Origin of the sequence: uncultured Lacinutrix sp. (assembly GCF_947500325.1) — a bacterium.
GTDB lineage: Bacteria > Bacteroidota > Bacteroidia > Flavobacteriales > Flavobacteriaceae > Lacinutrix.
In genome coordinates, this window is sequence record NZ_CANMRQ010000018.1 from 1 (window position 1) to 57,671 (window position 57,671).

General features: G+C 28.9%; 58 protein-coding genes and 1 other RNA gene (1 of these 59 running past the window's edge). 34 read left to right on the plus strand and 25 right to left on the minus strand.

The window, feature by feature from the left end; translation table 11 throughout:
- Positions 1–261 precede the first annotated feature (261 nt).
- The 6 genes from Q0997_RS16245 to ssrA all read right to left on the minus strand — a co-directional run bounded on the left by Q0997_RS16245 (position 262) and on the right by ssrA (position 3,921).
- Positions 262–852: a hypothetical protein gene (locus Q0997_RS16245; RefSeq protein WP_299890692.1), complete on the minus strand. Its 591-nt coding sequence runs from the start codon at positions 850–852 to the stop codon at positions 262–264.
- A gap of 154 nt (positions 853–1,006) precedes the next feature.
- Positions 1,007–1,372 carry a hypothetical protein gene (locus tag Q0997_RS16250; protein WP_299890694.1) on the minus strand — a complete coding sequence of 122 codons (366 nt, stop codon included), beginning with the start codon at positions 1,370–1,372 and terminating at the stop codon, positions 1,007–1,009.
- Between the two features lie 100 nt (positions 1,373–1,472).
- Positions 1,473–2,180, minus strand: coding sequence for a TauD/TfdA family dioxygenase (locus tag Q0997_RS16255; protein WP_299890696.1), 708 nt, complete (start codon positions 2,178–2,180; stop codon positions 1,473–1,475).
- The gene (locus Q0997_RS16260; protein ID WP_299890698.1) at positions 2,161–2,484 is read right to left on the minus strand and encodes a hypothetical protein; all 324 of its coding nucleotides are present in this window, start codon (positions 2,482–2,484) and stop codon (positions 2,161–2,163) included. The genes Q0997_RS16255 and Q0997_RS16260 overlap by 20 nt, the downstream gene beginning before the upstream one ends.
- 464 nt (positions 2,485–2,948) lie before the next feature.
- Positions 2,949–3,338 (minus strand): hypothetical protein, encoded by a 390-nt coding sequence (locus Q0997_RS16265; protein WP_299890699.1) that lies wholly within the window; start codon positions 3,336–3,338, stop codon positions 2,949–2,951.
- 187 nt (positions 3,339–3,525) lie between these two features.
- Positions 3,526–3,921: a transfer-messenger RNA gene (gene ssrA, locus Q0997_RS16270) on the minus strand.
- A 257-nt stretch (positions 3,922–4,178) separates the two neighbouring features.
- On the opposite strand from ssrA, the gene Q0997_RS16275 reads away from it, so the two are divergent.
- The 4 genes from Q0997_RS16275 to Q0997_RS16290 all read left to right on the plus strand — a co-directional run bounded on the left by Q0997_RS16275 (position 4,179) and on the right by Q0997_RS16290 (position 10,080).
- The gene (locus Q0997_RS16275; protein WP_299890701.1) at positions 4,179–5,387 is read left to right on the plus strand and encodes an NAD(P)-dependent oxidoreductase; all 1,209 of its coding nucleotides are present in this window, start codon (positions 4,179–4,181) and stop codon (positions 5,385–5,387) included.
- Positions 5,388–5,397: 10 nt separating this feature from the next.
- Positions 5,398–6,216, plus strand: a complete 819-nt coding sequence (locus Q0997_RS16280) for an SDR family oxidoreductase (protein WP_299890703.1) — start codon at positions 5,398–5,400, stop codon at positions 6,214–6,216.
- 99 nt (positions 6,217–6,315) lie between these two features.
- Positions 6,316–8,724 carry a carboxypeptidase-like regulatory domain-containing protein gene (locus Q0997_RS16285; RefSeq protein ID WP_299890704.1) on the plus strand — a complete coding sequence of 803 codons (2,409 nt, stop codon included), beginning with the start codon at positions 6,316–6,318 and terminating at the stop codon, positions 8,722–8,724.
- Positions 8,725–9,039: 315 nt separating this feature from the next.
- Positions 9,040–10,080: a carboxypeptidase-like regulatory domain-containing protein gene (locus Q0997_RS16290; protein ID WP_299890705.1), complete on the plus strand. Its 1,041-nt coding sequence runs from the start codon at positions 9,040–9,042 to the stop codon at positions 10,078–10,080.
- A 36-nt stretch (positions 10,081–10,116) separates the two neighbouring features.
- On the opposite strand, the gene Q0997_RS16295 is transcribed toward Q0997_RS16290, so the two are convergent.
- The 10 genes from Q0997_RS16295 to Q0997_RS16340 form a co-directional block, all read right to left on the minus strand.
- Positions 10,117–10,788 (minus strand): DUF1361 domain-containing protein, encoded by a 672-nt coding sequence (locus tag Q0997_RS16295; RefSeq protein WP_299890706.1) that lies wholly within the window; start codon positions 10,786–10,788, stop codon positions 10,117–10,119.
- A complete protein-coding gene (locus tag Q0997_RS16300) occupies positions 10,775–11,167 on the minus strand; it encodes a DUF2809 domain-containing protein (RefSeq protein ID WP_299890707.1) in 393 nt (130 codons plus the stop codon). The genes Q0997_RS16295 and Q0997_RS16300 overlap by 14 nt, the downstream gene beginning before the upstream one ends.
- On the minus strand, positions 11,164–11,817 hold the full coding sequence (locus tag Q0997_RS16305; RefSeq protein WP_299890709.1) for an ElyC/SanA/YdcF family protein: 654 nt from the start codon (positions 11,815–11,817) through the stop codon (positions 11,164–11,166). Before Q0997_RS16305 ends, Q0997_RS16300 begins: the two co-directional genes overlap by 4 nt.
- Entirely contained in the window at positions 11,804–12,310 is a 507-nt protein-coding gene (locus tag Q0997_RS16310) for a Coq4 family protein (protein ID WP_299890710.1), read from the minus strand. The genes Q0997_RS16305 and Q0997_RS16310 overlap by 14 nt, the downstream gene beginning before the upstream one ends.
- A 371-nt stretch (positions 12,311–12,681) precedes the next feature.
- Complete coding sequence (locus tag Q0997_RS16315) at positions 12,682–14,085, minus strand: DUF4173 domain-containing protein (RefSeq protein ID WP_299890712.1); 1,404 nt, start codon at positions 14,083–14,085, stop codon at positions 12,682–12,684.
- A 53-nt stretch (positions 14,086–14,138) separates the two neighbouring features.
- Positions 14,139–14,432, minus strand: coding sequence for a transcriptional regulator (locus tag Q0997_RS16320; RefSeq protein ID WP_299890714.1), 294 nt, complete (start codon positions 14,430–14,432; stop codon positions 14,139–14,141).
- 39 nt (positions 14,433–14,471) lie between these two features.
- Positions 14,472–14,939, minus strand: coding sequence for a hypothetical protein (locus Q0997_RS16325; RefSeq protein ID WP_299890716.1), 468 nt, complete (start codon positions 14,937–14,939; stop codon positions 14,472–14,474).
- The gene (locus tag Q0997_RS16330) at positions 14,939–15,259 is read right to left on the minus strand and encodes a hypothetical protein (protein ID WP_299890718.1); all 321 of its coding nucleotides are present in this window, start codon (positions 15,257–15,259) and stop codon (positions 14,939–14,941) included. The genes Q0997_RS16325 and Q0997_RS16330 overlap by 1 nt, the downstream gene beginning before the upstream one ends.
- Positions 15,256–15,864 (minus strand): hypothetical protein, encoded by a 609-nt coding sequence (locus tag Q0997_RS16335; protein ID WP_299890720.1) that lies wholly within the window; start codon positions 15,862–15,864, stop codon positions 15,256–15,258. The genes Q0997_RS16330 and Q0997_RS16335 overlap by 4 nt, the downstream gene beginning before the upstream one ends.
- A 173-nt stretch (positions 15,865–16,037) precedes the next feature.
- Positions 16,038–16,913: a hypothetical protein gene (locus Q0997_RS16340; RefSeq protein WP_299890721.1), complete on the minus strand. Its 876-nt coding sequence runs from the start codon at positions 16,911–16,913 to the stop codon at positions 16,038–16,040.
- A 316-nt stretch (positions 16,914–17,229) separates the two neighbouring features.
- On the opposite strand from Q0997_RS16340, the gene Q0997_RS16345 reads away from it, so the two are divergent.
- Together Q0997_RS16345 and Q0997_RS16350 are read left to right on the plus strand one after the other, a co-directional pair.
- Positions 17,230–17,520, plus strand: coding sequence for a hypothetical protein (locus tag Q0997_RS16345; protein ID WP_299890723.1), 291 nt, complete (start codon positions 17,230–17,232; stop codon positions 17,518–17,520).
- 117 nt (positions 17,521–17,637) lie between these two features.
- Positions 17,638–17,997: a hypothetical protein gene (locus Q0997_RS16350; RefSeq protein ID WP_299890725.1), complete on the plus strand. Its 360-nt coding sequence runs from the start codon at positions 17,638–17,640 to the stop codon at positions 17,995–17,997.
- On the opposite strand, the gene Q0997_RS16355 is transcribed toward Q0997_RS16350, so the two are convergent.
- On the minus strand, positions 17,994–18,959 hold the full coding sequence (locus tag Q0997_RS16355; protein ID WP_299890727.1) for a transglutaminase domain-containing protein: 966 nt from the start codon (positions 18,957–18,959) through the stop codon (positions 17,994–17,996). The genes Q0997_RS16350 and Q0997_RS16355 overlap by 4 nt on opposite strands.
- 39 nt (positions 18,960–18,998) lie before the next feature.
- Between Q0997_RS16355 and Q0997_RS16360 the strand changes: the two genes are divergently transcribed.
- Positions 18,999–19,367: a DUF1801 domain-containing protein gene (locus Q0997_RS16360; protein ID WP_299890729.1), complete on the plus strand. Its 369-nt coding sequence runs from the start codon at positions 18,999–19,001 to the stop codon at positions 19,365–19,367.
- Here Q0997_RS16360 and Q0997_RS16365 read toward each other — a convergent pair.
- Together Q0997_RS16365 and kdsA are read right to left on the minus strand one after the other, a co-directional pair.
- Positions 19,364–20,227, minus strand: coding sequence for a hypothetical protein (locus Q0997_RS16365; RefSeq protein ID WP_299890731.1), 864 nt, complete (start codon positions 20,225–20,227; stop codon positions 19,364–19,366). The genes Q0997_RS16360 and Q0997_RS16365 overlap by 4 nt on opposite strands.
- A gap of 19 nt (positions 20,228–20,246) precedes the next feature.
- Positions 20,247–21,065 (minus strand): 3-deoxy-8-phosphooctulonate synthase, encoded by an 819-nt coding sequence (gene kdsA / locus Q0997_RS16370; RefSeq protein ID WP_299890733.1) that lies wholly within the window; start codon positions 21,063–21,065, stop codon positions 20,247–20,249.
- 285 nt (positions 21,066–21,350) lie between these two features.
- On the opposite strand from kdsA, the gene typA reads away from it, so the two are divergent.
- The 5 genes from typA to Q0997_RS16395 all read left to right on the plus strand — a co-directional run bounded on the left by typA (position 21,351) and on the right by Q0997_RS16395 (position 26,579).
- Positions 21,351–23,150, plus strand: coding sequence for a translational GTPase TypA (gene typA, locus Q0997_RS16375; protein WP_299890735.1), 1,800 nt, complete (start codon positions 21,351–21,353; stop codon positions 23,148–23,150).
- An 80-nt stretch (positions 23,151–23,230) separates the two neighbouring features.
- Positions 23,231–23,473 (plus strand): uroporphyrinogen decarboxylase, encoded by a 243-nt coding sequence (locus tag Q0997_RS16380; protein ID WP_299890737.1) that lies wholly within the window; start codon positions 23,231–23,233, stop codon positions 23,471–23,473.
- 28 nt (positions 23,474–23,501) lie between these two features.
- On the plus strand, positions 23,502–23,708 hold the full coding sequence (locus Q0997_RS16385; RefSeq protein WP_299890738.1) for a hypothetical protein: 207 nt from the start codon (positions 23,502–23,504) through the stop codon (positions 23,706–23,708).
- Positions 23,698–25,077 carry a class I SAM-dependent methyltransferase gene (locus Q0997_RS16390; protein WP_299890740.1) on the plus strand — a complete coding sequence of 460 codons (1,380 nt, stop codon included), beginning with the start codon at positions 23,698–23,700 and terminating at the stop codon, positions 25,075–25,077. The genes Q0997_RS16385 and Q0997_RS16390 overlap by 11 nt, the downstream gene beginning before the upstream one ends.
- Before the next feature lie 20 nt (positions 25,078–25,097).
- Complete coding sequence (locus Q0997_RS16395; RefSeq protein ID WP_299890742.1) at positions 25,098–26,579, plus strand: hypothetical protein; 1,482 nt, start codon at positions 25,098–25,100, stop codon at positions 26,577–26,579.
- 3 nt (positions 26,580–26,582) lie between these two features.
- Here the strand turns inward: Q0997_RS16395 and Q0997_RS16400 are convergent, their stop codons facing one another.
- Entirely contained in the window at positions 26,583–27,194 is a 612-nt protein-coding gene (locus tag Q0997_RS16400) for a bifunctional 2-polyprenyl-6-hydroxyphenol methylase/3-demethylubiquinol 3-O-methyltransferase UbiG (RefSeq protein ID WP_299890744.1), read from the minus strand.
- Positions 27,195–27,292: 98 nt separating this feature from the next.
- On the opposite strand from Q0997_RS16400, the gene Q0997_RS16405 reads away from it, so the two are divergent.
- The 6 genes from Q0997_RS16405 to Q0997_RS16430 all read left to right on the plus strand — a co-directional run bounded on the left by Q0997_RS16405 (position 27,293) and on the right by Q0997_RS16430 (position 34,326).
- Positions 27,293–29,062: a hypothetical protein gene (locus Q0997_RS16405; protein ID WP_299890746.1), complete on the plus strand. Its 1,770-nt coding sequence runs from the start codon at positions 27,293–27,295 to the stop codon at positions 29,060–29,062.
- 31 nt (positions 29,063–29,093) lie between these two features.
- Positions 29,094–30,053, plus strand: a complete 960-nt coding sequence (locus Q0997_RS16410) for a glycosyltransferase family 2 protein (protein ID WP_299890747.1) — start codon at positions 29,094–29,096, stop codon at positions 30,051–30,053.
- A gap of 115 nt (positions 30,054–30,168) precedes the next feature.
- Positions 30,169–31,044 carry a GNAT family N-acetyltransferase gene (locus Q0997_RS16415; RefSeq protein ID WP_299890749.1) on the plus strand — a complete coding sequence of 292 codons (876 nt, stop codon included), beginning with the start codon at positions 30,169–30,171 and terminating at the stop codon, positions 31,042–31,044.
- Entirely contained in the window at positions 31,041–32,144 is a 1,104-nt protein-coding gene (locus Q0997_RS16420; RefSeq protein ID WP_299890751.1) for a DegT/DnrJ/EryC1/StrS aminotransferase family protein, read from the plus strand. Before Q0997_RS16415 ends, Q0997_RS16420 begins: the two co-directional genes overlap by 4 nt.
- Positions 32,141–33,448: an O-antigen translocase gene (locus Q0997_RS16425; protein WP_299890753.1), complete on the plus strand. Its 1,308-nt coding sequence runs from the start codon at positions 32,141–32,143 to the stop codon at positions 33,446–33,448. The genes Q0997_RS16420 and Q0997_RS16425 overlap by 4 nt, the downstream gene beginning before the upstream one ends.
- A gap of 41 nt (positions 33,449–33,489) precedes the next feature.
- On the plus strand, positions 33,490–34,326 hold the full coding sequence (locus tag Q0997_RS16430; RefSeq protein WP_299890755.1) for a phytanoyl-CoA dioxygenase family protein: 837 nt from the start codon (positions 33,490–33,492) through the stop codon (positions 34,324–34,326).
- On the opposite strand, the gene Q0997_RS16435 is transcribed toward Q0997_RS16430, so the two are convergent.
- On the minus strand, positions 34,323–35,465 hold the full coding sequence (locus Q0997_RS16435; RefSeq protein ID WP_299890757.1) for a glycosyltransferase: 1,143 nt from the start codon (positions 35,463–35,465) through the stop codon (positions 34,323–34,325). The genes Q0997_RS16430 and Q0997_RS16435 overlap by 4 nt on opposite strands.
- Before the next feature lie 34 nt (positions 35,466–35,499).
- Between Q0997_RS16435 and Q0997_RS16440 the strand changes: the two genes are divergently transcribed.
- Positions 35,500–36,591: a glycosyltransferase gene (locus Q0997_RS16440; protein WP_299890759.1), complete on the plus strand. Its 1,092-nt coding sequence runs from the start codon at positions 35,500–35,502 to the stop codon at positions 36,589–36,591.
- Positions 36,592–36,594: 3 nt separating this feature from the next.
- Entirely contained in the window at positions 36,595–37,011 is a 417-nt protein-coding gene (locus Q0997_RS16445) for an FdtA/QdtA family cupin domain-containing protein (RefSeq protein WP_299890760.1), read from the plus strand.
- Between the two features lie 3 nt (positions 37,012–37,014).
- Here the strand turns inward: Q0997_RS16445 and Q0997_RS16450 are convergent, their stop codons facing one another.
- The gene (locus tag Q0997_RS16450; protein WP_299890762.1) at positions 37,015–37,899 is read right to left on the minus strand and encodes a glycosyltransferase family 2 protein; all 885 of its coding nucleotides are present in this window, start codon (positions 37,897–37,899) and stop codon (positions 37,015–37,017) included.
- A gap of 124 nt (positions 37,900–38,023) precedes the next feature.
- Here Q0997_RS16450 and Q0997_RS16455 point away from each other — a divergent pair, with 124 nt between their 5' ends.
- Genes Q0997_RS16455 through Q0997_RS16465 form a run of 3 tightly spaced genes read left to right on the plus strand, consistent with a single transcriptional unit; the run spans position 38,024 to position 41,751 of the window.
- Complete coding sequence (locus tag Q0997_RS16455) at positions 38,024–38,845, plus strand: 2OG-Fe(II) oxygenase (RefSeq protein ID WP_299890764.1); 822 nt, start codon at positions 38,024–38,026, stop codon at positions 38,843–38,845.
- Positions 38,846–38,857: 12 nt separating this feature from the next.
- Entirely contained in the window at positions 38,858–40,288 is a 1,431-nt protein-coding gene (locus tag Q0997_RS16460) for a hypothetical protein (protein ID WP_299890766.1), read from the plus strand.
- Positions 40,289–40,290: 2 nt separating this feature from the next.
- Positions 40,291–41,751: a glycosyltransferase family 39 protein gene (locus Q0997_RS16465; RefSeq protein ID WP_299890768.1), complete on the plus strand. Its 1,461-nt coding sequence runs from the start codon at positions 40,291–40,293 to the stop codon at positions 41,749–41,751.
- 5 nt (positions 41,752–41,756) lie between these two features.
- On the opposite strand, the gene Q0997_RS16470 is transcribed toward Q0997_RS16465, so the two are convergent.
- Positions 41,757–42,440, minus strand: a complete 684-nt coding sequence (locus Q0997_RS16470) for a cell division ATP-binding protein FtsE (RefSeq protein WP_299890807.1) — start codon at positions 42,438–42,440, stop codon at positions 41,757–41,759.
- A 229-nt stretch (positions 42,441–42,669) separates the two neighbouring features.
- Between Q0997_RS16470 and Q0997_RS16475 the strand changes: the two genes are divergently transcribed.
- From Q0997_RS16475 to Q0997_RS16495, 5 genes are all read left to right on the plus strand, one after another.
- Positions 42,670–45,687 carry a tetratricopeptide repeat protein gene (locus tag Q0997_RS16475; RefSeq protein WP_299890769.1) on the plus strand — a complete coding sequence of 1,006 codons (3,018 nt, stop codon included), beginning with the start codon at positions 42,670–42,672 and terminating at the stop codon, positions 45,685–45,687.
- 39 nt (positions 45,688–45,726) lie between these two features.
- Positions 45,727–47,493: a TonB-dependent receptor gene (locus Q0997_RS16480; protein WP_299890771.1), complete on the plus strand. Its 1,767-nt coding sequence runs from the start codon at positions 45,727–45,729 to the stop codon at positions 47,491–47,493.
- An 80-nt stretch (positions 47,494–47,573) separates the two neighbouring features.
- Positions 47,574–49,196 carry an amidohydrolase gene (locus tag Q0997_RS16485; RefSeq protein ID WP_299890772.1) on the plus strand — a complete coding sequence of 541 codons (1,623 nt, stop codon included), beginning with the start codon at positions 47,574–47,576 and terminating at the stop codon, positions 49,194–49,196.
- A gap of 52 nt (positions 49,197–49,248) precedes the next feature.
- Positions 49,249–49,776 carry a hypothetical protein gene (locus Q0997_RS16490; protein ID WP_299890774.1) on the plus strand — a complete coding sequence of 176 codons (528 nt, stop codon included), beginning with the start codon at positions 49,249–49,251 and terminating at the stop codon, positions 49,774–49,776.
- A 1-nt stretch (position 49,777) separates the two neighbouring features.
- A complete protein-coding gene (locus Q0997_RS16495) occupies positions 49,778–50,410 on the plus strand; it encodes a hypothetical protein (protein WP_299890776.1) in 633 nt (210 codons plus the stop codon).
- Here the strand turns inward: Q0997_RS16495 and Q0997_RS16500 are convergent.
- The gene (locus tag Q0997_RS16500; RefSeq protein ID WP_299890778.1) at positions 50,407–51,105 is read right to left on the minus strand and encodes a methyltransferase domain-containing protein; all 699 of its coding nucleotides are present in this window, start codon (positions 51,103–51,105) and stop codon (positions 50,407–50,409) included. The two genes, Q0997_RS16495 and Q0997_RS16500, sit on opposite strands and share 4 nt — an antisense overlap.
- 56 nt (positions 51,106–51,161) lie before the next feature.
- Between Q0997_RS16500 and Q0997_RS16505 the strand changes: the two genes are divergently transcribed.
- From Q0997_RS16505 to Q0997_RS16520, 4 genes are all read left to right on the plus strand, one after another.
- Positions 51,162–51,656, plus strand: coding sequence for a YkgJ family cysteine cluster protein (locus tag Q0997_RS16505; RefSeq protein WP_299890780.1), 495 nt, complete (start codon positions 51,162–51,164; stop codon positions 51,654–51,656).
- A gap of 42 nt (positions 51,657–51,698) precedes the next feature.
- Positions 51,699–52,538 (plus strand): thioredoxin domain-containing protein, encoded by an 840-nt coding sequence (locus Q0997_RS16510; protein ID WP_299890782.1) that lies wholly within the window; start codon positions 51,699–51,701, stop codon positions 52,536–52,538.
- A gap of 3 nt (positions 52,539–52,541) precedes the next feature.
- Positions 52,542–53,372 (plus strand): sterol desaturase family protein, encoded by an 831-nt coding sequence (locus Q0997_RS16515; RefSeq protein ID WP_299890783.1) that lies wholly within the window; start codon positions 52,542–52,544, stop codon positions 53,370–53,372.
- Between the two features lie 270 nt (positions 53,373–53,642).
- Entirely contained in the window at positions 53,643–54,518 is an 876-nt protein-coding gene (locus Q0997_RS16520; protein WP_299890785.1) for a hypothetical protein, read from the plus strand.
- Here Q0997_RS16520 and Q0997_RS16525 read toward each other — a convergent pair.
- Complete coding sequence (locus tag Q0997_RS16525; RefSeq protein ID WP_299890787.1) at positions 54,515–55,804, minus strand: DUF1343 domain-containing protein; 1,290 nt, start codon at positions 55,802–55,804, stop codon at positions 54,515–54,517. The genes Q0997_RS16520 and Q0997_RS16525 overlap by 4 nt on opposite strands.
- Positions 55,805–55,813: 9 nt before the next feature.
- Between Q0997_RS16525 and Q0997_RS16530 the strand changes: the two genes are divergently transcribed.
- Together Q0997_RS16530 and Q0997_RS16535 are read left to right on the plus strand one after the other, a co-directional pair.
- Positions 55,814–57,052, plus strand: coding sequence for an FtsX-like permease family protein (locus Q0997_RS16530; protein WP_299890789.1), 1,239 nt, complete (start codon positions 55,814–55,816; stop codon positions 57,050–57,052).
- 136 nt (positions 57,053–57,188) lie between these two features.
- On the plus strand, positions 57,189–57,671 hold the 5' portion of the coding sequence (locus tag Q0997_RS16535) for a PLP-dependent cysteine synthase family protein (RefSeq protein WP_299890791.1). 498 nt of this gene lie beyond the right edge of the window; only the first 483 of its 981 coding nucleotides appear in the window; it begins with the start codon at positions 57,189–57,191; its stop codon lies off the right edge, out of view.

A 57,671-nucleotide genomic window follows, 5' to 3' on the forward strand; every position in this document is an offset into this window, starting at 1 on the left:
TTTTGTCTCAAATTATAACTTGAAAAAGTGTAAACTATGTCCCTTTAACTTTGTAAACTATGTGCCTTTAACGTACCGTATTAAGCACAACGTTTAATATATGGCAAGTAGGGCAGTAGAAAGCAATAAACTTTCGGGTTTGCACTGAGCTAAAACGTTGTGTTTTGTTTTTAATTTATTCATTCTTAAAAGCCAAAGCAACGATTTGGCGGTGTTGGTTATTAGCACTGAACTTTCATAAACTACCGAACGCTCTATTTGCTATATTCCGTGTTGAGTGCTGGCTTTTTCTATTAGTTGGTATTTTTCTTGTTCATGGTTTGTAAATATTACGCTTAAATGGTCAGCCCAGAAATTAGCTCGTTTCTCACCATCAATTTCAAGGGCAGAAATCCAAACTTTTTCATTATCAAAGCTTAATTCCCAAGTCTGAGGTAATTTCGTAATGCTATTTTCTTTTTTTATGATTCTGTTTTCAGAGTAAGTCGAGGTTACACCTTCACTTATATCCCACAATACTTTAATTCCGCTAATTGCCTTGTCAATGAATTTTTTCCAATTCGAATTATTAGAAACGTTAATAGTTTTAAATCCTTCTCTTTTTATTATTTCTGGTAGGTTTTCAAATCCAATACCATAACAATAGAATTCATTGTCCCATTTGATTTGCAGAAGCTGGTCATTGTCTAATCTGAAAATTACATTCATATCAACAGAATGAATTTCATCTGAAATTTCCCAAAACTCAGAGTCAGTGTCATAATCAAGTTCTTCGTAATAGACTTCCTTTATTGTCTGTCCGATGAAACTTGACTTTATTCTCTTATAATATTTCTGTTCTTTATCAGTCATTTCTGTGCACATAACGTGTTTGTGTATGATTTCGTTGCGTTTAGAAACTAAGATAGCAAAAGGTATGGACCTGAGGGAAATTCGTGGAATTTTCCGATTAGAATATACGAGACTCTAGCAATTAACTATACACGGTGTTGTAAGTTCGTTTCTATTAATTCCCAATATCAAATTCTTTGTATTTCATTCTTTTAGCGTCATTGTATTTCTCAATCCAATATCCATCTTCAAATTTTTGTACAATTAATCCTAGTCTGAGTTTACTTTTGATAAGTTTCTGTATTACAATTGTCAAATCAATATCCATTCCTTTATACTTAAGTTCGGTTCCAAATCCATCTTTTACTTCAAAAGCGTGATAATTAAAATCAAACCAGATGCTTTTCCTCAGTAACTCTTCACAAATTATCAATTTAAAGTAGTCTTCCAGAGTTTCTTCATACATTTCTTCTCCTTGAAAATTAAATATCGTTCTAGTTGGAATACTAAATCTTAAACTCTTTATATTTTCCTTACTCATTATTTATGAAGTTTTTAAATGACGCACAACGTCTCTTGTGTGTAGCGTTTGCAACCCAAAGGGTGTATATGTAATATACAAATTGTTAGACAAAGTACTTCTAGTTAAAAGTGTTGAATCTTACCCGTTTAATAAGTCTTTCTGAACCCTGTTCAAAACCTTCACGTCCGTGTAGAATTAGGTCATTTCTAAATAAAACTAAATAACCTTCTTTTAACTGAAAATTGAACTTGCAACTTTCGAAAATTTCATCTAATTGATTTAATTTTTCAACTTCATTTTGACTTATTTCAGAAAAAGATTCGATCATAACTCTATCATAACATATTCCGTAATAATCTTTTTTTTGGCTTAAAATTGAACGGTTTTGATTTCTAAATGACCATTTCTTTTTTATTAAATAATTCAGATCCTGTTGACTAAGTTTTTTTAAGATATTTTTTAAAAAAGCAAAGTTATTGATTCCTTGTTTTTCTATTGCTGTTTCTATACAGAGTAAACCTATGCAATTTGGGATTTTTTCAAAATCAGAACAATCTGTATGTAAAGGTAATCGCAAATTAGAGTTCGCCAAAGACTTAAAGAGATTATTTTGACGAGATATTTTTACATCAAAAACAGATCTTCCTTTATTGTTTCTTCTTTCAATTATTGGATTACCTAATTTGGAAATAAAAGTTTCATAAATTAAGTCTTCTTTTGGGAAATTTTTAATTTGTATTATGTATCTACCAGAATTTAATTTATTAACGATCTCATTCGGATCGATATTTTTTTTAAAATCATATTTAATTAACAAATCCTTCATTTCTTTCTATAAACAAGCTGAGTTCTCCGTTTAATCCATATTTTGGAAATTCACTTATTTTTTTACTTGAATCCTCGATTCCGCTATAAACTCCTCCACTCGAATCAGATTGAAAGAAATGACTACAAGAGATTTTGATGATTTCCCCATCATATTTTAGCTCCTTATGTAATGGTTCTCCTATAGCTTCGTGTAATTTAATTATTAGTTCCTCAATTGGAGCCTCTTCTATAATATCAATATTAATATGTTTTAAAATTGGGTTGCCATCTTGATCGTGATCTAAGAAATACTGAATGTCCATAATTTTTTTTTGATCAATAGATTGTTTACTATTTTGTCTAACGTGTTTATGTATGTATAAGCAACTAATTTAGTAAACAAAAACGAGCGCGAGAAAATTCCTTAGGAATTTTCCAAATAAGTACTTGTCAAAGCAATTAATTATACACGGTGTTCTAGGACGTTTTTATTTTACGCAACACTAAAAATATTTATCAATCTTCCAATGATAATTAAAAGTATCATCGTCAAGTAACTTCGTTTGTTTGATATTTTTCCGTTCATTAATTTTATTCCAAAGTATAAGTTAATAACACTTAATGTAATGTTTGAAAGTATAACCCAATTCGGAAGCCTAAAGAAGAAAGAGATGTTTGGATTTTGATAAGCTATGTAAAGAGAAATTATATGATACAACCAGTAAATTGATAAAATAGATTGAATTATGCCTAAAATGATATGAGTATTCTTTTTCATTTCACAGCTTTAATTCAGCTTTTGGTTTTCTAATACAGAAAATTTTTGCTTATCCGTTGGTAATATATCAACCAATGTAAAATGTTTTTTATCCAATGTATTGAAGTCTACCAAATTCAGATATTGTTCAATAACATTTCTGTCAATCATTATTTTTCCTCCACCTGCCCAATGTCGGTCAGCTCCGTTTTTTTTAATTCCTGAAACCCAATATTCTTCTCCAGTCTCAATATCATAATGATTACCACCTTCAATTCCCATTGCATTAGTGTTTTTTAAAGCCTTGCCATTAAAATAAACAGTTCGTCCAGATTTAGAAAATTCCGCTATTCCAATCCAAGCAGGTCCATAATCTCCAAATCCGCTTTTTAATTCTATGTATTTTAATTCAGGTTTCATTGGTTTTCAAATGTGCTACAACAAGGTTATATAGTTACCTTGTATATAAAATAATTTAAGAAGTTCAATTCTTTTAAACTATAGTTTTTAGTTAGTTAATAATTCTCAGTGATTTTAAAAATTACTTTCCCCTAAGCTTCCCCTGAAATTAAAAACCCTTGAAAATAAAATGTATTCAAGGGTTTAATAGTGGAGTCGGAGAGAATCGAACTCTCGTCCAAACAAGTAACAAAAGAGCTTTCTACACGCTTATTCTTTTCTTAGGTTTTCGATTAAAAACTGGTTAAAGACAACCTACTTTTAACTTATCTTCTTTAGTTTCGAAAAGGCATCAAAGCGCTACCTAATCTATATTGACATTTACGATGCCTCAAAATGGAACGCCGTCAATCAAGGCTTTCCGGAGACATAAAGCTTGTACACCTTGTGTACCGAGGCTTAATCCTACTATAATTCAGATTAGGCAGCTAAAGCGTAGTTATTCTCGCCGTTTAAAAAGTTGACTTAGCGTTTTACGAGTTCAAAATCATTACTCGACGTGCTTACCATTTTATTAATCTCGCTGTCAAAACCAGTCGACCCCAAATAGTAATTTTATCATTTCCAATTAAGAAATATTCAATATTTATTAAAATATAATCTGTGTCTAATTCTTAATACGGGCAGCAAAGTTACCAAAAAGTTTGTATAAGCCTGCAAATCCACTTATTTTCGTGCAAAAAGTATTCCATTATAAAGCTTTGTCATTTAATGTCAGTAGTTTAAGTGGTAGATAATAAAGTTTTCACAACTGGCTTTGAGACGGTTTTAAGATGTGGAAATGAAAATAAGTGATTTTAAATGAAGTTTGCAATAATAAAAGAACGCAAGAATCCTCCAGATCGTCGAGTAGTTTTTTCTCCTAAAGATTTAAAAACATTACAAGAACAATTTTCAAATGCTGAAATAGTTGTAGAATCATCAGATATTCGTGTGTTTAAAGATTCAGAATATAAAGACTTAGGTTTTAACGTTTCAGAGAATATAACAAATGCAGATGTTATGTTTGGAGTTAAAGAAGTCCCAATTAAAGATTTAATTCCAAATAAAAAATACTTTTTCTTTAGTCATACTATAAAGAAGCAGCCATATAATCGTAAACTTCTTAAAGCGATTTTAGATAAAAAAATAGAATTATTTGATCACGAAACTATAGTTAAAAAGAGCGGAGCAAGATTAATTGGTTTTGGTCGTTATGCTGGTTTAGTAGGTGCTTATAATGGTTTTAGAGTTTTAGGTCTTCGAGATGGTTTGTTTAATTTACCTAAAGTGGAAACATTATCAGATTTAGATGCTGTTAAAGCAGAATTAGACAAAATTACTTTACCAAATATTAAAATTCTTTTAACAGGAACAGGAAAAGTAGCTAAAGGCGCCAAAGAAATATTGGATCATTTAAAAATAAAAGAAGTTAGTGATGCTTTATATTTAACAGCAGACTTTACTGAGCCAGTATATTGTATGGCAGATGTTATGGAGTATAATAAAAGAGAAGATGGTAAAGTAGGAGACAAATTTGCTTTTTATAAAGATCCTAGTGGTTATGAAAGTAATTTTATGCCCTATGCTAAAGTAACAGATTTCTTTATTGCTGGACATTTTTATGGAGATGGAGCACCTTATTTATTTACACGAGACGATGCAAAACATCCCGAATTTAGAATAAATTTAGTAGCCGATGTGTCTTGTGATATAGATGGACCAGTTGCTAGTACAATAAGACCTTCTACTATAGCAGATCCTTTTTATGGATATGATGCAAAGCAAGAAAAAGAAGTAGATTTTAATGCAAAGAATGCTATTACAGTAATGGCTGTAGATAACTTACCTTGCGAATTACCAAAAGATGCTAGTGAAGGTTTTGGAGATATGTTTTTAAAACATGTTATTCCTGCATTTTTTAATAATGACTCTAATGGCATTTTAGAGCGTGCGCAAATGACAACTAAAGACGGAAAACTAACCAAACGCTTTGCTTATTTACAGGATTATGTAGATGGTAAAGAATAATTTATAAAATATGTCCCAAACAGCAGTAGTAACTGGAGCAGCATCCGGATTAGGGTATGAATTAATGCTTTTATTAGCTAAAGATAGCTATGATCTGGTTTTAATAGATATAGATAAGGATAAGCTTCTTGCTATTGAATCTAATATAATCGCAACTTATAATACTAACGTAAGAAGTATAGCTATAGATTTAAGTGAAGTTAATAGTGCAGAATCTGTTTATAATAAAATAAAAAGCATACCATCAATAGATGTGTTAGTAAATTGTGCTGGTTTTGGACTTTTTGGTTCTTTTGTTAATACAAGTTGGAAACGAGAATTAGATATGTTAAATCTACATATCGTTACTACTACACATTTAACTAAGCTTGTTTTACAAGGAATGACTGATAGGAAAAAGGGGAAAATATTAAATGTTTCTTCATTGGCGGCGTTTCAACCAGGACCAATGATGGCATTATACTATGCTTCTAAATCTTATTTGTTATCGTTTTCAGAAGCCATTGCAAATGAGCTTAAGGACTCTGGAGTATCTGTAACTGTTTTATGCCCTGGTCCAACAAAAACGTCTTTTCAAGAAGTAGTATCTAGTAATTCTTGTGATAATAAAATTAGCTTTAATATGGCATGCCCAAAAGAAGTTGCTGCATATGGATATAAAGCCATGCTAAAAGGTAAAGTTGTAGCGGTACCTGGAACGTTTAATAAGTTTTTATCAAACTTACCACGTTTGTTATCACGAAAAAGAGCAACTTCAATTGTAAGAACTATTCAAGAGAAGAATAGAGCAACTTCTAATGAAGTAAAAATATTAAAAGAAGTTTCTTAACGTTTAACCTAGTAGTTAAACTATATTAATTGTTAATTTAAAGACGCAACCATTTTACTAGTGTTGTATCTTTATAGTATAAAATCAACGTTATAGACTATGAAATCAATCAAGAATATCATTTTACTTGTATTATTGTTTTCAATTGCTGCATGCGAAAATGATAATAATGTCCCTATTAATGAAACAACAGAGCAAGGAGATGTAAATCCATTTTTAGAAAATTTTGGGGCAGATATCCAAGCAAGATTTATTGGAACTGTAGTAAATGAACAAAATAATCCCGTAGTAGGGGCAGAGATAAGTATTGGTACAGAGTCTACAACCACAGATAGTAATGGCGTATTTTCTATTTTGGATGCTACGGTCTATGAGAAATTTGCATATATAACAGTAAGTAAAGATGGTTTTATTGATGGTTCAAGATCATTAGTGCCAACAGCTGGTGTAAATCAAGTAAAAATTATGTTATTATCTATAGAACCTACAGCAGTAATAATTAGTGGGCAGCCTTTAACAATAGATCTACCTGATGGAGCAGAAGTAGAGTTGCCTGGGGATTTTCAAAATGAATTAGGACAACCTTATCAAGGCAATATTAGTGTTACTGTAAGGTCATTAAGTGTTGATGATGAAAATATGCCATTACAAATGCCTGGTGCTTTATTAGCGGAAAATGCCACAGGTGATTTGAGAGTATTAGAAACCTACGGCATGTTATCTGTTGAGTTAAGAGGTGATAATGGAGAAGAACTAACTATAGCATCTGGATCTACGGCAACCATAAGAATTCCTGTTGTAAGTACAATTACTAATCCACCAGCTACGATTCCTCTTTGGTATTTTGATGAAGACAATGGGTATTGGAAAGAAGAAGGTATGGCTACTTTAGATGGCAATAGATATGTTGGAGATGTATCTCATTTTAGCTTTTGGAATTGTGATGCGCCGTTTGAAACTATAGATTTTTGTGTTACTATGGTAGATGAAAACAATGTGCCTCTTACTAATACTTTAGTTCAAATTACAACAGATATTGCTACATGGTCTCCAACAACATCTGGTTGGACAAATAGTGATGGTTTGGTTTGCGGTTTGTTACCTGCAAATGAATCGTTAGTATTAACGGTTCCAGATTATGGCTGTGTTAATAATAATTTTACTACTACTATTGGACCCTTTTCCGATAATCAGAATATTACAATTACTGTTGTCGATTCAACAGCTTTAACAACTACTTTAACAGCGACTTTAAATGATTGTAACGGAGATCCAATTACTAATGGATATTTGCAATTGCTTTATAATGGGCAATTTTCTACTATTCCTGTTGTAGATGGAATGTTCTCTAGTGTAATAAATTATTGCGCTTCAGATACTACATATTCAATTCAATTAGTTGATGTGGCTAATGGGCAATCTTCCGATGTTATTTCTGGAAATTTTATATCTCCAACTACAGACTTAGGTTCACAAATGTCTTGTAATACATTAGGAGATGCCGATAGTGATGGTGTTTTAGATATAGATGAAGATATAAATTCAGATTTTAATTTTGATAATGATGATACAGATAACGATGGAACTCCAGACTATTTAGATATAGATGATGATGGAGATGGAGTAAATACTATAGATGAAGACTATGATAATGATGGTAACCCAATGAATGAAGATAGCGATGGCGATAATATTCCAGATTATTTAGATTCTCAAGATGTACAAGTATTGTTACTTGAGATACCTAATACTAGTGGTTGCCTTCCAAGTCTTGTTTACGATTTTAATATTATGGTTAGTCAATATTATAATCCAGCTTTTATAAACAATACATATGTGTTTTATTTAACTCAAGCTGATGCAAATGCAGATATAAATGCTTTAGTTAGTCCATTTACAATAAGTACAAGTCCTCAAACTATTTTTGTTCGTGCTACTAATAGTATAACTAATGAAACAGCAGTAGTAGATGTGTTATTAATTCAAGAAGATTTAGACTCAGATAATGATGGGTTAACGGACTGTGAAGAAACAACAGGTGTTGATAGTTCAAGTACAGTATGTAATCCTAATGGAAATATTACGAATCCAAATAATGATGATAGTGATAATGATGGTTTTAACGACTGTCAAGAAGCTATTGCGGGAACAGATCCAAATGATGATATGAGTATACCTACAATACCTACTTTAACAATTACTGTAAGTAATTCTGTAGTAGAAGGAAGTAGCTTTAATTATCAATTTAATATAGATACACCAGCTTTAGATTTAATACAAGTAGATTTTCAAATAGTAAATGGAAGTACTAGTAATGATGATTTTGAACTACAAAGTTTTTCGATGTTTATAGAGCAAGGCGATACTGTTGCGAATACAGTAACCATTTTAGCTACTGATGATATATTAATTGAAGGTGATGAAACTTTTACATTAGAAGGTACCATAATTCAAGGTACTTTAAATGCTGTAACACCAGTTGCAGGAATTATTAATGATAATGATTAGTGTAAAATAATCAATATAAAAATAAAAAAGAGGCTCGTTTAGAGTCTCTTTTTTATTTTAATTAAGAGATCTAGCTTATTTAAATACATCATCATTTATGTTATTTCTAATAGTAACGTTTATTCTATTTGTTATTAAAAAAATTAACACATGTTAATATATAGTGCTGAATTACAGAGGAAATGCATATTTGCTAGATGTATTACGTTTAGTAGAACTGCTTTCGTTTTTTTTCGGTTAAGCACTAAAAAGACATGATGATAGATTGGTGTTTTAATATAGATTTGTAACAGAAATAAACCCCAAACCTATATTATGAAAAATTACGCTTACCTATTAATCGTATTGTTATTTACTGCAACCGCTTGTCAGAATGAACAAGAAATAGATCAAGAATTTAATACTGAAAATCTTGATCAACCTATTATATTAGAAACTGTAGTAGGAAAAGTAACTACTTCTTCAAATAAACCTGTTGCAAATGCTTCTGTTACATATGAAAAAAATGGAACGACATATTCTTCTAAAACAAACAATTCTGGAGATTTTGATATTGTAATTCCCGTAGGAGAAGGAGAATTAAAAGTTTATACAGGAACAGGTAGATTATATAATAAATCTTTAGCTATAAATGTAGAAGAAGGTAAAAATTTAGTAATAGATACTCAAGACTTAAGGTTGTCTATGGTAGGCCAGATAGCTTATCTAGGTGGTGATTTAGATAGTATTGAGACTGTAGCTACAGATGCTGGTTATGCTTTAGTAGAAATAAGCAAGGCTGACATAGAAAATAATGCGATTATGGCTTATGATGCTTTAATGTTAAACGCAGATGATTATTCTACACAAATAGAATCTGCAGCTTTCTATAGCAATTTAAAAAGTTTCGTTGAGACTGGAGGTAGTTTGTATGTTTCTAGTTGGGGATTAGAATACCTTATTGGTAATGATGAATATGCTCAAGATTGTGGAACAACCCGAACAGGTGGATTTATTGATGATTTTACTATATGCGCTACAAGATCTGGAGCTCCAAGTTTATCTATTAATAATACAATTACAGATGCTAACTTTGCAACTCACATGTCTTCTACTACTTTAAATTTACATTATGAGTTAGAAGATTGGATGCAAATAAATACTATCGATACTAATTTTTGGGATGTTTTAGTTGAAGATTCAGCTCAACAACCATTACTTATAAAAACAAATGGATTATATAATGGCGTAGGTAAAATAAATAATGGAGTAGATACTCCTGGTACTATTTTCTATGCTACTTTTCAAAACTATACAGAAGGAAGTGTTTTACCTAGAGTAGATGAGATTTTAGAATACATGGTTTTAAATATGTAGAAACTAAGAATTTAAACTAAAAAGCGGATTAAAATATTAATATTTTAATCCGCTTTTTAGTTTAAAACAATTTATAATATAATAACCTGCAACTAAAAACAATCCAAAAGCTAAAGTAAATAACCATACTTCTATTGAAACTATTGGATGATAGATCATATTAAAAACATCTTCTATTAAAGGCATTGGATGGCTCAATATTTCCCAAGAATTATAACGTAAAAAGCGACCAATATACACGCCAAATGCAGAAAGAAATATTGTAACTATTATAATTATCTCTGAAACTTTTTTATTAAAAAAATCTAATAATAGAGCTTTCATCAGATTTAATGAAAAATAAAAAAGAAGTATACCAGTAGCAGCAAATGAAGTAATAAGCAGTGTGTCTATCCATATAATATTATATGCACTACGCTTTAAGTGAAACAAATCAGTAATAATATAAGGCGCATTAGGTAAAAAGGCTAACCAAGAGGCAAAGAGTAAAACAAACCCAATTTTATTTAAATTCTTTTTATTAGATAAATGTATGGTAATTAAATATGGAATACATGCTAAAAAAACATTCCAAATTAAAAAGAAATAATTAGTGGTTTTAGTAATGACAACTCTTATGGATAGGATGGAAAAACTCATTAACAGTAATAGAGATATTACAATCAACGATTTATTATGTTTTGGGATTGTACTTTTAATTAGATTCATTTTTAATTTTTTTTATAATTATTAAATCAATAAATAGAATAAAAACAATACCTAAAGTATATGCTATTAGGTCTTGAATGCTAAAAGAAGTGCCAAGAATAATGCTAATTATTTTATGGTTTCTTAAATTTAAATAGTCTAGAATATTGAATAGCTGTAAAAATTCAATTGTATATGCAATTATTAATACAATTATAGATGCATAAAACGATTTAATGTTTACGAAACTTTTAATTAAGCAGTAGAGTAAAATCACAACTAAGAAATCACCAAAAGTATGTCTAATAAAACCACTTTTTAATAGTAAAGCAATGGCAATTTCTATTAACAATAGCGTATAAAATGCCGCAAAATAATAAGGTTGGAAGTATGTCTTCATAAGATGTCTATTTTTTCGACTAGAAACTTTGGTTGAACGTTAAATACAACATCTATTATTGCTTTAGTTTTTGCTAAATATTCTCTTAAGTTTGTTTTTATACCATAGCGACCATTTATATTTTTTGCATTGTAGGCGATTGCATTAATACCATTTTTTTTTGCTAAATAAATAGCACGTTCGTTATGAAATTTTTGAGAAATAATAGTGCACTCTGTTAGTCCAAAAATTTCTTTTGCACGAATCATAGAATCTAGTGTCCTAAAGCCAGCGTAATCTAAAAATATTTTATGGGTAGGAATACCTTTAGCTATTAAATCGTTTTTAAAATCTGAAGGTTCATCGTATTCTTTACGACTATTATCACCACTTATTAGAATAAATTCTATTTTACCAGCTTTATAAAGTTTTTCGGCAGCTTCTAATCTATATTTATAATACAGATTAATACGATTTCCATTGGTATACTTACTTGCTCCTAAAACTAAACCTACTTTGTTTTTGGGGAGGTTTTCAATTTGTAAAAATGTCTTTCCTTCAGCATTGTAGATAATAAGAGTGTTACATATTACAGCGAAAACTACTAGTAAAGTTGTAAAAATAGAAAGTCTTTTTATGTATTTTAAAAATTTAGTTTTAAATCTGTTCACAATGTAATTTTTTTAAAGTTTGAATTTGTTTCTTAGTGAAAATAGCTTCTCGAAATTGCTCTATATTTACCTTTAATAAGGGTCTAAAGTCCAAGTTGTGGAACACATTTACTTGTTTACCTATTTTATAAGATTTTATATAATATGTTAAATAATCTGGTAGAATAATAGTCCCCAAAATTATTGCTCCAAACAAGTATGGGCTGTTTTTTCCATTACCTAAGCTTAAATACTGTAGCGCAATTTCGTCTTCTACTTTTGTGCTGTAGTTAGTTAGCACGTGAAAGCAATCATGACGTTCTACCTTTGGGATTAATTCAAAGTTGTTTTTATCTAAAAATAGACCTAAATGATATCCAAAACTATCTTTAGTATAGCCAAGTAGTTCTTTTTTTGTAATTCTCCATGGCTTATGATCTTTAAATAATTGTGTGTATATTTTGCTAGATATCTCAAAGAGCCAATTAATAAGTTGTTTTCTAAGTGTTTTCATAATCTATTTTTCTTTCGCAAACCATACCCAAGATTGCGCTGTTGTTATGTATACGGTTATATAAAAGCTTACTAAATAGAATTCTAAATTTGATACGACCGCACCAAATACACATAAGCTAAAAGCTAAAATGGTATAAATAGGAAACCATTTTTTAAAAAAAAGCGTATTGCTTTCGTTTTCTTTTTTTAATAACCAAAATATAGGACATATCGTACCTATTATTACTGCTGTTACGGAAATACATATTGGGATTATAGACATGAAAACAAGTAAAAAAATATCAGAATCAAAATCTTTGCTAAAGTTTATAGTCCAGAAAATACATGTAGCAAGTAGTGTGGATTTTCCTATGTTTGATGGTATATGCATTAGTAGTTTAATGTTTTATAATTACTGTTTTTTTGAAAATTTGCATAAGTGTATTCTTGCCAGTTTCTATTATTTAACTGCTTTATATAGGTTTTATATTTTTTCTTAATAGCTTGGTTTTTGTCAAAACTAAATACCTTAGTTTTTTTATATTCATTAAGTAAAACAGCATTTTTATTAGATAAGTTTATTAAATAATCTAAATCTAAAGATTGTGCATGATTAATATTATATTTAGTAATAGTACAATCCCAATTAATTGTACTTAATAGAATAAGTAAAACAAAGGCTATTTGAGTATTAACTCTAAATAGAAAATATAGATTCTTGATTTTAAGTACCTTTATAAAGGTTGTAATAAGTCCAATAAATGTTAGTAATAGATAGATATAAACACCAATGCGTTTGTAAGTAAAACCGAAAGTAGTTACATAATCATTGTTTTTTAAGGTTATGAGAATGACTAAAGTAGCATTTAATATTATCCAAATAAAGGATAGATTTTTCAATGTTTTGTTGGCTTTATAGAAATTTATATTCCCTCTAAAAAAATATAATATGATTATTATGGCAATAATGATTGAAGCTATTAGAGCATTAATGCCACTATGTATTTGATTTGAAAGCGTAACAGCATTATTTGTTAAAGAAGTATTTAAAGCAATAACTTCTGTTATTAAATAGAAAATAATCAATACATTAAGACATAACATTAATGTTGTACCTAATTGTATTTCTTTTTTTAAAATTTCTACTGAAAATGTATCGGTTTTATAAAGTGTATTCCCTGTTTTTAAATCAGATTTAGTTGCACTATCTACTTTAACTGGATTAATAATATTATTGAATAAATAGTAACCCAAAATCGAAAATAGAATCCATTGTAGATTGATGAATCTAAAATCTATTTGTGAAATAAAATCATTAAAAACAGAGTTTCCATTTTTGTAAAGCAGAATAAAAAAAACGAAGAAAACTAAAGGAATTCCAATGAGTTTTATCCAATGAAAAAAATCAATATCTTTTTTAAGTTTTGGATGCTCTTTTGTTTCGTCAAAATCAAAATTTCGATAAAAAAAACCAGCAATGCTAGTGTATAATCCATTTAGCCAGTTTACAAAAATAGAAGACTTGGTTTCTGAAACACTGCCTATTAAAGTAAAATAAGCAATACAATTAGCTATTATAGATAATGTAGTATGCTGAAAGAATACCAAAATAGCAGTCAATAAATATAGTACAGCATAAGTAACTGTTATTCTATTTATTAATTTTTTTGAATTGCCAATAATTAGAACAATAATTGATAATACACTGAAAAGAGATAAGTTTAAACCTATATTCTGATTATAGAATATAGTACTAAACAAAAGAGACGAGATAATAATAATAATTTGCTTCATGATAGTATTTAAAAGTACTTTGTTTTTCAAAGTGAATTAATAAAAAATATATGTTATTGTTTTTTTATAAGTTTTTCTAAAGCATTAATGTGTTTTTTAAATTCTGCTTTGCCTAAAGCAGTAGTGCTATAACGTGTATTGGGTTTTTTGCCAATAAATTGTTTTTCTATCTTAATATATTCTGCTTTCTCTAGTGCTTTTACATGACTTGCAATATTACCATCAGTAGCACCTAAGAGTTCTTTAAGAGTATTAAAATCGGCGTATTCATTTACCATTAAAATAGACATGATACCTAATCTAATACGATGGTCAAAAAGCTTATTTATGTTAGTTATTATGCTCATATTATGTTCAGCTAAACTGAGAACTTTTTTATTAATTGTTTAATGAACAATTTCAGTTTTTTTGACATTCATTACTTGTCCATTTTCAAAACTTAGTTCTAAACTATTAAATTGCCAGCCAAATCCGGCACTTGACATTCCTAAATCATATACCCAAATATCTAAAGAATCATTATTTTTAGATTCTCCTATTAATTCTACAATTTCAGACTTGTTTTTTCCATTTAAAATTCTGCTTTCAACTATATCATCTCTCATTTCATGCCTTAAATGTTTGCTTGCCATCCACTTGTTTTTATTAAACTCATATTGTGGTTGATAAAAAAGGTAACTCATAAAAATGAGTATAAATCCAATGTATATAAATGGAGCCAAAATAGCTGTTCCAACTATTGATGTTATTTTTAATGTTTTTATATCAACTATAAATCTTTTTAAAAGCCATTTCACGATAAAATATGTTGGAATAGCTATTATTAGAATTATTATTGGAACCTCAATACTCATTACTTATAAAGAATTTCATTATCATTAATTGTTTTTATCTTTTTAAATAGGTAAGCCATTCCAAATACAAATAAACCAATAATTAATGAAACAGGAATTAATATTATCATTGCTTGTTTTGTTGATTTTCTTGCTGCTTTTTTATTCAAAAACTCACGAGTAATATCTGTTATTTCATCACCATTTAACATGTTGTTTTTATCCAAATCGTATAAATCAAATTGCTGCTGAAATTTATAATCTGAATAATATGTATAGGTTAAACCTCCAGCATAAACCAGTAATACTGCTATTAATGCTATTTTTAAAATTGTATTCATTTTACATCATATTTAAAATACATTATAGTGCCATATACAATATGCATAACACCAAAGCCAAGTACCCAAAGCCAAAAGCCATAACCAGGTAATAGCGCACATATTAATCCTAAAACAATTTCAGTATAGCCTAAATAGCGAATATCTCCAATGCTGTATTTTGAAGCATTTACTAGAGCTAAACCATAAAAAATAAGCATTAGCGCTCCAGTTTGTCCATATTTTTGCTGATCTAAAATTATTAAAATATAAAGGCCTCCAACTATTAAAGGTGTTATAAAATTGGCTACTAATCGTTTTGAAGAAGTATCCCAAATGCCTTCTCCATTTTTTTTAGCTTTTCTAGTTGTTAAATAAATACCCGTAATAATACTTAAAGCTGCAACTGCTAATAAGATAGCAACACATATGTAGAATATTTTGCCATCTAACATTAAATAACCTCTAGAATAAGTACTAACAATATAATAAGCAGTTGCAGCTCCAATAAGTGCATAAATACCTGCTAATATTCCAGACAAACCGCTTAATGAAATAAAGCGAGAGCTTTTATTCATTAAATTTTTAATCTCACTAATGTCTTTTAAATAATCTTCGTTGCTCATAATAAAAGTACTTTGAATTACAAAGTAAAATAAAATAGTTGAATTCAACAAGTTAAAAGTTTCATAATTTTATAATGTATTACTGTTTTGAAAAAAAGTATTATTAAGAAATAGGTAAAAAAAATAGGCTACAATCTAAAAGATTGTAGCCTATTTTTATAATTTATATTCTTTTAAAAGAATCTTGTATATGCTCTAAACGATCCGCTATTGGTTGGTCTAGTTCTTTTTACTTGTCTTTCTGTATAATCAGAAGTATAGTAATTTGCGTACCAAATACCATTTGTAAAATCTACTTGGTATTGTAAATGCCATGAATAACTATTAAATGGCCATATACCACTACTTTTCCATGCATAGAATTGTACTCTTGTTAAACCACAAACCACATTAGTCCATGTTTGAATATCATCACGTTCTCTCCATGATCCTCCATAATGAGAATTACGAGTATTTGAAGTCCATAATCCATTATCACAGAATCTAATGTCTGTAGGAGTAGAGGTTACTGGAGTTCCGCCACAGTATGAATTTCTAAAGCCTGTGTAACCTACGTCATAACATCCTTTTTGAGTTAAAGAATCTGAATAATTAACATCTAAAATTTCTACAGGAAAGTTAGACTTATCAATTTGTCTTCCTGAATTTTTGTAGATAGATTCTTTTGCTGTTATAGCAATACGTTCTGGAACTTTAACAGCAGCATCTGTTAAAGCAATAAAGATTTCAAATGGTGTTAACTCTCCATCTATATTGCTACTTTCAGAATTCTTTTCAGCCATACCATATAGCTTTTCAATAACAACCATATCATCATTTTCTCCTACAGCAATAAACCTATATTCATGTCCGTTTTTTTGAATTTTTGCAATTTCTTTCGCAATTTCACTTACTTCTGTTGGAAAAACAGCATCATCAGTTGGAGTTTCGTTAAGCTCTTGTTCATTATTAGGCGATTCTTCTATGATTTCAGTTTTTTCACATGAAGCAATAAATAATGCAAGTGTTGCTAACACTAAATACTTTTTTAAATTATTTAAAATTTTCATTTTTTTCATTTTTAAATTAATACATACTTTTGGTTAATACATTAGAATTTAATAGTTCTGCTAGCAAGAATTTTAAACTCAGTTTTAATATATTATGATGCAAATTTAGTTTAGCAATGTATCATGTGTAAGAGGAAAATAACCTAAATAAGAATTTAATAACCTTATGGAAAAAAGGTGTTTTTCCTTATAAAAATATAATAGATATAGTAAAAACAAAGCTATATGGTTAGTGTTATTATTCAATAACTAGTTTTTTGATTTGTAACATTTTATCTATTTAAGATACTTACTATATATATTAAGAAAAATTATAATGGGGTTTTCGTATGCAGTAGACATGATTAATAGAATGAAGCAAGAACGCTCAAGGTATCTTCTTAATAAAAAGAGATCTGATTCTATAAATAAGGCATTAACTCTAAATAAAAAATATTCTAAGGAGCTAAAATTTAAAACAGTTACTCCTGAAAAAATGAGAGTTATTAAAGAAAAAATTCATATTAAGAAAAAACAAGAGTTCAAAAAGACAATTTTGGTTACTATTATATCTATAATAATAGCAGTATATATTACTTTTAAGATTTTTAAGTTCATTTTCTCTTAACTACATAAAAAAGTAATGTTAGTTTTTTTGACTTTGAGTGAAATTCTTTTTAAGAATTTTGTAACGAGACGTATTTTTTGATTAAATTTATGTTCTAACCAAATACTATTTAATATTATGATTGTAACACTTTTAACAATTGCAAATATTGCAGGAGGTATATTATTAGGGCTTGCTACACTAGATAAATTAGACGGCGAGCGTAATTTTTTTAATAAAATAGCTGCTTTTTTAGCACCTTTTCAAACTGCTATAGGAGGAGCCTTAGTTGTTTTAGGTTTAATGCGAATATTTGGAGCAGGAAATGTTTTGTTTAATATTGTTAGTGTAGTAGGAGGTTTTTTATTGTTAACTCATGCCATTGGAAAAGCACCAGCTTTTAAAGATACACTTCAAAAATTATCAGATAAATTAATGCCATTTAAAGCTATTATTGGTATAGGTTTAATTGCAATAGGCTTAATTACTTTGTTTTAAATAGCATCTATTTTAAAACTAATAACTGGATTGCCATTCTCGTAGATTGTTAATCTAGTATTGTTTTTTTTCTTAAAAATAATACTAGTAATGTATTTTTCTTTTCTTTTTTTTAAAGTTAAAACAGAAGGTAATTCATCTTTATCAAATTTGTATAAATACGTTTTTCTTGGATCAATAGTTTCAAAGGTTAACGAAATTTTATCATTAGGCTTTACTTTTATTAATCCCAATGTTTTGTCATGAAGTTTGAGTTTGGAAAAATAATACGTGTCATGAAAAAAAGGAGCATAAAAAAATGTAGTTCTTTCTACTGTATTATTTAATAATTGCCATTCTTCAAACTTAGGGAAATGCGAAAGAATTAAATCTTCAGGTTCAACTAAAAAATAATTATCATTAAAATTAAATTCTTCTTGATTTGTTCTAGTTAAGCCAGTAGACATAGTTGCATCGATTAATCTCCATGTATTATTAATTTTTATTGCATTCCACGAATGATTTTTTATATCACTAATATTTCCTATGTCTTGTATTCCCGTTTTTGCATAACCTTTTATTAATTTATTTTCAATGTTTAATATATCTAGGGTATTTTTTATTATTAATGAATAACCTTCACATACGCCTCTATTTTCTTTTAAACAGGTTTTTGCATAGCGATCTATTAATATCCTATCGTATTCTATTTTGCTTTGATATGAATCAGTCTCATTTATTTTTATTTTTAAACTTAGATTATGATCGTAGTCATATTTTATATTATTGCTAACCCAAAAGTATAAGGCTCTAACTTGATCTATTTCTGAATCAAAATCATTACTAATTTGTTCTGCTAAGTTTTCAAATGAATAAAAGTACTTGGGATAGTATTTAACAATATTATCAATTTTGCTATAATCTTGAGAAAAAACAAAGTGTATTGTTAATATAAGTAGTGCTGTTAAATAATTTTTTTTCATACATGAATTTAAGAAAAAATAATTAAATTAAATTTGATTATGAATCCAGCTGAAGATTATATACTAAAACAACCAGAGCCATATCGTTCAATATTAATGCATTTACAGGTAATTGTAGAACAGACTATTCCTGAAGTTGAATTGAAATATAAATGGCGAATACCTTGTTATTATGTTGGTAAACGACCAATATGTTATTTTAATGCCAGCCATAAAAATGGGTTTGTAGATATTGCATTTTGGCATTCTGCTTATATTACAAAATATACAGAATATTTAGTGGGTGAAAAGCGTAAAGTGGTAAAGTCACTACGTTATAAAACGATAGAAGAAATTAATGACACTGTTTTAATATCTATACTTAAAGAAATTAATAATTATAAAACAGATGGTTTTTACAAACGTTAAAGCCTAAAAATACCACCAACTGAAATTACACGTTGTAAAAACCAAAAATGTTGTGATGCACTATCGTTTGTATTATTTGTTGTTCTTATGTCAGGCATATTAATAAATCCACCACGTAAATCTCCTTGAATATAAAAGTGCTTAAAGAAGGTAAGATTTAAACCTACATTTAAATGCACTCCATAACCAGAGATATGAAATTGATCGTATCGTTCTTTTAATAGTAAAGTTGTATTTGTTTTTGGGTATAAAATACCAGCACCCAAACCTTCAGTAATATTTACTTGAAATTTATCTGTGTTTGGTAAGTTAAAAATACTCGAAATGTCATCATGTCTGGCAAATTCTGCATACACATAATTTAAACCATTAGTATGTTCAAACTGAAGAAATTCTCTAGAAACAAAATAGTCTTCACCATTAAAAGTACCATTAAATTGACTTCCTGGTTCACTTACAGGTAAGTTTATATGACCAGTAAGACTTTTAGTTGTATTTTCTACTAAAACATATTTCATGTGGTCTACACCAAGAGCAATAGAGTAGTGATCATTAATAAAATAACCTAATTTAAAATTGGTTTGTGGTATAGTAATTCGCGTAGGGTTAATATAATCTATATGCCACCCTTTAGGTTTATCTCTGGCTGAAGCGTTTTTAATAGTGAAATCGTAATCTTCACCTTTAAAATGAATATCAGATTGTGAGAATGTTTCTCTGTTTCCTCCCCAGCTAATATAAAACTTACCTTTATTAGAGCTTGTATATTTTTTTATATCGTTATTGTCTTGAGCAAATGTAATAAGCGAGACAAAAAGAGAAGCTATAAGCGTTAGCTTCTTAATATTTAGTTTAGTCATTATAGTTTTTGTAGGACGGTTATAAAGATTTTACCACTTTGCGAATAGCAGTAAGGTTAGTTAATAAACTTTCTAAATTATCTAAATGCAACATATTAGCACCGTCACTTTTAGCGTTGGCTGGATCAAAATGTGTTTCTATAAATAATCCATCTACATTATTTACAACACCAGCTCGCGCAATAGTTTCTATCATATCTGGTCTTCCGCCAGTAACTCCAACAGTTTGATTAGGTTGTTGTAATGAATGTGTTACATCTAAAACAGTTGGTGCAAATTCACGCATAGTTGGAATACCACGAAAATCTACAATCATATCTTGGTACCCAAACATAGTTCCACGATCTGTAATCCATGCTTTATCACTACCAGAATCTTTTACTTTTTGTACCGCATGTTTCATAGCTTCAGGACTCATAAATTGTCCTTTCTTTAAGTTTACTACTTTTCCTGTTTTTGCAGCTGCGACCACTAAATCCGTCTGTCTTACTAAAAAGGCAGGTATTTGTAATACATCTACATATTGAGCAGCTATAGCAGCATCACTAGCTTCATGAATATCTGTAACTGTTGGTACATCAAATTTTTCAGATACCTTGGCCAAAATCTCTAATGCCTTTTCATTTCCTATCCCTGTAAAACTATCTATTCTACTTCGGTTAGCTTTTTTAAAACTACCTTTAAAAATATAAGGAATGGCTAATTTGTTTGTAATTTCTACAACACGTTCAGCAATTCTAAAAGCCATATCTTCTCCTTCAATGGCACATGGACCACATAAAAGGAAAAAATTATCACTGTTTACATGTTTTAACTTTGGTATGTCTTGTAGATTCATATACTATATTCTTAATTAAGGTTGCAAAGATACTATTAAAAACTGATTTTAAAGCAAGTATGCTATTAGGTATTACCTCTTCATTTTATAGCTTTAAAAGCTTCGATTGTGTTGTTATTAAAGTAAGTATAACAAAAATCTTGAGACTTTGTTGCTCAGTTACTTACGTTAAATTTTTCATAAAAAGGAATTGAATAGAAAAGGTAATGTCAAAATAATATTTAAATGGTTAATAATCCATAAAAATTAAGTACCTTTGCACGCTTAAAATAAGGCACAGTTATTATGGCTAAAACAAAAAACATCGCAATTATTGCACACGTAGATCACGGGAAAACTACTTTGGTAGATAAGATTATGTATCATTGTCAACTATTCCGTGAGAATGAAAACACTGGAGATTTAATTCTGGATAATAACGATTTAGAGCGTGAACGTGGTATTACGATTACGTCTAAAAATGTTTCTGTAGTTTATAGAGATACTAAAATTAACATTATTGATACTCCTGGTCACGCCGATTTTGGTGGAGAAGTAGAACGTGTTTTAAATATGGCAGATGGTGTTTTATTATTAGTTGATGCTTTTGAAGGGCCAATGCCACAAACGCGTTTTGTATTGCAAAAAGCAATCGATTTAGGTTTAAAACCGTGTGTTGTTGTTAATAAAGTAGATAAGGAAAACTGTACACCAGAAGAAGTACATGAGAAAGTATTCGATTTAATGTTCGAATTAGGTGCAGAAGAGTGGCAGTTAGATTTTCCAACGGTATATGGTTCGGCAAAGAATAACTGGATGAGTGACGATTGGCAAAATGAAACTGAGAATATTGAGCCTTTATTAGACATGGTTATTGAACATATTCCAGAGCCAAAAATTGAAGAGGGTAATACACAAATGTTAATTACATCTTTAGATTTCTCTTCTTTTACTGGTCGTATTGCAATAGGTCGTTTAACTAGAGGAAATTTAAAAGTAGGACAACAAATATCTTTAGTAAAAAGAGATGGTTCTATTGTTAAAAATAAAATTAAAGAGCTACATACTTTTGAAGGCTTAGGTCGTAAAAAGGTAGAAGAAGTAGCTACTGGTGATATTTGTGCAATTGTAGGCTTAGAAGGTTTTGAAATTGGTGATACTGTTGCAGATTTTGAAAATCCTGAAGGTTTAAAAACTATTGCTATAGATGAACCAACAATGAGTATGTTATTCACAATTAACGATTCTCCTTTCTTTGGAAAAGATGGGAAATTTGTAACATCTCGTCATATTAAAGATCGTTTAGCTAAAGAATTAGAAAAAAACTTAGCGCTTAGAGTAGAAGATACTGATAGTGCAGATAAGTTTATGGTTTTTGGTCGTGGTGTATTACACTTATCGGTTTTAATAGAAACAATGCGTCGTGAAGGTTACGAGTTACAAATTGGACAACCACAAGTAATTATCAAAGAAATTGATGGTGTTAAATGTGAGCCAGTGGAAGAAATGACTATTGATTTACCTGAACATGTTTCTGGTAAAGCGATTGAAATGGTAACAATGCGTAAAGGAGAAATGCTTAGCATGGAAGCTAAAGGTGAACGTATGGTATGTGAGTTTATAGTGCCATCTCGTGGTATTATTGGTTTACGTAATCAATTATTAACAGCTACTGCAGGTGAAGCAATTATGGCACACCGCTTTAAAGAGTACCAACCATTAAAAGGTGGTATTCCTGAACGTCAAAATGGTTCTTTAGTATCTATGGAAAAAGGAACAGCTATTCCTTATTCTATTGATAAATTACAAGACAGAGGTAAGTTTTTTGTAGATCCAGGAGAGGATATTTATGAAGGTCAGGTTATTGGAGAAAATTCTCGTGGAGATGATATGACTGTAAATATTACTAAAACAAAAAAATTAAGTAATGTACGTTCTTCTGGAGCAGATGATAAAGCGAAAATTGTACCTGCAATTAAATTTTCTTTAGAAGAAGCTCTAGAATATATCCAAAAAGATGAGTATGTAGAAGTTACTCCAAATTTCTTAAGATTACGTAAAGTATTTTTAACAGAAAACGAGCGTAAGAGAAATAAGAGTATCTAGTAGCATTAGAAAAAGAATACATTTAAAAAGAGAAATGCTTAAAAGTATTTCTCTTTTTTATGCAATAAAAATATATAATTATGGAATTATTTGGAATAACAGGAACAGAATATATAGGCTATTTAGCGTCTTTTATGGTGTTATTATCATTTACAATGAAAGATGTTAAAAAACTACGTTTGGTAAATATGACAGGTTGTATCTTATTTATAATTTATGGTTTTTTAATGCCAACATTAAGAATAGGTTTACCTATTATTATAGCTAATGCAGCAATATTATTAGTAAACTTATATTACTTGTTTTTTAAGAAGACGACCTAATTTTTCTATATTTACAAAAAAGAACTTTATGACCTTTCTTTATTTTGATCCAGGTTTAGGAGCAATGATTATACAAGCTATAATTGCAGCAGTTGCTGGTGTAGTTTTATTTTCTAAAAACCTAATGTATAAAATTAAACTATTCTTCGGTTTAGTTAAAGAAGAAGAAGACCTGTTTGATGATATTAATATTGAAGACACAGATATAGAAAATAAAACCAATAGTGACGTCTAAAGAAAAGCACTCTTCTTCCTTTCGAGATCCTTCAGGTTATATCTTCTTTGAAGATGGTATCTTGAAAAGACAAATTAATCCTATTTACTTTAAACAGTATAATAAACTTAAAGACTCTGGTTTTTTTGATACCCTTTTTAAGAATGGTTTATTAATTAAACATAAAGAAGTCTCTTCTTCAGGTGCTAATATTGTTATTCAACCAGAGATAATTCCTTTTGTTACTTATCCATACGAGTGGAGCTTTAATCAATATAAAGAAGCTGCTTTATTAACTTTAAAGCTGCAAAAATTTGCTTTAGAAAAAAACTTTTCCCTTAAAGACGCTTCAGCTTTTAATGTTACATTTCATAATGGTGCTGCAATTTTTATAGATACATTATCATTCGATTTTTATAGTGAAAACAAACCATGGCGAGCATATAAACAGTTTATAACTCATTTTTTTGGGCCGCTAATTTTAGCACATTATAATGGTTCAGAAATGTTAAAGCTCATGAATAGTTTTATTGATGGTATTCCTGTTAAAACTATAGCATCACTTTTACCATTTAAAACGAAACTAAATCCATTTTTATATTCTAATATTCACTTATTAGCAAAGTTTGAAGAGAAGCATAATGAAGACTATAAAGGGGAAACAAAAACAGTAGCATTATCTAAAAAAGGGCAATTAAATATTATAGAAAGCCTATATAATTATATTAAAAAATTAGAGCTTAAAGAAAAGAGCGAATGGGGAGAATATTATAATAAAACGAACTATAGTAATATCGCTTTTCAAGAAAAATCGAAATTAATAAACTTATGGGCTAAAAATATAAATGCAAAAACAGTTATTGATCTTGGAGGAAACGATGGTACTTTTGTAAGGCAAATAGATACTAACTTAAATCAGGCTTTAGTTTGTGATATAGATAACAATGCTGTAGATTATAACTATAAACAGGTTAAAACGAATAAAGAATCTTACATGTTACCTTTTGTTTTAGATGTTTTAAATCCATCTGCAAATATTGGCTTTAGTAATAAAGAACGTTTTTCATTCATTAAGCGAATTAAAGATTATGCTCCAGATGTTACTTTAGCATTAGCTGTTATTCATCATATGACTTTGAGTGGGAATATAACATTTGATATGTCTGCTGAGTTTTTTGCTCAATTTTCTAACCATTTAGTAATAGAATTTCCAAAGCAAAAAGATTCATGGGTACAACGCTTATTAAAAGCTAAGGGAGAATTTGAAGCACATTTTGATTTTTATACTATTGAAAATTTTAAATCTAGTTATTTAAATCACTTTAATATTGTCGAGGAACAAGCAATAAAAGACTCTGAGCGTGTTTTGTTTTTATTAAAACGGAAATAGTATAAATCTTATGGAGTAATATGGAAAAGGAAACACAGTCTACTTTTTTATCTATAACAAACAAGCCTTTAATAATAGGTTTAGCTTCTGGTTTACCTGCATTATTACATTATTATAGCTCTAATTTTACTCAAGTAAATTCTTGGAGCCAGTTTTTTTTCTTCTTTTCATTTTACGTTCTTTCTGCAGTTATTATTTTGGGGATTGTAGCCTTATTACTAAAATTCATTAAAAGAAACGCTTATTACAGAGATCAAATTTTTATTACGTTAAACTTAATTTGGTTTCTTTCATTGACGCTTTACAGTACTATTGGTTTAGGAAAAAAAAGACTATTAGTTATTATTCTAGTTGCAGTATTATTAGGCTTTCTTTTAAAAAAATATATAAATAAAATTGTAGGATTTCAATTGATTTTGGCTCTAATTATGCTAATTAATTTTGCCCCTAAACTTTTTAAACACCTAAGCTATTCTCAAGATTGGATGCAACAACCTGATGGAATTGAAACATTAACTTTTAAGAAAAAACCTAATATTTATATTATTCAACCAGACGGATATGTTAACGCTTCAACTTTAAAACATGAACCTTATAAATTGGATAATTCCAGTTTTGAAGATTTTTTAGAATCAAATAAGTTTAAAATATACCAAGATTTTAGAAGTAATTACTATTCTACTTTATCAAGTAACGCTTCATTATTTGCTATGAAGCATCATTACTTTTTTTACCCAGAAAGTAAAGTGAATGAACTTTATAATGCAAGATCAGTTATTGCGGGAGATAATCCCGTAGTTTCTTTGTTTAAAAAGAACGATTATAAAACATTCTTACTACTTCAAAAAAACTACTTATTAGTTAATCGTCCTAAAATAATGTATGATTATTGTAATGTGAATTATAGTGATATGTCTTTTATAACGAGAGGATTTGGGCAAAACCATAATACTTTAGAAATACTTCCAAGTTTAATTGAAAGTAATAAAAACACATCAAATTTTTATTTTATTGAACAAATTTCTCCTGCACATATAGCATCTTCTAAATCATATTCTCAAGGAAAGGAAAAAGAACGGAAAGATTATTTAGAGCGATTGCAAAAAACAAATACTTGGTTAAAAGAAATAACATCTTTAATTAATAATAAAGACCCAGAAGCTTTAATTGTAATTGTTGCAGATCATGGAGGATTTGTTGGTTTTGATGCCACTGAAGAGAGTAGAGCTAAACAAGAAGATTCAGTTTTAGTAAATTCGATTTTTTCTTCATTATTAGCCGTTAAATGGCCAGAAAACGATGTGCCGGACTTTGATTATAAACTAAAAACTAATGTAAATTTATTTAGGGTTATTAGCGGGTATTTATCAGAAAATGAATCTGTTTTAAACCATCTAGAAAAAAATAGTAGTTATAATATTATTGAGAAAGGCGCAGATTATGGCGTTTATGAATTAATAAATGGAAAGGGAGAAACTGTTTTTAATAAAGTAAAGAAATAGATTTTACTTTGTACATGTTACAATTACTGAAGTATAAGGTATATTAAAATAGGTCTCATCTATTTTAGTAGTAACAGTGTTAAAATGGTTATTGGCTAATACTTTGTATTCTTCTTCTCGTCTCACAAATTTACCTCTATCTAATTGTAATAATTTTTTTGCAATAGGATTTTGTTTATCTATAAAGCAACCATCTAATGTAATTAGTCTACCATTTGGTTTTAAAGCTCTTTTTGCAAGATCAAATAAGGCCGAAGCCTGTTCATTATTTAAATGATGGACAACTCCAGCAGCTATAACAACATCAAAAGTATTTGGCGATTCTAAATTAAAATCTTCTACAGGTGTACAATAAAAGGTTTTGTCTTTATACCTTTCTTTTGCAGTTTTAATATACTTTGCATCAATATCAATACCTGTATAATCTACTTTGGGAAGAAAATCTATTAAATAGCCTGGACCACATCCAATATCCAGAATCTTTTCATTAGCCTTTATTTTTACGTCATTTTTAATGAATAGACGTCTCGCTCTTACACCACCAACGATATGTTGAAAGGTATTGTAAACTATAGAGTTTTCAAGTATACTTCTCGGGTCAAAAGTTTTAGGCATAAAGTTCTTTCAATAGTAATTTGTATTGGTAAAATTACACTATTTTGAGTTTATTAAAGAATCTTATTTTATATCTTTAGCAACGATTTTGAATACTCATGATTAATCTAACTAAAACCAATAAAGGAGAATTATATTTAGTTCTTCTAGCTTCTATTTTTGTCCAGTTATTATTAGCGTTTCAAGGCTTTGATATATGTGATGATGGCTTTGCCTTAACTTTTTATCAGCAAATTTATAACGATCCTTCAAGTGTAGAATATAGTTTTGTGTATTGGCTTTCTGGTGTTGTTGGTGGTGTTTGGTATGAACTTTACCCCAATGGAGGTATTATGTGGTTTAAATTATTCACTATTATTATTAATACAATCACGTTTATTGTAGGCTATAATATATTTAAACAATTTATGCCTAAGCGTATTGTAATATTAGGTATGTTAATCATATTGTTTGTAAACGATTTTGGCTTTTTAATATATTATCATAATCATTTAACAGCTTTATTAGCTATTGTTAGTGTGTTATTTTTATTAAAAGGACTAATTAAAAATAATACACTAGCTATAATTCTCTCTGGTAGTATTATTGGAATGAATGTATTTACCAGAATACCTAATCTTACTTTAATAGTTTTCATTTTAGCAATTCCGTTTTACTATGTTCTTAATAAAGAAACAATAAAAAAAGCAGTAAGACCTATTTTGTATTATGCTTTAGGGATAGTAATAGGATTTGTAATTATCACTTTATTGTTATTGGTTTTAGGTCAATTTAATATTATGCAAAATGCTATTTTAGGTTTATTTGATTTAGGAGCAACAAAAGATAGCACACATAATGTTGGTGGATTATTAAGAACATATTATTATAATTATAGAATGTTATTTAGAGTAATAGGCGAGCTATTACTAATTATCATTGCATTTTTAGCAATCTATAATAATTTTAAAAAGTTACTATGGCTAAGATATGTATTCCTCTTTTTAGCTTTTTGTTTCGTTTTTATATGGTTTAAAAATGGCAATCTTTTTACTGTTTATGCTATAGCTTATGTTGGAGCCTTTTTAATTCTTTTTACAAAACAAAATACAGGTATAAAAACATTAGCCTTTTTAGGGATATTAATGCTTACTTTTTTACCATTAGGAAGTGGAGGCGCCATTGTTAGTAGTGGCTATATGTGTATTTGGTTATCTGTTCCTTTCTTTTTTTATTTTTTGTCTAATACAGAAAATACAACGATTACTATTAAGAATAATTTGATTAGTAATATTAGCTTAACAAAACAGAGCTTTTCTGCTTTAATTTTATTTATTTCAATTGCATTTTTTTCTGCAAAGGCTTTAAACCTTTCTAAAGAGGCCTATTTTGATAAAGGAAGCCGTTTAAAAAAGACGTATACAATAAAAAGTGACTTAGCAAAAGGTATATATACTACAGAAAGAAGAGCAGAAATAACTAATGATCTATTACTTAATCTTGAAAAGTACGTTAAGCCAAATGATTATTTGTTGACCTATGATAAAATACCAATGGTTCATTTTTTAACTAAAACAAGACCATATATGTATAATTCATGGATTTGGATATATGATAGTTATTCGTTTGAAAAGAAGTTGAAAAAAGCCGAAGAAGAAATAAAAATATATCCTGTAGTAGTGACACAGAAATTTGAAACTACTCGTAATTTTTCTGAACCAATCCCAGAATATTTAGCAGAAAATTTAACTAATACTAAAGGCTATATTAATGCCTATGATGCTAAAAAAAATAAAACAATGAATACGTTTTTAAAAGAAAATGAATATGAAATTGTTTGGAGTAATGCCTATTTTAATATTCTTAAAACTAAAAAAACATACAAATAATTAGTTTTACTTTTTATATTGTGGTCTGTATATGAAAACAACACAAAAACTTTCTGTAATAATTCCAATTTATAATGAATCAGGGATTATTAATACGTTATACGACCGTTTAATTGCTGCTGTAAAAACAGTGACTAATAATTATGAGTTTATTTTTGTAAACGATGGTAGTAAAGATGATTCTTTTAAGGAGATTTTAGCATTAGCCCAAAAAGATAAGAATGTATTCTATGTAGATTTTAGTCGTAATTTTGGACATCAAATAGCAGTTTCTGCAGGTCTAAAATATGTGTCTGGAGATTGTACAGTAATAATAGATGGAGATTTGCAAGACCCTCCAGAATTAATTCCGGAGTTGTATAAAGAATATGAAAATGGCTTCGATGTTGTTTATGCAAAACGTAAAAAAAGAGATGGCGAAACGTATTTAAAAAAGTTGACATCTAAATGGTTTTATAGAACATTAGCGAACATTACAAATTTCGATATTCCAATAGATACTGGAGATTTTAGACTTATTAGTAAAAAAGTAGTCGATGCATTAAATAAAATGCCTGAACAAAATAAATTTATAAGAGCACAAATTGCTTGGTTAGGCTTTAAAGATACCTCAGTATTGTTTAATAGAGATAGCAGAAAAGTTGGCGAATCTGGCTACTCGTATGGTAAATTATTAAAAATGGCATTAGATGGCGTTACTGGTTTTTCAGACAAGCCATTACTTTTTGTAAGTCGTTTAGGATTGCTTATTTCTCTAGTGTCTTTTGTTATTATTTTATATGCTTTAATTTCTTATTTCTTTTTTAATCAAGAAGTAACTGGATGGACATCTTTAATTGTAAGTACTATGTTTATTGGAGGTATTCAGCTTATTTCAATAGGAGTTATTGGCGAATATATTGCAAGAATAAATACAGATGTTAAAAAGAGACCATTATATATTGTAAACCAAACAAATATTGATTCAACAGAAGCTGTTGAATTAAAATAAACCAAAATAAAACTATATTTTTTCAGTAAAAACATATCAGCCAGATTATTACAATTTGTGGAATGACTTTGTTAACAAAGCAAAAAATGCTACGTTTTTGTTTCATCGCGATTTTATGGAATATCATAGTGAGCGTTTTGAAGATATGTCATTATTAATTTTTAACGAAGAAAAACTAGTAGCGTTATTACCTGCAAATAAAACAGAAACTATTTTACATTCTCATCAAGGTTTAACTTATGGCGGATTAATATTAACCGAAAAATTAAAACTCAATGAAACTATTGAGATCTTTAAAGCGATTTTACTTTTTTTAGAAACACAGCGGTTTGAAACATTAAATATTAAATTGTTGCCTAGTATATATAGCAATTTGCCAAGCAAAGAAATAGACTATATTTTATTTTTATTGAATGCAGAAGTAACGCGCAGAGATGTACTTTCTGTTATTGATTATAGAGCGTTTCCTCAATCTATATCTACCATTAGAAAGCGTGGTGTAAAAAAAGCAAAGGAACATCAATTAATAATTAAAGAGAATAATGATTTTGAAGCATTTTGGAATCAAGTTTTAATTCCCAATCTAGAAAAACGATACAAAAAACAGCCAGTACATACTTTGTTAGAAATACAGAGACTTCATAAGCATTTTCCTGAAAAGATAAGGCAGTTTAATGTATATAAAGATGATAAGATTGTTGGTGGTACTACAATTTTTGAAACTAAAACAGTAGCACACGCACAATACATTTCGGCAACAGAAAATAAGCAGGAATTAGGAAGCCTAGATTTTTTGTTTAATGAATTAACTAGAGAAATATTTAAACATAAAGCCTTTTTCGATTTCGGTATATCTAATGAAAATAATGGAAAAAAATTAAATGAAGGGTTATTATATTGGAAAGAGAGTTTTGGAGCAAGAACCGTAACTCAAGATTTTTATAGACTTACAGTAAAAAATCATAAACTCTTAAATACAGTAATGTTATGATAAAGTTTCTTGATTTAAAAAGTATTAATAAAAGGTTTGATAAAGCGTTTGAAAACGAATTTTCTCAATTTTTAAGTTCTGGTCAGTATATATTAGGACAAGGTGTTGTAAAATTCGAAGAAAACTTTGCGAATTACTGTGGAACAAAATACTGTATTGGAGTAAGTAATGGGTTAGATGCATTAATTATAGTTTTTAAAGCCTACATGCAATTAGGTAAGTTGCATAAAGGGGATGAAGTTATAGTTCCGGCGAATACATTTATAGCAACTATTTTGGCATTAGTAGATGTGGGATTAAAACCTGTTTTTGTAGAGCCTAATAAAAAGACATTTAATTGTGAAGCAGTAGAAATAGAAAAATCTATTACTAATAAAACAAAAGCAATTGTAATTGTCCATTTGTATGGGCAATTGGCAGAAATGGATTCAATAATTAAATTGTCGAAAGAAAAGAATTTATTGCTCATTGAAGATGCCGCTCAAGCGCATGGAGCCATATCAGATACAGGAAAAAAGGCAGGAAATCTTTCAGATGTAGCTACATTTAGTTTTTATCCAGCAAAAAACTTAGGTGCTTTAGGAGATGCAGGAGCAATTACAACAAACGATAAAGATTTAGCCATTATTTGTAAACAGATTAGAAATTATGGTTCAGATACAAAATATAAAAATGAACGTTTAGGAGTTAATAATCGGTTAGATGAAGTTCAGGCCCTTTTTTTAAATGTAAAGTTAAAAGCTTTAGATAACGATAATGAACAGCGAAGACATGTTGCAAAACGCTATTTAAAAGAAATAAATAATCCAAAGATTAAACTTCCATTCTATAGTGGATCTACAAATCATGTATTTCATTTGTTTGTTGTTTTAATTGATGATAGAACTCATTTTATAAATTATTTAAAAGCAAAAGGAATAGAAAGTGCTATTCATTATCCTATTCCGCCACATAAACAAAAAGCTTTTGAGGTTTTTAATGGATTACAATTACCTATTACAGAGCAAATTCATAACAATTGTGTAAGTTTGCCTATGAGTCCTATTATGACTCCTAATGATATTGATGCTATTATTACAACTATTAACGAATACTGTTGAAAAAACTAATTAATTATATTAATAATAATGTTTTAGTTAAAGTCGCTTCTCTTAATTCTGTCTCAGTAATAATTAAGATTATAGCTGGTTTTTTAACTTCAAAATTTATTGCAATTTTTGTAGGTGCAGAAGGTTTAGCACTTGTTGGAAATTTAAGAAATTTTGTGAGCTCGGCACAGTCTTTTTCAATTTTAGGCTTATATAATGGTGTTGTAAAATACATAGCTCAAAACAAAAACAATAAAGCAGAGCTATCAAAAACAATTTCTACAGCTTATTATCTTGGATTTATTGCTACTTCTATTATATGTGTCTTAGTATATTACAATGCAGAAGTTATTAATGATTATATTTTTCATGAGTATAATGATTATGCATATGTTATTAAAATTTTTGCTTTAGTATTACCATTCTATGCGTTGAATATGATGTGCTTTTCAATAATGAATGGTTTTTCTAAGTTTAAATTCCTTATAGTTTTTAATATTTTCGGGCAGATTCTAGGAGCTATTATTACTATCTTTTTAATCTGGCAAAATCAAATAGATGGAGCATTAGTTTCGGTTGTTATTGCAGAATCAATTTTGTTTTTAATAACATTAGTAGGGATACTAAATAGAAGAGATTTTTCAAAACTTATTAAAGCAAGCCAGTTTAGCTTTTCTTATGTAAAAAAGCTGAGTTCTTTTTCCATTATGGCACTATTTTCTGCCATTGTTATGCCTTTAGTAGCTATAACTGTTAGATCATATATTATAGATGAAGTGGGTTTAAAAGAAGCAGGGATGTGGGAAGCAATGAACCGTATTTCTAAGTATTATTTAATGTTTGTTTATTCTTTATTAACCTTATATATTTTACCACGATTTTCTGAAATAGATACCATTAAAGGTTTTAGAAAGGAAGTTTTTGGGTTCTATAAAACTATCATACCTATTTTTGCTGTAGGCTTAATAATTATATACTTTTTGAGAAAATTTATAGTTCAAATTTTATTTACATATGAATTTGAACCTGTAACCGAATTATTTTTATGGCAATTATTAGGTGATTTTGTAAAAGTACTATCCATAATTATTGCTTATCAATTTTTGGCAAAAAAAATGTTTTGGCACTATATTATTACTGAAGCTTTTTCAGTAATTATTCTATATCTAACTAGTGTTTATTTTATAGATAACTATGGTGTTAAGGGCGCAAATATTGCTCATTTTGTAACTTATGTAATGTATTATGGAGTGATTTTATTAATTTTTAGCTCTTCGCTATTTGGAGTCATTCAAGAAGAAAAAGATGATGTATAAGAAATTAGTAAAATATGCGTTATTAACTAAACCACTAAAATATGCTTAGAAAAAATTGCCAACTTATAATAGATAAAGAACCTTATTCATTTGAGGTAGAAGGCGATTTTTTTTGGGGAAATGAAGAATTGCTTTTTAAAAAAGAGAATAATATTATTTCTAAAATGCCATGGAAGGATAGAGGTTATGATGTTGTCGATATTTTTTCGGATAAAGAATTTCAAGACTTAAAAAAGTCTGTAACAGAGCAAATTCTCAAAGCAATTATAAGTAATAATATTCCTGTAGATCCTACTAATTTTACTATTGATAACTATCATGAAGTTGTAACAACTAACACAGATCATCTAAAAGTTATAGATATTACAAGAAATTTAGAGACTATAGATTTTAATTTCGATATTGAAGAATTAGCAAAAAGATTTGGAAAAATATTAGGTTATGAGTTAACATCTTGGGTTGAAGAGTTACAGAAATCTCATGTACAAATACGTATTAGCAGACCTAATTCTTTAGATATTAATCCGCCACACAGAGATGGCTATTTAAGTTATTGGGAAGACATTGTAAATGTATGGATTCCTATTAGTGGATGCAATGAAAATTCATCATTACCTGTATTTCCTGGAAGTCACCTTATATCAGAAAACGAAGTTTTGCGTACAGAAAGTAAAGGCGCTAAAATTAATGGCAATACATACTATGTGCCTTGTATTTTAGAAACAAAAAATGGAAGTATAGAAATGATTAGGCCAAATCCAAAAGAAGGTGAAGCTATTGTGTTTACGCCTTTCTTGATACATGGTTCTGCAGTAAATAAAAATAAAGATAAAACAAGAATGTCTTTAGAGTTAAGATTTCCAAGAGTTAAAAACTAAAAGGCTTGTAACCATGTTTCTAAATATTTTTTAGAACAATCAATATAGTGATGTTCTTTTAAAATAAACTCATGAGCATTTTTTGATATTTCTTTAATCTTTAAAGGGTTTAAAATAAGCCACTCTAATTTCTTTGCTATAGCATTAGCATCTGGTAAGGCATTAATGGCAATAGTATCTTCTTTAATATTATATAGAGATAACCATTCTTTTTCTGCTCCAGTAAAAACAACTTTTCCTTTTGCCATAGCTTCAAGAGCATTAAACCCTTGATCATATGCAAAGACTTGATCTAATACTATATGTGCGCTATCAAAACTTTTTATATAGTCATGATATGGAAGACTTTCTACAGTTATTATTTTAATTTTTTCGGCATATTTTGATGCAATAATATTTAAAGCTTTTTCAAAAATGTCATTACCTTTTTTATAATAATTTTTTCTGTTGATACCATGAAATATTACAATTTCGTCTTTAACATCCAAATCGATATAATTCAGTTTGGTTATGTTAATAGGGTTTGGGACTAAGCCTAAATACTTAGGGTGATTTCTTAAGGGAATATCGTAATCTAGATCTGAAGCGATAACGCCTTTTATGTTTTTAAAAATATACTTGTGGAGTTTAATGTATTCTGGCGTTAAATACATTAAAGCATGCCAAAACTCTTTCTTTGTACCTCTATTTTCTTTATAGGGGTCTAAAATCGAATATCTAAAATATCCATCGTTTGCATATTTTACACTAGAATAATCTGTGCCACATGATAATAGAAAAACATTTTTATTATTATTAAAAATAAATTCTAATAGTTGTTTTTCGATTTTTGGATTGGCTTTAAAAGGGCTTTCATTAATAAGTTGTACAATATCATAATCTTTAAATACATGTTTAAAACGATTAAACTGTTTTTTTATAGCTATGGATGTCAAATCAATTTTAAACAATTTATAGAGTAATCTTTTTACATAAAAAGAGACGCCATCAACATATCTTAAATTTAATTTTATGTCTACTTTGCGAGCTTTAAATCCATCTCCATTACCAACTACTGTGACTTGGTGTCCCAATTCTTGTAGGCCTTCTTTTAAGGTGTAATGAGATGAATTATATTCACCTAACAATAAAATCTTCATTCACTATATTTGTTTAAAAATTTAGAACAGCTAAGTGCAAAGAAACGATAAAAAAAAAATATGCCTTGTAGTGTCTTCACTTGGTCAAGGAGGCGCACAAAAAGTAGGAGCTTTACTCTCTGTTATGTTAGATAATTTAGGGCATGATGTACATATTGTAAGCGTTTTAGATATTATAGACTTTAATTATAAAGGGACGCTTTTTAATCTAGGAGCATTAAAAGTAAGTCGTTTTCAAAGATTTTTAGCATTTAAAAATTATTTAAAAAAGGAACGCTTTGATTGTATAATAGATAATCGTTCTAGAGTTCAGGCTGTAAGAGATTTTATTGTAATTAAATTAATATATAATATTCCTACATTGTATGTAGTTCATAATTATAAAACTAATCATGCATTTTCAAAATACAATTGGTTAAACAAATGGCTTTACCAAAATGAAATGCTAGTTATGGTTTCTAAAGCAGCTGAAGAAAAATTTAAGAGTAAATTTAAATTAAAACATACCGAAACTATATATAATCCAGTAGATTTTGAAGCATTAGAACAACAAGCAAGTGCAGTTGATGACCATGAGTTTAAACTTGATAAATATATTTTGTTCTTTGGAAGACTTAGTGAGCATCATAAAAATTTGAAATTTTTATTACAATCTTATAAAAACTCAATTTTAATAGAAAATGGATATAAATTGGTCCTTTTGGGAAGCGGAAATGACAAAGAAGAATTAAAGGAACATGTAAAGACTTTAGGTATTCAACCTAATGTAGAATTTATATCTTATATAAAGAACCCATTACCATATGTAAAACGTGCAAAATTTACAGTTTTAACTAGTAATTTTGAAGGTTTTCCAATGGTGTTATTAGAGTCTTTAGCACTAAGCACACCGGTAGTTTCTGTTAATTGTAAATCTGGTCCAAGTGAAATCTTGGTTAATAATAAAAATGGATTACTTGTTGAGCAGAATAATGAAGAGGCCTTTGTAAATGCAATGAATAGCTTTATATTAGACAAAAAATTGTATCTAAATTGCAAAGAAAACGCTAAAGCAAGTATTCAAAAGTTTGCAATACAAGCAATTGCAAAAAAATGGGAGAAAGCTATTTTTGAGCTTACAAATTAGTTAATGAAAAATACTACAATAGCATCAACTAGGATAATAGAAATTCCTAAAATTGAAGACCCTAAAGGACGTGGTAATTTGTCTGTAATAGAAAAAGACTGCGTGCCTTTTGATATTAAGCGTGTATATTATTTATACGATGTGCCTAGTACTTCGTATCGTGGCGGTCATGCTCATAAAGAATTACAACAGTTGTTATTGCCCTTAAGTGGTAGTTTCGATGTTATGTTAAAAGATGGGAAAGAAACTAAAACAATAACATTAAATAAACCTAATAAAGGTTTGCTTATAGTGCCTGGTATATGGAGAGAATTAGACAATTTCTCTTCTGGAGCAGTCTGTTTAGTATTAGCTTCAGAAGTCTATAAAGAAGACGATTATATATACGATTTTGAAGACTTTATAGCTGCCAAAAAATAAACATTATTCTTTAGGTTTGTAGCTATTACACATAAAAGATATTCTATAAAGTTGTAATATTTTTATACTTGGCTTTTTTCCTAAAAGGTTATTCTTCATAGCTACTTTGAGCCATTGGTGTATGCTACTAAAAATACCAGCTAGTTTCCAGCGTTTTAATGTCATAAAAAGGTTTAATAAATCATTATCACTAGAGATAGAATTATTTTTATTATACAATTTTAATAGCGTTAAAGCAGCTTGTTCTTTTTTTCTTAAGTAAGTATCGCTTTTTTCAATGCCTAAATGGTAAACTTCATTATCAATATGTAAAACAGATATTGCTTTTAGTTTTAAAAAAGTACCAAAATAATTATCAAAACCATAACCTTTAGATGTTGGTATTTCAGAATTAATAGTTAAAAAAACAGTCTTTTTAATCAAGAAATTTGCAGAAATAATAACCTTGTATTTTTTTTTGTTTCTAATGTTAGCAGGTATTTCTTCTTTAGTTTTTCCATAAGTCCAACGTAATAAATAACTGTCTTCTGGTTTCGTGTCATGATAAGTAAATCCTCCAAAAACAGCATCGTTATTACTGTCTATAGCTTTTAAGTATTGAGCTATAAAAGTTTCGTTTTTTGGAGCCACATCTGCATCTAAAAATAGTAACCAGTCATATTGCGCTTTTTCAGCTAGAAGCTGTCTAGCTTTTACACGACCATTATTGTTTTTGTTTACAATAATAGTAGTGTGACTTAGTGTAGAATTATCATTAATATCTTTAGTACTTCCATCTTCAAGCACTAAAATTTCAAATGCTTTTTTTGTTTTAATAAGTTGTTGGTGTAGTTCTGCGATTAATGCAGAAATGTCATAATTATATGTGGGAATTAATACTGAAAGCATAAAAATTTTCTTGCCTTAAAAATACATTATTTTGCTAGGGTAAATAAAGAAAAATAGCTTTTAATTTTTAAATGATCATTTGGAAAGAAAATATTAAATTGCACTAACTAAAACCTAGTGATTTTTGGAAACTAAAACCATAGCTAATTATATTTTTAATAGCATTTTAAAGCAAAAAGAAAGTATTGCTAAACAATATAATGCTTCAAAAAATACTATTGGTTTTTTTTATATTGATGATGTGTTACCAGTAGATTTGGCAAAAAGGTGCTTTGAGGTTTTTCCTAAACCAGAAGAAATGAATATGCTAAAATCTTTAAAGGAGTATAAGTATGTCTCTGCTCAAATGAATGAGCATAACGAGTTATTAGAAAAAGTAATTTATGCTTTTCAAGATCCTAAGATTGTGAAAGTTATTGGTGAATTATGTAATATAAAATCGCTGTTTCCAGACGATTCTTTATATGCAGGCGGTTTATCTTTAATGAAGTTAGATAACTTTTTAAATCCGCATTTAGATAATTCACACGATGCTAATCGAGACCGATGGCGCGTATTAAATCTATTGTATTATGTAACGCCAAATTGGAAAAAAGAAAATGGAGGCCATTTAGAATTATGGCCTAATGGACCTAAAAAAGAGCCGTTATTAATAGAAAGTAAATTTAATAGATTAATAGTAATGGCAACGCATCAAACCTCATGGCATTCTGTTAATAAAGTAACTGTAAATGCTAGTAGGTGTTGTATTTCTAATTACTTTTTTAGCGATAATGCATTAAAAGAAAAAGATAAATTTCATGTTACTAAATTTAGAGGGCGTCCAGATCAAACATTAACAAATATTATTTTAGATGCAGATGCTCAATTACGTATGTTAGTTAGAAAAATATTTAAAAAAGGAGTACGTAAAAACCCTCATGTGTATAAAAAACTAGACAATTAAGCTTGTAAGCGTATGTTTAGAAAACAGTTTTTATTAACGCAGGAACCTTTTCAATTAATCGAAGGATTTATAGCAGAAAGTATTGGTAATTTTAATTTACAATACCATAAAGATTGTGTTTTTACTAAAGTAGTTAATAATAACTTAGAGCTTATTTTACTTGGTGAATTATATAGTTATAAAACACCAGCATTATCAAATAAGCAAATTCTTGAAAGCCTTTCAAACCTAAAAGAACTAAATGTATTTTTAGATGAAATCTCTAATTTTTATGGACAGTTTGTAGTTCTTTATAAAACGGAAAAGGATTTTGTGCTATTTAATGATGCTTGTGCGCAAGCAGAAATATATTACAGTAACGATTTTTTAAGTTTTGGATCTCAAGTAAAATTACTTCAAGAAAAAATAGAATTAATACCATATAAAAATACTCAAGCAAAAGCTTATTATAAATCTAAAGAATTTAATGAATTAAGACTTTTTATTCAAGACACTACAGATGTAAGTAATGTGAAGCATTTAATGCCAAATCATTATGTGGGGATATATGACAAAAAAGTAGTTCGGTTTTATCCAAATGCAAAACGCGAAGAAAAATCAATAGAAGAAACAGCAATAATAGTTGCTAATATGTTAAAAGGGTATATAAAAGCAATAGCATTACGACATAAAATATGTTTACCCATTACAGCAGGTTACGATAGTCGCGTATTATTTTTGGCAAGTTTGGACTTGGATTGTGATTACTTTGTTACTAAGTTTAAAAACATGCCAGAAAACCATAATGATTTAGTTATATCAAAACAACTCGCAAAACTATATAATAAACCATTCAATATTATAGACGATATTGAAATGGAGCCAAAAGATTTTGAAACAAGTTATGCGGCTAGTTTAGATAATCCTTTATTTTTAAGTCCAGATGCAGTTGGTGATAAAGTTATTATTAATGGAAATATTAGTGAGATTGGACGTAATGGATATTATTATTGTGCTAATCCTACAGCTAAAAACCTAAATAATATTAATTTTTTTAAACCCCATAAGTTTATTAGAGAAGAATATAATAAGTGGTTATCTAATAATAAATCAATTTTAAAAAAGACAAAATATCACATACTAGATATTTTTCTTTGGGAACAGTTTATGGGCATTGTACATGCTAAAGCGAAATCTCAAAATAAACAATTAGGAGTTAGTGTTGTAAGTCCATATAACTCTAGAGTATTATTAGATACTATGCTTAGAGTGGATAGAGATAATCGAGATAGAATGGATAATGCACTATATAATAAAATGATAGCTTATTTATCTAATAACAACCAAGAAGTAATTAATTTACCTATAAATCCAAGTAAAGAAAAAAGTAGGTATTTAATATTTAAAAGACTAGGTCTACACAAAGCCTATAGTACATTAAAAGTAAAATTAAAATCGCTATAAAGTTGAAAAATAATTATAAGCTATATGGAATTATTGTTTTAGGATTTTGCCTAACACTAATTCAGTTTGCGTCTAATCGTAGTTTATGGTTAGACGAAGCTAAATTAGCGTATAGTATTATCGATAGAGACTTCCTAGGTTTGTTAGCGCCATTAGATAGCGGACAAATGGCTCCAATACTCTATTTATGGATAACAAAGTGCTTTAATTATTTATTTGGAGATTATGATTTAGCTTTAAGAATATTTCCCTTATTATGTTTTTTAGTATCTATTGTTTTAGTCGTTAAATGGAGTGCGTTATTAGTTAAAAATAAGACTATACTTCTTATTATTACAGCATTATATTGCTTGTGCCCAACATTAATATATTATAGCTCAGAAGTAAAGCAGTATAGTACAGATGTAATGGTCTTTTTATTGTTATTATACTGTTATTTTAAAGATTATAAAACCCAAAAAAGTAAATGGATTGTTTTAAGTTTAGTTGGTGTTTTAGCAGTTACATTAAGTAACGTTTCTATTATAGTATTTTTCGTTTTAGGGCTGTATACTCTTGTTTTTGAAGTGAAAAACCTAAAAACTTTAGTTATCCCTTTTTCAATATGGTTACTAGCTTTTTCAGCCTATTATTTTACTTTTTTACATCAACATCCTTCAAGAGCATTAATGAAGAATTATTGGGAATTTGCTTTTATGCCTATAAACCCATTTTCTATAGAGTTTTGGCAATGGTCTTACAAAGCTATCACTTTGGTTTTTACTAAATTATTAGGGTTTAGCGATCGATTTTATTTTTATATATTGATTATTATTTTCTATTGTATTGGTATTGTTTCTTTATTAAAAAAGAAAAACTATAAACTTCTATTTATTCTTACTGTTCCAATTATTGTTCACTTATTACTATCTAGTTTAAAGCTATATCCATTTTTTACACGTATTATTTTGTACCAGGTGCCATTATACTTTATAACTATAGCTATTGGGATGTATTACATTTATAAAAAAGTTGAAAAGCATATACATAAAAGTGTTGCTGTATTAGGTCTGTTGTTGCCATTTATTGTGTTTTCGTACATCAATGCTAAAAAAATGCCTTTTTTAAAAGAACATATAAAACCTATATATTCTTATATGAATACGCATGTAAAGCCAGAAGACAAAGTGTATGTGTTTATTGGTAATTATGATGTGTTCGATTATTATAAAAAAATAAACTATATAAACTTTAATAATGTTGTAATCCAAGGCGAGTCGCACCATTATGATTATACAGGGCACGACCAGCAATTAAGTAAGTTAAAAGGAAAAGTATGGTTTGTGTTTTCGCATGTATTCAAGTCTGGAAATACAGGGGAATTAGAATCTAGATATATTATAGATTACTATAAAGACAAAGCAGAAACACTATATAAAATAGAAGAAGGTACTAATGCTGCTTATCTTTTAGATATAAAGTAAAACTATTAAGCTCTACGCTGTACAACTTCAAAAACTTTATTGTCCTCACATTTTAAAGTCTTGCTTGGGTATTTTAAAAGTAACGCATAATCGTGAGTTGCCATTAAAATGGTATTTCCATTTTTATTAATTTCTTGAAGTACTTCCATAACCTCAATACTGGTTTGCGGATCTAGATTTCCAGTAGGTTCATCGGCTAAAATTAATTCAGGATCGTTTAATAAAGCACGAGCAATAGCGATACGCTGTTGTTCTCCACCAGATAATTCATGAGGGAATTTAAAGCCAGTGGTTTTCATACCTACTTTATCAAGTACTTCTTCCATTCTTGTTTCCATAGCGCTTTTGTCTTTCCATCCAGTAGCTTTTAAAACAAATAATAAATTATCGTTTACAGTACGATCTGTTAATAATTTAAAATCTTGAAATACAACACCAAGCTTACGTCTTAAAAAAGGAATGTCTTTTTCTTGAAGTGTTTTTAAATTAAAATCAACAATGCTACCATCTCCAACTTTTAAGGGGATATCGGCATATAAGGTTTTCATGAAACTACTTTTTCCAGATCCCGTTTTCCCAATTAAATACACAAAATCACCTTTATCCATTTTTACATTAACATCAGATAAGACAAGATTAAGTCCTTGAAAAATAGATGCGTCTTTAAATTCTAAAATGGTATTTGGCATATTTAATTTAATTTTTTCTGAAGTATTTTGTCTTAAAACGGAAAGAAAAACACGATGTTGTAAATGTATCATTTTAGTTGAAATTATAAAAATGACAACCTCATTTTTAATAATAAAATTTCAACGTTTAATAACTCGGTTTATAATTATAATAAAAATCTAGCGTTAAGATATTAGTATTAATTTATCTTTGAGTTTTAATAAATTCAAGTATAAAAATTCACAGTCAATGACTAGAAATCATATAATAACTGTTCTTTTTGCAATGGTATTTAGTATCAATGCATTCGGACAACAATCTGCTGCGTATACTAATCCTTTTGTAGACTATCAAAAAGCATTGTCGCTATATAATAACCAACAATTTTTGGCAGCTCAAGCCATTTTTAGTCAGATAAAAAAGAACACGCAAGAAGATGTTATAAAAAGTGATTGTGCTTATTATATAGCTAATTGTGCAGTACGATTAAACCAGCAAAATGCAGATCAATTAATAGAGAAATTTGTTGAAGACTACCCAACAAGTACTAAAAAGAATACAGCCTTTATAGATGTAGCAGATTATTATTTTGAAAATGAAAAATATGCCTATGCTCAAAAATGGTATGAAAAAGTAGATGAGGAAGCTTTAGCTAGATCTGAGCAAGAGAAATATAACTTTAATAATGGTTATGTTGCCTTTCATACAAAGAACTATAAGGATGCCAAAAAATATTTAAATAGAGTAGAATCTTCTGAAGAATATGGTTCGCAAGCCAAATATTATATTGGTTTTATGGCTTATGAAGGCGATGATTATGATAAGGCTAATGAATACTTTGATCAAGTTAAAGATCAAGAGAAATACCAAGAGAAACTGTCTTATTATCAAGCTGATTTAAATTTTAAATTAGGAAAATTTGAAAAAGCCATAGAACTAGCAAAAACAAGATTAGACGATAGTAATGAAGAAGAAGTGTCTGAGTTATCTAAAATAATAGGAGAAAGTTATTTTAATCTTGAAAAGTATGCCGAAGCTATTCCTTATTTAACAGAGTACAAGGGCAAAAAAGGAAGATGGAATAATACAGACTATTACCAATTGGGCTATGCACATTATAAGCAAAATGATTACGAAAAAGCGATTTCAGAATTTAATAAGATAGTTGATGGTAATAATAGTGTGGCGCAAAATGCATACTACCATTTAGGAGAAAGTTATATAAAATTAAATAAAAAACAAGAAGCTTTAAATGCGTTTAGAAATGCATCACAAATGGATTTTGATCTTAAAATTCAAGAAGATGCATGGCTTAATTATGCTAAAATTAGTTACGATATAGGTAATCCGTATCAATCTGTACCGCAAGTGTTATCTGGTTACTTAAATAAATATCCAGAAACGACTTTTAAAACGGAGATAGAAACGTTATTAATAGATTCTTACATCACATCAAAGAATTATAAAGAAGCGCTTACGCTTTTAAAAGGAAAAAATAGTCCAGAATATAAGGCTGCGTATCAAAAAGTAGCATTTTACCGTGGTATAGAGTTATTTAATGAAAGCAATTATAAAGAAGCAAAAGACTTATTTGAAAGCTCTTTAAAGCAACCGCAAGATGCTAAGTATGTTGCAAGAGCAACATTTTGGAAAGCAGAAACAGATTATAACTTAACTAATTATAGTGATGCTTTAAATGGATTTCAGACGTTTCAGCAAATGGCAACTCAAGATTTGCCAGAGGCTAAAAATTTAGATTATAACATAGCCTATACGTATTTTAAACAGAAGGATTATGCGCAAGCAACCCAGTACTTTAAAAACTTTACTACAAATAGAAAAGAAGATAAAATAAGACTTAATGATGCTTACTTGCGTTTAGCAGATGGTTATTTTGTGTCTAGTAGTTATGATGCAGCTATTGCAGCATACAATGAAGCATTAAGTATAAACAAAATAGAATCGGATTATGCCTTTTTTCAAAAAGCAATTAGTTATGGATATTTAGGTCAAGAAAGCAAAAAGATTTCAGAATTAGAGGCCTTTATTATAGAATATCCTGAGTCTAAATTACGAGATGATGCCATGTATACTTTAGGTAATGCCTATGTAAAAACTGGTAATACAGATAAAGCAATGTCTACTTATAATAGATTGACATTAGAACATAGTAACAGTACTTTTATTTCAAATACATTGCTTCGCCATGGATTATTATATTATAATAAAAGTGAAAATCAAGAAGCGTTAACTAAGTTTAAAAAAGTTGCAAAAGACTACCCTGGATCACCAGAAGCAAATCAAGCAGTGTTGACAGCGCGATTAATTTATATAGATATTGGAAAAGTTGATGAGTATGCTGCTTGGGTTAAAACATTAGATTATGTTGAGGTAACAGATGCCGATTTAGATAATGCAACATACCAATCTGCAGAAAAACAATATTTAGATGGCAATACTAATGCAGCTATTAAGCAATTTGAAAAATATATAAGAGGTTTCGAAAATGGTTTACATGCTAATCAAGCGCATTTTTATTTAGCGCAGCTGTATTTCAAAAAGGATGATATGCAAAAAGCAGCACCGCATTACCGTTATGTTGTAAAAGCATCTCAAAGCGAATTTACAGAAGAAGCACTACTTAGATTATCTCAAATTACTTTAGAAAATAAAGATTGGGCTGGCGCTATTCCTATTCTAGAAAGATTAGAGATAGAAGCTAACTTTCCACAAAATAGTTTATTTGCACAATCTAATTTAATGCAGGCAAACTATCAATTAAATAATTATGATGCAGCGGTTAGTTATGCAGAAAAAGTGCTAGCTAATGTTAATCTAGACAATAAAGTAAAAAGCGATGCTCAAGTTATTATTGCACGTTCTGCAATAAAAACAGGGGACGAGGATAAAGCAAAAACAGCGTATGCTAAAGTAGAGCAAACAGCAACAGGTGAAACAGCAGCAGAAGCTTTGTATTATAATGCTTACTTTAAAAATAAAGAAGGGCAATACCAAAATTCTCTTAAAGCGACACAGCGTCTAGTTAAAGACTATTCAAGTTACAGGTATTATGGCGCAAAGGGATTAATAGTTATGGCAAAAAACCAATATGCTTTAAATGATGCCTTTCAAGCGACTTATATTTTAGAAAGTATTCCAAAGAATTTTGGTGAGTTTGATGATGTTGTTACTGAAGCTGCAGAAGAACTAAATAAAATTAAAGCTGAGCAAGCAAAAACGAATGCTTCTGTAGAAACAGAAGATTAAAAATTATAAATCATAATTCGTAAATCGTAATTAAAAATTATGTTTAATAGAAAACAAATCATATTATTAATAGCATCTTTAGTATCTACAGTGCTTTTTGCCCAAGAGCGTGAGCAAGATACATTGAATCCAGATGTTATTAATGTTATAAAACCATATACGCCAACAATTTCTGATGCTTTTAAAGTTAAAGAATCACCAACTTTAGATGATGATGAAACATTGGCAAAAAAAGATATTAATTATAATATTTTTTCATTTCCTGTTGCGTCTACATTTACACCAGCTAAAGGAAAAGCTGCTGTAGTAGATAAAGCTAAAAAGATGAAATTGTATGATAATTATGCCACTTTAGGTGTTGGTTCTTATACAACGGTTCTTGGGGAAGTGTATTTAAATCATGAATTAGGTCGTGGAGAAAGTGTTAGTGCACATCTTGGGCATCACTCTTCTCAAGGAGGTATAGATAATGTTTTTGTTGATGATGATTTTTCAGATTCTAAATTGAATCTAGCTTATAGTAAAAGAGATAAAAACATGAGTTGGATGCTAAATGGAGGCTTTCAATTACAAAAGTTTAATTGGTATGGCTTACCAAGTTACTTAGTAGGAACTTCAACTATTCCAACCGAAACAGTAAATGGATTAGATGTTGGTCATACATTTACTAATGCTCATATTGGCGGAGACATTTCTTTTGAAGATTCTTATTTTAAAAGCGCTAACGTTTTGTTTAGGCGTTTTGGAGACAACCAAGGTTCTGGGGAAAATAGGTTTGTGCTTAAAGGCGTTGCAGACATTCCAATAAAAGATGAAAGTCTATTAACAGCTGTGACATTAGATTATTTAGGTGGTGGTTTTGATAGAAACTATTTTACAGATACAGAATTAAATTATAGTAATTTTCAATTAGCTGTTTCTCCAACTTACGAGCTTAAAGAAGATGATTTAACAGTTAATTTGGGTGCTACATTAACCTATTTAAACGATGGCGAAGCAGGTGCTAATAAATTTTATATCTATCCAAATATTAGTGCATCTTATAGGCTGTTAGAAGAAACAGTTATAGCTTTTGGAAGTGTAAAAGGTGGTTTAATTCAGAATTCGTACTATGACTACGCTAGTGAAAACGCATTTGTGTCTCCTACATTATTTATTGTGCCAACAGATCAACAATATAATGCTACTGTTGGTTTTAGAGGGAAATTATCTAATGCATTAAGTTATGTTGTTAGCGGAAGCTATAAAGCAGAAAGAGATAAAGGTTTATTTCAAAATAATTTGGTGCCTTATGGCTTTAATAGTGATGAAGCTTATCAATATGGAAACTCTTTTGGTATTGTTTACGATGATGTTAATACATTTGCAATTGCAGGAGAATTAAAGTTTGATCTTAATAGAAACTTTACATTAGGCATTAAAGGAGAATACTTTTCTTATAATACAAAAGGGCAAGAAGAAGCATGGAATTTACCAGATATTAAAGCTTCTGTGTTTTTAGATTACCAAATTTCTCAACAATGGTTTGCTGGTGCAAATATTTTTTATGTAGGAGAAAGAAAAGACTTAATAGGTTTTAATACCGTAACAAATACAACATTACCAACATTTTTAAACCCAACAGAAACGGTGACTTTGGGTGCTTTTTTAGATGTTAATGCACATCTAGGTTACCATCTTAATGAGCGCTGGTCTGTTTATCTTAAAGGAAATAACCTTGCAGAAGGCACCTATAATAAATGGTTAAATACTAGAGTACAAAGTGTACAGGTTTTAGCAGGTGCTACTTATAAATTTGATTTCTAATACAAAGACATGATACTTATTCTAAAACGTCCTCTAATGAGGACGTTTTTATTATTATATTTATCTTAAAATTTTAAAAAATGAAAAAACCGATACTTCTAATAATACTTTTAATAGCGTTTAGTTGCACTACAGATAAAACAGAAGTAGATGCTATTGTTACTAATGCAAATGTATATACTGTAAATTCAAGTTTTGATAAGGCTGAAGCATTTGCTATTAAAGATGGAAAGTTTATAGCTATTGGAAGTACTTTAGAAATTCAAAAAAACTATTCAGCAAAAAATAGTATTGATGCTCAAGGTAAAACTATTGTTCCTGGTTTAATAGACGCACATTGTCATTTTTATAACTTAGGATTAAATAAACAGACTGTTAATTTAGTGGGAACGAATAGTTTTGATGATGTTATGAAACGTGTTCTAGATTTTCAGCAATTAAAGAATACTAATTTCATTATTGGCCGTGGTTGGGACCAAAACGATTGGGAAGATAAAGAGTATCCTAATAAAATATTATTAGACAAATTGTTTCCAAAAACACCTGTTGCATTAACACGTATAGATGGGCATGCTATGTTGTGTAATCAAGCTGCTTTAGATTTAGCTAAAATAACACCTAGAACGAAAGTAACTGGAGGAGAAATTAAAATTGATAAAGGAGAATTAACAGGTATATTGATAGATAACCCTATGGAATTGGTAGAGGCCATTTTTCCTAAGCCATCAAGAAAACAACAAATAGAAGTATTATTAGAAGCGCAAACATATTGTACTAATTTAGGATTAACAACGGTTTCAGATGCTGGCTTAGATAAACAAGTTATCGAATTAATAGATAGTTTGCAGAAAGCTAATGCATTAAGCATGCGAGTATATGCTATGATTAGTAATAAAAAAGAAAACTTAGATTATTACTTGAAAAAAGGAAAAATAAAAACAGATAGGCTTAATGTACAATCTGTTAAAGTATATGCAGACGGTGCTTTAGGATCTCGTGGTGCAGTTTTAAAGCAGCCTTATAATGATGAGCATGACCATTATGGTGCTATGGTTATTGGCACAAAAGATTATGAAGTTTTAGCAAAGAAAATAGAAAAAGCAGGCTACCAAATGAATACACATGCTATAGGTGATTCTGCTAATAGATTTGTATTACAAACTTATGGAAAAACCTTAGCAAATAAGAAAGATAGACGTTGGAGAGTAGAACATGCACAAGTAGTGACCGATAATGATTTTGACTATTTTAAAAATGAAAATATAGTACCTTCTATTCAACCTACACATGCAACTAGTGATATGTATTGGGCAGAAGATAGAGTAGGAGCTAAACGAGTAAAAGGTGCTTATGCTTATAAAACATTATTGGGTAAAAGTGGAAAGGTCGCTCTTGGAACAGATTTTCCAGTGGAGAAAGTGAGTCCGTTTTTAACATTTTACGCAGCTGTAGCCAGAAAAGATTTAAAAGGGTATCCAGAAAATGGTTTTCAAAAAGAAAATGCATTAAGTCGTGAAGAAACCTTGAAAGGAATGACAATTTGGGCTGCATATGCTAACTTTGAAGACCAGGAAAAAGGGAGTATAGAAGAAGGTAAATTTGCAGATTTTGTAATATTAGAACAAGATATTATGCAAGTGCCAGAAAATAAAATACCTTTAACTAAAGTAAATAGAACTTATATTAATGGTATGGCACAATAATTGTCATTGCATTAAAAGATATAATACCAATTAAAATAATATACAGTAACAGATGAAAAATATAGCAACACTCATTTTATTTTTAACCTTTTCAATAACTTCATTTGCACAAGTAGATGATTATAGTGTAGCTGTAAAAAAATGCATTACTAGTAATGGTACTATGGCTTATTATGACGACGTAATGGAGCAAATGTATGATATGCTCAAGGTGCAGTTTAAAGCAGAGAATGTTCCAGATACATTATGGGCCGAAGTAAGAAAAGGAAAAAAAGTAGCTATGGATGAATTAGCGCAAATGATAGTATCTGCTTACAAAGGACATTTTACGTTAAAAGATGTAAAAAACATGAATGCCTTGTATGCCTCTCAAGCAGGTAAAAATATGTTTAAAAAAGACGCACTTACCGAAAGTGATAAAGTCGCTTTAGGTGAATTTTATAAGACAGATACTGGTAGAAAAATTACAGGTTCACAAGATTCTATGAATGATGCTATGAGTAAAATATCTGAGATGTGGAGTAGTGATGTATACAGAGGAGTGATTGCTTTATTGTCTGAAAAAGGATATAACTTATAATATGCAAAAAAAGTTACTACTACTAATGTGCTTTATCTTTGGTGTTAATTCAGCATTTGCACAATACGGATGGACTAAAGCAGACGTGTTTTTAAAAACAGGAGACGTTAAAACAGGAGAAGCTTTTTTGCCATTACAACCATATAATGCTATTACGATTTCTTCTAATGAAATGGTTAAGTTTAGAACAGCTAGAAAAGCAAAAAAGGAAAAATTTAAGCCTAATCAAGTAGATAGTATTCTTTTTAAGGTTGAAGACAGAATTGATAAATATATCACGACTTATATAACAAAGAAAAAAAAGCGTTTAGCATTTGTACATTTAATTATAGAAGGAAACGTATCTTTAATTGGTAGAACAGAAAAAACTAATATGCAAACATCTAGGCATAATGATGTAGATCCTTGGGATATAGAAAAACCTTCATTAAGTAACTATTTTAATCACAATAGATTATTATTAATTAAAGACGGTAACGTTTTAGAACAGATTAAAATTAAAGGTTTTAGAAAAAGAGCCATGGAATTTTTTAGCGAATGCGAATTGCTAGTAAAAAAATTAGATGCAAAAGAATTCAAAAAAGAAGATCTTATAGAAATAACTGAATTTTATAATACTAATTGTATTAATTAACTCAATTTTGCCAAATAATCAAAGTGCTCGCCTTCTGCGAGCATTTCACATTTTAAACCTACTGAGGCACAAGCAATATTTAAAGTATTAAAATCTAGATATAACCATTTCATTGGTGTTTCACTTTCTCCTTTATAACTTAAAAAGTAATCAAGTTCGCCATAATAATTAGCATTCATATCTTGCCAAAAACCACCATCTTCATCTTCAAACATATATTTTATATCACTAGAATCTATTAATATTTGTCCATTTGGATTCATTAGACTTTTAATATGCTTTAAATAATAAGGAACATCTTTTAATGTTTGAAAAATACCGGTGCCATTCATTAATAATAGAATAGTGTCAAATGTTTCAGTTTCATCTAAAATAGAATGTAATTCAGTGTGTTTTACACCACGTTTTTTGCAAACAGTAATAGCGCCTTTAGAGATATCAATAGCCTTTACATTTAATCCCTTGTCTTGTAAATACAAACTATGACTTCCTGCGCCAGAACCAACATCTAGAATACTACCTTTAGATAGCTTAAGGGCTTTTTGTTCTAATACTGGCATAGCTTTATAACTTCTAAAAAGATAATCCAAGGGTAAAATGTCTTCATCAGAAATATTTGTTGAAGTAATAATATCTTCAGTAGCATTACCATTATAGAAATCTAATAGAGCGTTTCCAAAAAGGTCTTTAGTCATAGTAAATTTTATTATTCCATACTTAATACAGAATCTATTTTAATTATTTTTGTCTTATGCAAGACATTATTAATAATCTTCCAAAGCTCGCCAAAGATAAGCATAAGGAAAACAAAACCTTTTTCACTAAGCTTAAAAAGAAACCTCCAAAACAATTAGATTATATCATGCAAGAATTGCATGAAGAAGAATTTGAGAAAACAGATTGTTTAAAATGTGCTAATTGTTGTAAAACAACAGGACCATTATTTACAGATAAAGATGTAGATAGGATAGCGAAGCATTTTAAAATGAAAACACAAAAATTCGTAGAGCAATTTTTAAGAGTAGATGAAGACAATGATTATGTTTTACAAAGCGTGCCTTGTACTTTTTTAGATGCCGATAATTACTGCTCTATTTACGAGGTTAGACCCAAGGCTTGCCGTGAATTTCCACATACAGACAGGAAGAAGTTTCAACAAATTTCTAACTTAACTCTAAAAAATGTTGCTATTTGTCCAGCTGCATTTAACATTGTTGAAAAAATGAAAGCACAAATAAGAAATTAGTAAAAAAATGTTACTTTTAAAGGAATATTAATAATATATATTATGAGAAACATATTTACTTCTTTAATTGTAGTCTTATTGTTTACTAGTTCTTTAAGTGCCGATAATTGGTTGTATTCTTTTGATGATGCTAAAAAAATGGCATTGAGTACAAATAAATTAATTTTAGTCGATTTTTGGGCAACTTGGTGTGGTCCATGTAAACGAATGGATTCTGAATCATGGAGTAAAGAAGAAGTTCAATCTTTAATGAATAATTACGTTCCTGTTAAAATTGATTTAGATAAAAATAAAAGCTTGGCTCTTAAATATGGAGTAAGAGGTATACCTTATGTTTTTATAATGGATGGAAACGGTAAAGTGATTTATCAGCAAATGAGTTATAAACCAAAAAATGAGGTAATCACTTTACTTAATAAATATGCTATTAGTACTCAGTTTTTAAGCCAAGATCTTATTAATTATTATAAGAAAGATAGTTTTTCAAATGCCTATAGATTGGCCATTAAATATCAAGATTTTTGTGTATTATTAAATGAAGATTTGAGGTATAAATTTATTAAAGCTTCAGACAGTTATTTTGATGAAGCAAAAATAGCATTGAAAAAAAGTGGTTTAAAAAATAAAGATAGATTTAGTCAAAAAATTAAACTCTATGAAATTCAGAAAAAAATTATTCTTAACAACTCTAAAAAGGCTTTGAAACTACTTGATAAATTTAATAAAAATAAGCTAGATGAAAAGAATTTACAGCTATATAATTACTTGTGTTATATAGCTTATAAAAAAACGAAAAATATTGATAAGGCATCTGAGATGAGTGCTAAATTAAGTGAAAAAGACTTGAAAAAATCTGAAGTTTTTTTTAAATCTGAAGTTTAAAAAGTGGATTCTATATTACATTATTTTGAAACCATACCAACTCTTCATAGAAGTATACTTTTAGTTGGAGGTATTACACTATTTTGGTTTTTAGAAGGTGTTTTGCCCTTGTTTAATTTTACTTATAAAAAGTGGAAGCATGCAATACCAAACTTCTTTTTTACGCTAACAACTATAATCATAAATTTTGCTTTAGCTTTTTTACTTTTAGAAACCGCAGATTGGGTAACAGTTAATGATTTTGGCGTTATTAACTGGTTACCAGACATGCCATTATGGTTATATATAGTTTTAGGTGTATTGCTTCTAGATTTTATAGGTGCTTATCTAGCACATTTAACAGAGCATAAAATAAGTGTTTTATGGATGGTACACTTAGTACATCATAGCGATCATGAGGTAGATACTACCACAGCTAATAGACATCATCCTTTAGAAAGTGTTATTCGTTTTTTGTTTACTCTTGCAGGCGTTTTTATTATTGGAGCACCAATAGGAATAGTAATGTTATATCAATCCATGTCATTAGTATTTACTCAGTTTACACATGCAAATGTTAAGATGCCAAAAAAAATAGACAAACTTATTAGTTATGTACTCGTGTCTCCAGATATGCATAAAGTACATCATCATTACAAATTACCTTATACCGATTCTAATTATGGTAATATTTTTTCAATTTGGGATCGTTTATTGGGAACTTATATGTCGTTAGATAGAGAGAAAATTGTTTATGGTGTAGATACATTTCCTAATGCAGAAGAAAACGGAAGTTTAAAACACTTATTAAAACAACCATTTCATAAGTATAGAAAGCCAACTACAGAATTATAATTGTAAATTACTTAACATAAAGCTTCTAATATTATAATCTTCTTAAAAAACTTGTTGTGCTATTGAATAATTAATAGGGTTTTATTTTAACTGATTGATAATCAGATATAATTGTATTTTAGCGAACTTTTTACGCCCTTTGGCTAATAATATGTAAATTATATAATAATTAGTATGCTATACGCAAACTATATTATAGTTTTACAGTCCCTTTGAAAACTAACAATGATTGATTTATAGCGAACCAAATTAATTGTAAATTTTCAAAAAATGGAAAGATTCAAAACATTATACCTATTAATTTTCGCTTTATTAATAAGCTTAACTAGTTATTCTCAAGAAGAATTAACTTCGATTCAAAAAAATGTTAATCGAGAAGCTAATGGTTTAGAGCAACATCTTAATGCTACACGCGATACTTTAACACTTAAAAGTGATTTGGTGATTTTACGTGTTACTTTTTTAAGTCACTCAGAAAAAGATTCCGAAATTATAGATGTTGGTAACAATGAAATTAAAATACCGTTATATCATTTTAAAAAAGGACGTTATACAATAGCTGTTTATAGAGAAGATAAAATTATAGCTTTAGGAGTAAAACGCATTAATGATATTCCTGTTCCAGAAGATGCAATTGCAGATTTAGAAGAAAGCATATTAAGATCTAGTTTAAGTGCAGAAGAGCAATTAAATAGAAATATTAAACCGTTAGTAAAGAAAACACGAAATACGCGTTTAGCATCTACAAAACCTAAAGTTAAAACTAAAAAAAGAGTTGAAAAAACAAAACGAGTAGCAGCTGCAAAACCTAAACGGGTTTTAAAACCTAAAACAAAAAGAAAGCAAAAGAAAAAAAGATATACTTCTTCTAATAAAAAAACTGGTTTTGCTTTAGCAGCCGAAAGAGAAGCTGCAACTGCAAAAAAGAAAGCTATTACTAAAGTTATTGAGAAAGAAAATAAAGAAGAGGAGGTTAATGCTGCTATTGCTTCAAATAATGAACAAGAAGTTGGGACTTTGATTACGGTTACAAAAGTAACATACAATTTGTCTCAAAGAAGAAATAATAAGTCTATCCAGAAGCAAAGTCGTGAAGATTATAGAGCAAATAATTTACGCCCTAACGGTACGCCATATCAAGATTAATTGTATAATAAATACTTGTTTCTTATAATAGAAAAACTATCTAAGCCATTTTTCCAAGTGGCTTTTATTTCTTTTTCAGTTAAACCTTTTTCAATTTGATCCTGTAGTTTTTGTGTGCCTGCATGTTTTGTAAAAGAGGCAGTCTTAAAAAAGGTTTCTTTATTCTTACTATTCTTATATGCTTTAATAATATATTTTAATGTTACACCGTCTTTAGTTTTTACATTAGAAAGGTCTTCTCCATAACATAATTTATTTTTATGTTTTGGAAATTTAGCACCAAAATTTTCTTTTGGAGTGTAAGTAAAACTTAAAGCAGTACTATCTAGAAAAGGTGCCCCATAACGTTGGAACTGAAATTCTGTACCACGACCAGCATTAATTGTAGTGCCTTCAAATAAACCTAAGCTTGGATAGAGTTTTATAGATTGATCATTGGGTAAATTTGGTGATGGACGTAGCGGTAAGCTATAAGGTTTGTCGTGTGTATAGTGTTTCATTTTAATTATAGTTAAATCACACTTTACGTTGTTTGCAAGCCAAGATTCACCATTAATCATTGTAGCATATTCTCCAATGGTTAAACCATGAACCAATGGTATAGTATGCATACCTAAAAAACTAGTATGCTTAGGTTCCATAGTTGGACCATCTATGTAGTGGCCATTTGGATTTGGTCTATCTAATACTATAACAGATATATTGTTTTCAGCACAAGCTTCCATAACATGATGTAATGTAGAAATGTAAGTATAAAAACGAACACCAACATCTTGTATGTCAAAAACAACAATATCTAGATCTTTTAATTGTGTGAGAGAAGGTTTTTTATTTTTGCCGTATAGAGATGTAATTGGTAAGCCCGTTTTGGTATCTAAACCATCTTTTACTAATTCTCCTGCATCTACATTGCCTCTAAAACCATGTTCAGGCGAAAACACTTTTTTTATATTAACATTTAATAAGAGTAATGAATCTACAATATGAGTGAAACTTTTTACTTTTATTTTTTCACTTTTATCTTTAAAAATCACAGAAGTTTGATTAGCTACAATACCAACACGTTTGCCTTCTAATAACTTGATATAGGTTTCTGTTTGGTTAGCTCCAATAATTATTGGTTTTATACTATCTGTTTTATTGTCTATAACTTCTTTAGTTTGTGTATTAGAATTATGATTTGAAACCGCATTATTTGAGTTAGATTTTGGTTTCTTATTGTTAGCACAAGAAAAACCTAAAAAAAGAAATAATAAAACTGTATTTTTGACAAAAGTTAACCGCATATATATAATTTGAATTTCGAATACTTTATAGCTAAACGCATTATTGATAGTAAAGCGTATAAAAGTAGCATATCGGCACCAATAATAAAAATTGGTATTGCAGCAATTGCAATAGGTATTGTTGTAATGATGATTGCAATTGCTACAGGTATTGGCCTTCAACATAAAATAAGAAATAAAGTTGTAGCGTTTAATGGACATGTTACCATTACAAATTATGACACTAATAATTCACAAGAAAGTGAAAATCCAATTTCTAATAAACAAGATTTTTATCCCAATTTTAATGCTGTAGACGGTATTCGTCATATTCAAGGTGTAGCAACAAAAGGATCAGTAATTAGACTTAAGGATGCTGTAGAGTATGTTATTATTAAAGGAGTTGGTGCAGATTATGATTGGCAGTATTTTAAAGAGTTTTTAATAGAAGGTAGATTGCCAGATTATACTAAAGATAGAAATGAAGATTTACTTATTTCAAAGTATTTTGCGAATAGGTTGAAAATAAATATTGGCGATAAAATACAAGCTAATTTTATAAAAGAAAATATAAACTTGCCTCCTCGAATTTTACCTTATACTGTAGTTGGTATTTATGATTCTGGTTTTAAAGAATATGACGAGTTATATGCTATTGGAGATATTAGACATATTCAAAGAATTAATAAATGGGGGAAAGATCAAGTCGGAAATTTTGAGGTTTTTATTGATGATTATGATACTCTTACAGAAACAGGGAAAGCCATAAGACATGAGATTCCATCGCTTTTAGATTCTAAAACAGTTATACAGCGTTTTCCTTCTGTTTTTGAATGGATATCTATTTTCGTGAAAAATATTTTTGGTATTATAGGTATTATGATACTTGTAGCTGGAATAAATATGATAACGGCACTATTAGTACTTATTTTAGAACGAACCCAAATGGTTGGTATTCTAAAAGCCTTAGGAAGCAATAGTCTAAGCATTCGTAAAATCTTTTTATATAACGCAACACACTTAATCCTATTAGGTCTGTTTTGGGGAAACCTTATTGGTTTAGGTTTGTTGTTAGCGCAAAAGTATTTTCAGTTTTTAAAATTCCCAAATCCAGAACAATATTACATGACCAATATTCCAGTATATATTAACCTTAATTATATTTTGGCATTAAATATTGGCACATTTGTACTTTGTTTATTAATGCTATTAATTCCATCTTACATAATCACAAAAATAGCTCCAGTAAAAGCGATTCGTTTTGAATGAATAAGATTATATACGGTTTAAGTACAGGTTTAAATTTTAGAAGTTTATATTCTATTTGATGCTTAAGTAATTTAACCAAACTTTCACCTTTTTACTTTTGCCTTTTCATTACTTTTGCAAAAGCAAAAAAATATATATGCAATACGCAAATAACATCTTAGAGACTATTGGTAATACACCTTTAGTAAAAATAAATAAACTTACTGCAGAATTACCATGTAAAGTATTAGCAAAATACGAAACTTTTAATCCAGGAAACTCGGTTAAAGATCGTATGGCATTACAAATGATAGAAGATGCTGAAGCAGATGGAAGATTAAAACCTGGTGGAACAATTATAGAAGGAACATCTGGAAATACAGGAATGGGGTTGGCATTGGCAGCAATTGTAAAAGGATACAAATGTATTTTTGTAATGGCAGACAAGCAATCTAAAGAGAAAGTAGATATTTTAAAAGCTGTAGGTGCTGAGGTAGTAGTCTGCCCAACAGCAGTAGAACCAGATGATCCTAGATCATACTATTCTGTATCTAAAAGATTAGGAGAAGAGACACCAAATTCATGGTATGTAAATCAATATGATAATCCTAGTAATACTAAAGCACATTATCAAAGTACG

Coding starts and splice junctions, on each gene's coding strand:
- Q0997_RS16245 (WP_299890692.1), bottom strand. CDS start 852: ATGACTGATAAAGAACAGAAATATTATAAGAGAATAAAGTCAAGTTTC.
- Q0997_RS16250 (WP_299890694.1), bottom strand. CDS start 1,372: ATGAGTAAGGAAAATATAAAGAGTTTAAGATTTAGTATTCCAACTAGA.
- Q0997_RS16255 (WP_299890696.1), bottom strand. CDS start 2,180: ATGAAGGATTTGTTAATTAAATATGATTTTAAAAAAAATATCGATCCG.
- Q0997_RS16260 (WP_299890698.1), bottom strand. CDS start 2,484: ATGGACATTCAGTATTTCTTAGATCACGATCAAGATGGCAACCCAATT.
- Q0997_RS16265 (WP_299890699.1), bottom strand. CDS start 3,338: ATGAAACCTGAATTAAAATACATAGAATTAAAAAGCGGATTTGGAGAT.
- Q0997_RS16275 (WP_299890701.1), top strand. CDS start 4,179: ATGAAGTTTGCAATAATAAAAGAACGCAAGAATCCTCCAGATCGTCGA.
- Q0997_RS16280 (WP_299890703.1), top strand. CDS start 5,398: ATGTCCCAAACAGCAGTAGTAACTGGAGCAGCATCCGGATTAGGGTAT.
- Q0997_RS16285 (WP_299890704.1), top strand. CDS start 6,316: ATGAAATCAATCAAGAATATCATTTTACTTGTATTATTGTTTTCAATT.
- Q0997_RS16290 (WP_299890705.1), top strand. CDS start 9,040: ATGAAAAATTACGCTTACCTATTAATCGTATTGTTATTTACTGCAACC.
- Q0997_RS16295 (WP_299890706.1), bottom strand. CDS start 10,788: ATGAATCTAATTAAAAGTACAATCCCAAAACATAATAAATCGTTGATT.
- Q0997_RS16300 (WP_299890707.1), bottom strand. CDS start 11,167: ATGAAGACATACTTCCAACCTTATTATTTTGCGGCATTTTATACGCTA.
- Q0997_RS16310 (WP_299890710.1), bottom strand. CDS start 12,310: ATGAAAACACTTAGAAAACAACTTATTAATTGGCTCTTTGAGATATCT.
- Q0997_RS16315 (WP_299890712.1), bottom strand. CDS start 14,085: ATGAAGCAAATTATTATTATTATCTCGTCTCTTTTGTTTAGTACTATA.
- Q0997_RS16320 (WP_299890714.1), bottom strand. CDS start 14,432: ATGAGCATAATAACTAACATAAATAAGCTTTTTGACCATCGTATTAGA.
- Q0997_RS16325 (WP_299890716.1), bottom strand. CDS start 14,939: ATGAGTATTGAGGTTCCAATAATAATTCTAATAATAGCTATTCCAACA.
- Q0997_RS16330 (WP_299890718.1), bottom strand. CDS start 15,259: ATGAATACAATTTTAAAAATAGCATTAATAGCAGTATTACTGGTTTAT.
- Q0997_RS16335 (WP_299890720.1), bottom strand. CDS start 15,864: ATGAGCAACGAAGATTATTTAAAAGACATTAGTGAGATTAAAAATTTA.
- Q0997_RS16340 (WP_299890721.1), bottom strand. CDS start 16,913: ATGAAAATTTTAAATAATTTAAAAAAGTATTTAGTGTTAGCAACACTT.
- Q0997_RS16345 (WP_299890723.1), top strand. CDS start 17,230: ATGGGGTTTTCGTATGCAGTAGACATGATTAATAGAATGAAGCAAGAA.
- Q0997_RS16350 (WP_299890725.1), top strand. CDS start 17,638: ATGATTGTAACACTTTTAACAATTGCAAATATTGCAGGAGGTATATTA.
- Q0997_RS16355 (WP_299890727.1), bottom strand. CDS start 18,959: ATGAAAAAAAATTATTTAACAGCACTACTTATATTAACAATACACTTT.
- Q0997_RS16360 (WP_299890729.1), top strand. CDS start 18,999: ATGAATCCAGCTGAAGATTATATACTAAAACAACCAGAGCCATATCGT.
- Q0997_RS16365 (WP_299890731.1), bottom strand. CDS start 20,227: ATGACTAAACTAAATATTAAGAAGCTAACGCTTATAGCTTCTCTTTTT.
- kdsA (WP_299890733.1), bottom strand. CDS start 21,065: ATGAATCTACAAGACATACCAAAGTTAAAACATGTAAACAGTGATAAT.
- typA (WP_299890735.1), top strand. CDS start 21,351: ATGGCTAAAACAAAAAACATCGCAATTATTGCACACGTAGATCACGGG.
- Q0997_RS16380 (WP_299890737.1), top strand. CDS start 23,231: ATGGAATTATTTGGAATAACAGGAACAGAATATATAGGCTATTTAGCG.
- Q0997_RS16385 (WP_299890738.1), top strand. CDS start 23,502: ATGACCTTTCTTTATTTTGATCCAGGTTTAGGAGCAATGATTATACAA.
- Q0997_RS16395 (WP_299890742.1), top strand. CDS start 25,098: ATGGAAAAGGAAACACAGTCTACTTTTTTATCTATAACAAACAAGCCT.
- Q0997_RS16400 (WP_299890744.1), bottom strand. CDS start 27,194: ATGCCTAAAACTTTTGACCCGAGAAGTATACTTGAAAACTCTATAGTT.
- Q0997_RS16405 (WP_299890746.1), top strand. CDS start 27,293: ATGATTAATCTAACTAAAACCAATAAAGGAGAATTATATTTAGTTCTT.
- Q0997_RS16410 (WP_299890747.1), top strand. CDS start 29,094: ATGAAAACAACACAAAAACTTTCTGTAATAATTCCAATTTATAATGAA.
- Q0997_RS16415 (WP_299890749.1), top strand. CDS start 30,169: ATGGAATATCATAGTGAGCGTTTTGAAGATATGTCATTATTAATTTTT.
- Q0997_RS16420 (WP_299890751.1), top strand. CDS start 31,041: ATGATAAAGTTTCTTGATTTAAAAAGTATTAATAAAAGGTTTGATAAA.
- Q0997_RS16430 (WP_299890755.1), top strand. CDS start 33,490: ATGCTTAGAAAAAATTGCCAACTTATAATAGATAAAGAACCTTATTCA.
- Q0997_RS16435 (WP_299890757.1), bottom strand. CDS start 35,465: ATGAAGATTTTATTGTTAGGTGAATATAATTCATCTCATTACACCTTA.
- Q0997_RS16445 (WP_299890760.1), top strand. CDS start 36,595: ATGAAAAATACTACAATAGCATCAACTAGGATAATAGAAATTCCTAAA.
- Q0997_RS16450 (WP_299890762.1), bottom strand. CDS start 37,899: ATGCTTTCAGTATTAATTCCCACATATAATTATGACATTTCTGCATTA.
- Q0997_RS16460 (WP_299890766.1), top strand. CDS start 38,858: ATGTTTAGAAAACAGTTTTTATTAACGCAGGAACCTTTTCAATTAATC.
- Q0997_RS16470 (WP_299890807.1), bottom strand. CDS start 42,440: ATGCCAAATACCATTTTAGAATTTAAAGACGCATCTATTTTTCAAGGA.
- Q0997_RS16475 (WP_299890769.1), top strand. CDS start 42,670: ATGACTAGAAATCATATAATAACTGTTCTTTTTGCAATGGTATTTAGT.
- Q0997_RS16480 (WP_299890771.1), top strand. CDS start 45,727: ATGTTTAATAGAAAACAAATCATATTATTAATAGCATCTTTAGTATCT.
- Q0997_RS16485 (WP_299890772.1), top strand. CDS start 47,574: ATGAAAAAACCGATACTTCTAATAATACTTTTAATAGCGTTTAGTTGC.
- Q0997_RS16490 (WP_299890774.1), top strand. CDS start 49,249: ATGAAAAATATAGCAACACTCATTTTATTTTTAACCTTTTCAATAACT.
- Q0997_RS16495 (WP_299890776.1), top strand. CDS start 49,778: ATGCAAAAAAAGTTACTACTACTAATGTGCTTTATCTTTGGTGTTAAT.
- Q0997_RS16500 (WP_299890778.1), bottom strand. CDS start 51,105: ATGACTAAAGACCTTTTTGGAAACGCTCTATTAGATTTCTATAATGGT.
- Q0997_RS16505 (WP_299890780.1), top strand. CDS start 51,162: ATGCAAGACATTATTAATAATCTTCCAAAGCTCGCCAAAGATAAGCAT.
- Q0997_RS16510 (WP_299890782.1), top strand. CDS start 51,699: ATGAGAAACATATTTACTTCTTTAATTGTAGTCTTATTGTTTACTAGT.
- Q0997_RS16520 (WP_299890785.1), top strand. CDS start 53,643: ATGGAAAGATTCAAAACATTATACCTATTAATTTTCGCTTTATTAATA.
- Q0997_RS16525 (WP_299890787.1), bottom strand. CDS start 55,804: ATGCGGTTAACTTTTGTCAAAAATACAGTTTTATTATTTCTTTTTTTA.